Source organism: Streptococcus sp. 2022WUSS135 (genome assembly GCF_044427045.1).
Lineage (GTDB): Bacteria > Bacillota > Bacilli > Lactobacillales > Streptococcaceae > Streptococcus > Streptococcus hashimotonensis.
In genome coordinates, this window is record NZ_JAOTGL010000014.1 from 1 (window position 1) to 51,789 (window position 51,789).

The window sequence follows — 51,789 nt, forward strand, 5'->3', positions numbered from 1 at the left end:
TTTATCTAACCTGAACAATTAGATTATATCAGGAAAAAGAAATGGAAGCTCAAAGCCTTGTCAGCCACCAGCATAGCTGGTGGTTTTCTTGTTTTTCTCTACGAGAAAAACTGGCTCGAAGCCATAACAGGCTGAAAAGCTCCACCGGAGCTTTTCACTCATCACTCTTGACAACGGATAATTTTGATTTTCGAAGAGTATGAATTTTTACAAGTCTTCCATTTTTATGATAAGGTCTGCTCGCTCCCAAATCAAAGGATTATGGGTCGCAATCACAATTAGCCGATCTGGGCTCTTCAAGGATAACAAAATATCCATAATTTCTTGGGAGCTCTTAGGATCTAAGGCAGCCGTCGGCTCATCTGCTAGAATCAATGGAGGATTTTTCAGGATGACTTTAGCAAGAGCTACCCGCTGAGCTTCCCCTCCTGAGAGTTCATAGATAGGCTGAGACAAGTCCAGATAAGGCAGCCCAACTGCATCAAGTGCCGCTTCCTGTCTCGATTTCCTTTCATCTTTGGACAATTTCTGACCAATCAGTCCCAAATCCAGATTTTCTCTGATTGTCTGACTTTCTAAAAGACCAAAATTCTGAAAGAGATAACCTAATTCCTCCCTAAAAAAGAGATGGGACTTCAACTTTTTCAAATCCTTCCCCTTGTAGAGAATGTCACCTGCATCATAGGACTCCAACTTGGCTAAAATATTCAGCAAGGTCGTTTTTCCGCTACCACTGGCACCTATCAAGGCATAAACCTTTCCAGCCTGCAAGTCTAGCGTTACATCAGAAAACAAGCTACGTTGCCCAAATTTCTTTTGAATTGATTGGATAGAAAACATACTAGGCTCCTTTCAAAATACGGATATTCCAAGCTCCTTCTTTCCTCGCCTGCCACCTCAATAAACAGAGGGCATTGACCATAAACAAGGCAAAACTGATACTACTTATGAACATGTGACCTGTCACTACCATGCTTGCTCCAAGAGCCAACAAGAGGGAAAGCAGTTGGAACGTTAGGTATTTCTTATGGATTCCCAAGAAATCCATCCCTGCAATTTCTTTGATAAAAATATCACGTTTAAACTCTTCGAAGTATAATAGATTCATGGTATTAAACAGAACAATTGATGTCACAATCCCTAAAATGGCTCCCATAGATGTTGAAATGGTCTCTATCCGAATACGATCTAATAGTTCTTGAAATAGGGAGGAACTACTTCTCACTTCATTAACAAACTGAAACAGATTTCTTGCCTTCAATTCGCGCAAAAGTTTATCTCTGTTTTTAAATAAAATACTGCTATCTACTTCATTCAACCAAAAATCAGCAGATTCCTCTCCCAGACTTGACGGTGCCAGCACAACTAAAATAGGGTCTGTCAGGTATTGCACATGTTGACCAGAACGATGATTGTAGATAAACTGCTTCTGCCCATCTTTTAAATAGGCAACTTTTCCCTTAATGGTAGCTGAGCTTGCTTGATTAGCAGGTCTAACCATACGATTGATATAATCTTGGTAAAGATGGAGATACCTATCACTTTCAGGACGCAATGTTTCAGGTAATAGAAGTTGAAATTCTCCTTCTTGTAGAGAAGGTAATGCTTCGTCCGACAAGTCTACATCCTGTATCTGCAAATAATTTGGACTAACGTAGAGGCTGTTGCCTGCTGGATGGTAGCTGTCAAGACTTGTCCCATCTTCCAGTTGGAAGCCCATTAAATAGGCATTCAAATTACTTTTGACAAAGAGCGCGCCGTCTTCCTCCAAAGCTTGCTTTAGTAAAGGATACCAATTTTCAGGCGAATTTAGTCCTGAGCGACCATCCGCAGCAATGTTCCAAGCCAAACTATAGTAATCCTCTTCTTTCTCCCACTGCTGGGTGCCTGCTTGGTATTCCTGCCAAATCTCTGAATAATAGGCGGTTTGAGCCACACCCAATGACACCACTAGTAGAGCCAGCATTTGTCCCATAACCATAATGGTCAGGATTCCTTGCAGGGGCATCTTCCCTTTTAACAAGGGGAAAAAGTGATAGGTCCGAATGCCCAAGGTAAATGTAGCAGCGAAAAAAAGGGCAATCAAACCAAGCAAGAAATGATAGCCCACTAGAGCTGCGACCAGATAGTAGACAGAATAGCTATCTAATCCGATGAGATAGGCCAGTCCAACTGCTGGAAGAACCGCAAATGGGATAGTTAGAGCTATCTCTTTCGCATTTTCCTGTAGAGATAGTAGAAATAAATGCCAACGTGAATCTCCTGCAATCAAACGGATACCTGCCATACGCAATTGCCTTACATTGGCAATCACGACCAAAGCCATATAGGTAATAAGAAAGACCAGTATGGCTAAGAATTGACCACCTTGTGTCAGAAATGCGAGTAAAGTAGCAATAGTCGAAGGCTTCCGAATCTGAACCTCGTCAAATCCAATCGAAACAAGAAGAGACCGAAGTTCCTCTACCGTCGCTTTTCCTTGGAAAATAAAATATTTGGCTAGAAGTGCAGACTCCACCTTTTCTGATGCCCGAAATTCATCTAGTCCTCTTGGTAGGGAAGACTGACTAAAATTGTCATAGGAAAAGGTACGTCCACCTGATGTACTTGGCTCAATCACCCGCCTGGCAATCACACTATCCGTCTGTTGAGAATATTCCTCTAATCTCTGTCGTACATCTGAGTAAGTCACGTCCTCAGATACCGACAAGGTGGTCACAGAAGGATAATAATGAACTAGCATAGTCTCCTTTTGGCTGACGCCCAACCAAATCATAAAGACGGCTAGAATGATCGTCGATACAAGTACAAATTTTCCTTTCATTCTAACTTCACCTCATTAACTATCTGCCATTTAATACACTCAACTGGATTTTTTCTGCCTTTTTCGCTTGTTTGTTCAGTAACATCCAACTATTTATCAACAGAGCCACAACTACTCCTAGGCTAACAATAACTGACTTTGTCATAAACATTGCCAAACCCATCCCAACAAGAGCGGAGCCGACTTGTTCTCCTAGATAAGAACCATGCAATTCGATAAAACGCATCCCTGCTATCCGCTTGATGGCTATTTCTCTTTTGAAAGTCTCAAAGTATAGAAGATTCATCGTATTGAACAATAGTATGGAAGTGAATATTCCAAGGATTGTCGGAGATAGGGTCATAAGAATTTCAAGTTGAACATTTTTTCTCAGGGTGTTGTACTGTTGCCTGCTAGATAACAAGCTACCTATTGTGTTTTGTAAATTGTATTTGTCCAACAGCTGTTCCAGCATCTCCTTATCTTTGAAAAATACAAAATCTGGTAAGGCATTTTCCCAAAAATAGGACGTTTCTTCAAAACTTTCAGGTGATAGAACAACAATCAACGGAGCCTGTAAAAATTGCTCATAATTTATCGGAGTATGATTGTAAATGAACCATCGCTTCTCGTCTGAAATGTAATAAACGTTTGAATACAAACTTATGGATCTTTCTCCATCCGCAAGCAATTTCCCTACCATGTCCTCAAAATACGCTTGGTAAACACTCGCATCATTTTGCAAACTCTTTGGTAATAATAATGCAATTTCATCCTTGCCTAATTGCTTTATCTCTTCCAGCTGCTTGAAATCGTACAGGCCACCTTCTGATTGTATATAGTTCGGCGTCACATACAGCACCCTTTCTAGAGAAATTTCCTTGCTGGATTCAATGATGGTATGTTCTTTTATTGTGTTATGCCGTAAATGGTGCTGGACTAACATTACATTATTTTTCGCATATGATTCTAAAATTACATGAGACCAAGCTATTCTTTGTTGCTGAGCCATCGCTTCATCAGCTATGAATGCTTCACGATTCAAAGACAGACTAAAAACATCTTGTCTTTCTTGCCAAGCCTTTTCTCCTATCGTTAGTGTATGGAGAACTCCAACATATGTCAATGTTCGACTAACACCAATAGAGATGATACAAACCGCTAAACACTGACCTATTAGTAAAATAGCAAAAATCGCCTTGAGAGGCAAAGCTCCCTTCATTAGCTTTTGTAACTGAGTAATGTTTAATGCAATCATGAATCCAACACTTGTCGATAAAGATAGGAACAAAAGCAAACAAGCATAAAAGGCAATACCGATTGCTACAAAGCGATAATATACCATTGGCCAACCCAAAATTAGAATCACCAGCCACCCAAAGACTAATGAACTTCCTGTAGCCAATGCGATATCTCTTCCATCCACTCTTAAAAAACGACTAGCAATCTGCCAACTCCTCACACCTGAAAGTATCTCTATCCCTGCTGACCGCAAGTAGACAATCTGCCCAACTACTGTCAATGCAAGATTTGTGAGTATAAAGATAATAAGGCCTAAGCTCGGAGCTCCCCTACCAAGAAATAGACTTAAACTGTTTAATAGGGTCGGTCTGTAAGTATAACTATCCACCAATCCTAGTGACTGTAAGACATTTTCTACCGCTTTGATGTCCAGATTCCCTTTTACAACATAGTAATTTTCAGCTAAGTTGGCCTGACTAGCTACTAACCTATCCGCTTTGACCAAGCCCTGTGGAAGCTCCCCCTTCCCAAAAACATCATAACTGGTAGTAGTTCGCCCACTATCATCTGTTTCTGTTATTGTCTTAGCAATTAGACTATTTTCCTTTTCAGCTAAATTTGTCAGGGCATCCGACACTTCTTCATAGGTCACTTCTTCCCCACGACTTAATATGGAAACCGATGGATAGTAATGATAAATTAAATAATCGAGTTGCAGACTCACTAACCATATACAGAAGAGACAGATGCTAAAAGTGGATAAATAAGTAAATACTTTTTTCATAACGAACCCCATTTGCACAAAAAGGAGGTGGACTCCACCACCTCCCTATCATTAGAACCCGTAACCAAAATCAACATGTTCTCAAACATTCGTTGATATAGCTTTTTATTTTACCTTAACATATTAACAGTTAGTTTTCAACCTATTTAAATTATTTTTATAAAAGAATCTATACTTGATTATTAAATATCTTTTGATAGATATTCTTTCAAACTAAGATAACTATTTTGCGGACCAAAAAATTTGAATAGACATTCCGCTTCTCGATAGTAGGAGAGAATTTCATCTTTTGACAAAAATCCCTCTCCGACATTTGCGATTAAACAAAGCGTGTCTGCCAAAAGATAACAACTCTTCTTGTCTCGCAAGATTTCGATTAGGTCTGTCAATTCATCAATTGCCTGTGACTGCCTCTTCCTTTTAAAAAGATAGTGAGCGTGATTGTAGCGAATCTTGATATACTTGTGAAAACTCTCTATGTTTGATATATCCAAGTGGCTAAGCTTTTCTGAAATCCCCTCATACAAACCGTCTAAATCCTCATCTCGAGAAGTCAAGGCATAAAAATTAACCAAGCTATTGTATACATTCAGATAAAAACTAGATGTCTTACTGATTCGATGACTAAGTTCTTCCATACGTCCAATTGCAATATCCTCCTTATGATAATGATGAAAGTCCACTATACAAGCCAGATAAGTTAAATATTCACTGCTTTCCTGCGAATGAACAGCTTCTTTCTGCTTCTCTGCCTCTACAAGATAAGCCAGTTGATCATAGGAACGAGTGAACAGAGCTTTGTCTACCAATCGTTTAAATACCGTAATATCAGGCGCTTTATCTGATACACTTTCATCAAAAAAATAATCCATGGACACCTATAAGCGTTGTGATAAGGCAAATAATATATCCGATGTAGGAGCAACTCCTAATTTTTCAACTCGACTAATCAAACTCTGCTCACAAATTCCCTCTGCAAGTTCCTTTTGAGTAAAGCCAAGTTCCTTTCTTCTATTTTTAAAACGTTTACTAAGAATCATTTTCATAACCTTTCCATATATGTCCCTTAAGAAAAATCTCTATACAGATTATTATATCAAAATCAACTTTCTGAACATACAATTTTAATACACAAAAAGCCTATTCTTTGCGAATAGACTTTCTGCGTTCATAAATTTATTTAAGCAACTCCAAGAACAAACCATATCCTGCTTCTTCCATTTCTTCTCTCGGTATGAAGCGAAGGGCTGCTGAGTTGATACAGTAACGGAGACCGCCTTTGTCACGCGGTCCGTCATCAAAGACATGGCCTAGATGAGCATGACCAGCCCGACTGCGGACTTCGATGCGGTTCATGCCGTGGGACTTATCTTGGAAATAAGTCGCAACTTCCTTGCTGATTGGTTTGGTAAAGGAGGGCCAGCCGCAGCCTGAGTCGAATTTGTCTGTCGAGAGAAAAAGCGGCTCGCCAGTCGTAATATCAACGTAAATGCCAGCTTGGTCACTATTCCAAAACTCATTTTCGAAGGGTCTTTCCGTCGCAGCTTCTTGAGTGACTTGATACTGGAGGTCGGTCAAGCTGTCTTTTAAGACTTGCTGGTCTGGCTTTTGGTAGTCTGCAACATCAATCAGAGGGATTTTTGCCTGCCCAAGATCGATATGGCAGTACCCTTGGGGATTTTTCTTCAAATAATCCTGATGGTAGTCTTCGGCGGGGATGTAATGCGCGAGTGGCTCCACTTCAACGGCTAGGGGACGTCCGCCAAAGAGCTGAGACTGCTCCGTCATGACCTGCTCGATGGTCGGCAAATCAGCCTCATCTGTGTAATAGATACCAGTCCGATACTGGCGCCCCTTGTCAGGTCCCTGCTGATTGACAGAGAAGGGATCAATGACGCGGAAATAGTAAAGGAGAATTTCCCGCAAATTGATACGAGTCTCATCATAGGCTAGATAGAGCGTTTCTGCGTGGTCTGTTTGTTTGAGGAGTTGATAATTGGTCGTCTCCACCTGTCCATTGGCATAGCCAACGCTGGTGTCGAGAATACCATCAATCTGGGAAAAGTAGCCTTCCATTCCCCAGAAACAACCGCCTGCTAGGTAGATTTCTTTCATGTGAACTCCTTCTTATCTGCAAGCGTGGTTTCGTCACCCTTACAGATTTTTTTCTTTCATTTCTGCTTCCATTTTGAGGCGTTGAACCTTCATGGTCGCAGTACGTGGAATGTCGTCATAAGCCATCAAGATGGGCTCTTTCAATAGTGGTAGGTCTGCAACCATGGCCCACCAAGCTTCCCAGTTCATCTCAGCATCTTCTGCCAGAGCGATAATCGGCTGCGGTGCACCATTGACGTCGCGGATAATCACGACTTCTGATAAAAAGTCCAATTTATCCAGCAATAAATCTTCCAAGGCTAGATTGCTGTCGATGTGCTCAATGAGGTCAACCTGACGGTCTTTTAGAAGAAGTGTCCCCTCTGGAGTCATGCATCCGTAGTCACCACTATCCCACCAAGCACCGTACACATTATCTTGGAAACGGGCATCTTCTTTATAGTAGGTCACAGCACGGCCTTTTGACAGGAACTGGATATGTCCGTTTTCTCCAGCTGGGAGAGGATTCCCTTTGGCATCTGTGATGCGTGCTTCTGTGTAACCTTCCAGACCAATCCCCATATCTCGTCCGCTAACTGTTCCTAGATTTTCCAAACGATGGTAACGTAAAATCATTGGACCACATTCACTTTGACCATAAACCTGCATAAAGACTGGATGTTGCTCTTTAGAAGCCTCCAAGAAGGCGCGAAGCGTACCAATATTGATAGCATCAAAGGTTGAATGGTAATAACGAATGCTACTAAAGACCTCTGGTTTTTCCTTGGCCAATCTTGCCCATTGGACAAAGTTATTCGGATGGGTTTCCAGAGCACTTGGACGATGAAGAGCAAGCGCCCGTTCAACATCATCTTTTCTTGCAGAAGAAAGCGGGTAGAGGGGGAATCCTAGCCCAATCGCCGACGACACGCCGATATTATAGCGTGAATGAACAGGGGAGATATGGAAGGCCAGCAAGCCTCTCTCCGTCATCTTGTCAAAAATAGTCTGTTGCCAAGCTACTCGCCAGCCCATGGTCTGTGCTGTGTGGCAGATTAGTTTTGGAACACCTGTCGTTCCTGAAGTATGGGTCATGTATTGAATGACATCTTCTGGCAGGAGATTTTCTTCAAAAGCAACTGCTTCTTGCACTAGGACTTGGGGTAAAAATACCTTTGTGACCAGGTCAGTTCGAGTCATTCCTGCTACATGTTCTTCCGTTTCTTGGTCGTAGACAATGAAAGACTTTTCCAATCGCTCCGCAAACACATCTAAATTCGAAGATGGCAAATGGTAGGAAATCATAACAGGAACAGCTCCCAAAGCTGTTGCCGCTACTGCTAACAAATAGGTGTCAAAAGCTGGGCTCTTATACAGAACCACCTTGTCCCCATAGCCAATACCTGCTGCTGCAAATTGGGCAGCTCTTCTTTGAATGGCCTCAAAAACTGTTTGATAGGTATTTTCCAATCCTAATTCAGGGAAGGATGCGTAGGGTTTGTCAAAATAAATGGCAACATTTGGAAACTCTTGAGCTGCTGTTTTAAACTGACGATAGAGATTTAATGGTTTGTAACTAATAGTTGACATATCTAACCTTTCTAAAATGACAATGATAAGGTTATTATAACATCTTGTGCCAACCTTCACAATCTGATATCTTTGTATGACTCACAGTTGTGAAAAAACAAGTAGTCAATCCACCACTTGCTTTCATTTTCAATTAACCAATCTCTGCCAAGATAGCTTTGATTTGATCTTTCGTGTGGACACCAGCAACTTGTTTCACAACCTGTCCATCTTTTTTGAACAAAAGAGTTGGGATAGACATGATTCCAAACTGACGAGCTGTGTTTGGATTTTCATCAACATCCATCTTGTAAATACGCAATTCATCTTCGTCCACTTCATCTGCCAATTGCTCCAAAATTGGTGCTTGCATACGACAAGGACCACACCATGGTGCCCAAAAGTCAACAAGGACTACGCCTTCCTGTGTTTCAACTTCAAAGTTTGCATCTGTAATAACTTGAACCATACAATTCTCCGTTTCTGTTTTTCTACTATTATTCTACACCAAAAGAAAATAGAAAGCGAATTTTTGCTACGGGATGAGATATGAATTAAACCTATCTATAAAAATTTCAGTTGTAAAAACAAATGGGTAAAGCTAAACTTGTCCGCAACGATACAAGCGAGAAATGAAAAATTGTTTTGCTTATCAAATCCAATTGTAACAATGAGACAAGGTGACGGAGTAGGTGCTACGGAAGAGAAATGAGATAGACAGGCTTAGACAATTGTGATTTGAAAGCATGTTGGTCATTCTAAACTAGACCGCAGGGAGACGAGGGGGGACTGGGTGACTGTTCTTCCTGTCAAATCCAGTTGTAGCAACAGGACATGGTTATCGATGAGGTGCTACGGGATGAGATATGAGTTAAACCTATCTATAAAAATTTCAATTGTAAAAACAAATGGGTAAAGCCAAACTTGTCCGCAACGATACAAGCGAGAAATGAAAAATTGTTTTGCTTATCAAATCCAATTGTAACAATGAGACAAGGTGACGGAGTAGGTGCTACGGGAAAAAAGGGGGGGGAGATAGATGTGTCGAGAAAATAGTGACTTGGAAAAACGTATTGGTCAAGCCAAACTTGTCCGCAGGGGGACGAGGGGGAACTGGGTGACTGTTCTTCCTGTCAAATCCAGTTGTAGCAATGGGAAAAGATTTACGAAAGGGTGCTACAGGATGAGATATTACTCTACCTCTTCCAATTTTGTATATTCTTTTGCCTTTTCTTTCACAACATGTTGTACCTTTTTTGAAAACTCGCCTTTTATACTTGTATCAAAACTGTTTGCAATCAATTTTACGGAATTTTCTCCATCATTTCCAATTGTTTGAACTTTCTTCTTGTGTTGTTTTAAAATTGCATTTTTTTCTCGCAGTTTGAGTGGAGCATAGATAGAGCGAATCAGCCAACGTTCAATTTCTTTCTCTATAGCATTAATCGTCGCGTAGTCTATCTGGTCAGCTTTGGTATATAAATCTTGCAACATTTGATAAAGTTGATGCATTGGCTCTCCCTTCTATTCTCGATATTTTGTATAAATTTCGTCAATCTGATCTTGCATTTTTCGGTACTGGTTTTTATAGTAGGTATCCAAGTCCTCTTGTTTCTGATCCAATCGGTGAATAGAGCTGTATCGCTCTTGATCGATTGCGGTATGCCATTCAGACATGCCATTGTTGAGTAACTGGTGCAAGTCTCCAGTCTCGTCTCCAACTTGTCGCAATTCAAACAGAACTTCTTGATACTTTTCTTCCAACATTCGAGTCAATATTCGAGTAGTTTCTTCAACATTTTCATAATGTTCTTGTAGTTCTTTTTGAGCTTTTCGTTGTTGGTTCTCAATATCCTCCCATTCCCACTCTGTCTTCATTAACTCTGTCTTTAATTTATCATACTGGTCCATTCTTGTATCCTCTGTGCTAACGTCTGGTCTTCCGTTACTTTCTGCTCGATCCCTGCTTGGATTTGACTTTCTAAGTCCACTAAGTCCTGCTTGAGTTGATTGGAACGAGTGATAAACTTCTCGACTTGATTGGTGCTATCTCCTACCAGACTATGATAGTCAACACCTGCACTGCTGTAGGCCTGTCTCACTTCATCAGGACTCAAAATGAAGCCAAAAGGGACATTTCCCAAGCTACTGTAGACTTCATTTACTTCTGCAAGGGTGGAAGTGGTCTCTTTTTCGAGTGTTTGGTGAGTGGTTTCCGCAACCTTAACCAGTCCTTGAGCCAGGATGCGGGCTTGTTCGCTGTCCAGATAGATGGTTTCACGCGAACTGAAGCCACCACGGGATAGGGTTGCTTTTAAAGTAGCATAGTGGTACATTTCCGACGAGACATGGTGGAGAGCATTGGAATAATGTTGTTCTAGTTTTGAAGAACCTTCCTTTACTTTTAGGCTGCCGTCGGTGTTCCATTGATAACCACCCCACACGTGTTGATCAATAGGATTGAGATTAGTCTTGCTGTCCACACGATAGACTATGCCGATTGCCCCCTCACTCGTTCCTACAGGTGATTTATAGCTGGGAGCATCTTTCCCTGAATAGCCAATAGGAACGAAATCCTTTTGATCAATGTAATTATGAATACGGTATTTCAGAGCATTCACTCTGGCTTTTTCTTCTTCCATCAAAGCAGGATAAACATTTGGGCCGTTATAGATATAAGCCCCAGCAATGCGGTCAATATCTGAAACAGTGGCCAGAGCATATTGAGCATTCATTGAGCCTAACGAGTGACCGTAGACTGTAATCTGAGCATTAGGGTAGTCCTTCAGGACCTGGTTCAGACTTCTGGAAGCAGACTGAAGTTGGGGCGTCACTTCTGACTTATTAGATATAATATTGTGCGCCATCGGCAAATCATTATCCAGCCAATCTGCTGCAGCGCCTTCCTTCCCTGGACCTTTAGAACCTTGGAACAAGACTATCACATTGCCGTCAGGCTCTTCAACCACATAACCATCTAAGCCTGTTGCATCTTTGAGTACCTTACGGACTGTGCCGATGATTAGTTCTTCTTTGACATTGGTAAAAATCTTAACAGGGTCGCCAACTACATAATCTGTATACTCCTCCTTAGCTATTCTTTGTCTCTCTTGTTCAGTGTACATATTATTCCCTCGTCTCTTTTGTTATTAGATTCTCAAACCTAGAGGAATTCCCTCCACCTTCAAGCACTATTTTTTTTGTATTAGAATCTTTATTAATTGTATAAAAAACATACAGTCCACTATCATTATTAACGTGAACCGTAAAGCTAATTCCTCCCATTGGATTACGGCGAATTGAGGAACTATCTATAGAGTAGGACCTTATTGCTCCCTCTTCAGTTAACGCTCTTGTATCATAAGAAATTAACCTTTCTTCGATAATCTCCCTCACTTCCTCACTCTTCACAACCTCTACCATATAATCGTGCTCGATTTTCTGCATCAGCTTAAATCCTCCTATTCCAAGTGCTATAGCGACAATAACGCCAACTAGTATTTTGACAACTGTTTTCATCTTAGACCTCCTTTATGAAATCCTATCAAGCAAGACGCTTTCTTACCTCATAGTATAGCATAAAACGAATGACCGTAGACTGTAATCTGAGCATTAGGGTAGTCCTTCAGGACCTGGTTCAGATTTCTGGAAGCGGACTGAAGTTGGGGCGTCACTTCTGACTTATTAGATATAATATTGTGTGCCATAGGCAAATCATTATCCAGCCAATCTGCTGCAGAGCCTTCCTTCCCTGGACCTTTAGAACCTTGGAACAAGACTATTACATTGCCGTCAGGCTCTTCAACAACGTAACCATCCAAACCTATTGCATCTTTGAGTACCTTACGGACTGTGCCGATAGTGTATTGATTATCATTTATTTTAACAACGTTACCCATAGAATAATTTGAATATTGTTTCCATGCAATATCTACTCTATCTTTGTCTGTATATACCATTCCATATTTACTTCCTTTCTAATAAAGTTGCTAATTCCGAAGATAAATCCATACCTGTTCCTCGGAATTCTTCAAATTCTTTTTGCAATCCGAATCTTCCGTATAGTTTTGCATCATCATTTATTATCACATTAAACATAATTCCACGCATTGGATTTTTTCTAATGGTAGAGTAGTCAATTTTATAACTTTTTATAAGACCATTTTGAGTGAGAGCTTGAGGATCTTCGTTTACTAAAGTTTTCTCAATAATTCCCCTCACTTCCTCACTCTTCACAACCTCTACCATATAATCGTGCTCAATTTTTTGCATCAACTTAAATCCTCCTATTCCAAGTGCTATAGCGACAATAACGCCAACTAGTATTTTGACAACTGTTTTCATCTTAGACCTCCTTTATGAAATCCTATCAAGCAAGACGCTTTCTTACCTCATAGTATAACATAAATTTAGTGGTTTAAATATATAAGTGGAAGAAGTCTGTAGGACCTTAATATTGTCAGAAGAGTCTAACTGATAGCCATAGGTCATGTGCTGATTGCCAAGATCGATATCCTTACTTTCCACGAAGTGGACCATCCCAACGGAATCTAAACTTCCTTTGTCTAGGTCACGCCCAACCATACTGACAGGGTCTTTGGGATCTGCATAATTATGAATCAGCCCTTTGACGGAGTCGACCCGTGCTTTCTGTTGGTCGTCTAGGATGCCGTATATATTAGGCCCGTTATAGATATACGCGCTCTCTAAACGGTTAATGTCGGTGTCAGATAAATTAGCAATGGCGTACTGTACATCCATCGAACCTAGGGAGTGGCCGTACAGATTGACTTTTGCATTTGGGTAGGTAGCCATTATTGTATTTAGAGCTTCCGAAGATGCTTTTAATTGTCCACTCGCATGGTCATGGTTCTGGGTATAGTTCGGATGATCTTGGGCAAAGACGCGCAAACCTAAAAAAAGATCGTTTTCAACCCAGTCATTCCACACATCTGCAGGTTTTGACAACACTTCATTTGGTCCAGTCGAGCCTCGAAAGAGAACCGTAACTTCCAACACTTGGTCTTTGGGCAAATTTGGATCTTTCACGACAGCATAAACCTGTTCACCATTGCCATTTTCATTGTCGAAGTCGAGGGTGACTGTGCCGACAAAGGAACCGTTTTGAGTCCAAACAGGTGCTCCTTGAATCATATACTGATTGTACTGAGTCATGCCAATCTGAAGTCGAAGTTCGTTTATGTATTTTTTAGTCATTGATATTCCTCATTTAAAAATTCTAGCAGATCTGGGGAACCTATATAATAAGCAGAATGGTATGTTCCGTCCCCATTATCAATTAAATTATAACTGATGTATATGTTCTGTTTACCATTAAGATATACGTCTACCATCAATCCGCCCATAGGATTGTATTTTAAACTGTTCGTGTCAATTTCATAAGTTTTTATAACTCCATCAGCCGTTAACGCTTTTGGGTCATTCGCTTTCATATGTTTTTCGTAAACAGCTCTAGCCTCTTCACTAGTAGCAATAGCGACCATTTTCTCATGTTCCTTGTGTTGCATGTATCCAATTCCAATCCCGATTACTAACAAAATGCCGATAATAATCTTCATTACTTTTTTCATCTTAGACCTCCTTTATAAACCCCTATCAAGTAAGACGCTTTCTTACCTCATAAGTATAGTATAGCATAACCTAGTAAGTACTTGAACTGTATTTTGACCCATCCTATTCCCTGTATCGCAGAAATATAAAAGCAAGAATAGACTGACTCTATCCTTGCTTGCTAATTCCTTATTTAAACGTCACAATAGTACAGCCTGAGCCACCTGCATTTTGTGGGGCGTAGCCGAACTCCTTGACTTGCTTGTTGCGGCGAAGGTACTTTGTCACCCCTTCTCGGATAACCCCTGTACCAATACCATGGACAATGTCGACTTGTGCCAGATTGTTGAGAAGGGCTTGGTCGATAAATTCATCCAGCTCCATCATAGCCTCTTCGTAGCGTTTGCCACGGAGATCTAAGCGGGCTTTTGGTCCTCGTACATTGGCACGTTTGACGGTGTGAACCTGGCGTTTCTTAGGCTGCTCTGCCTTTTCCGCCTTGACTAACTCAAACTCATCTTTGGCCAAGATCATCTTAATCAAGCCAACCTGAGCTTCCCACCGTCCATCTTTAAGCTGATTGGTCAAGGTCCCACGTTGTCCATAAGCTGTAACGATAATATCATCACCCACCTTGGCTTCCCTCTGAATTTTAGCTTTTTTCAAGACTTTGTTCTTAGACAAATCTACCACTTCAGGCGCCAACTTTTTCAGCTCTGCCTTGGCTTCGATAATCTGGTGGGGCTTAAGACTGGCTGCAGCATGAAGATTTTTAAGAATGTCCTCGCTTTCTGCCAATACCATATCTACAATTTCCTTGGCTTCCAAGCGTGCCTTGTTGAGCTCATTTTCCCGCTCACGATTGAGCTCGTCATAGAGCTTGCGGAGGGCTCGGTTCATCTTGTAATTTTCTTGCTCCACATCACGAATCTTATTCAGACGCTGACGACTTTCAACCGTCTGACTTTCCAATTTCTCGATAATGCGGTTCACATCGCTATCTGTATCCGTCCAAGATTGGGCTGACTGGATAATAATATCAGATAGACCAAGACGGCGGGCAATTTCAAAGGCATTGGAGCGACCAGGAACACCCTGCATAAACTTATAGGTCGGACGCAGGCTATTGCTATCAAACTCCATGCTGGCATTTTCAATACCAGAGGTTTCTATCCCGTAGGCCTTGAGCTCAGGATAGTGGGTGGTTGCCATGGTCTTGATCCCCCGCAGACGAAGATCATCCAAAATAGCCATTGCCAAAGACGCACCCTCCTGCGGATCTGTCCCAGCTCCCAACTCGTCAAAGAGAATGAGGGAATCTTGATCCGCCTCCGCTAAAATCTGCACCGTGTGGGTCATGTGACTGGAGAAGGTTGATAAACTCTGCTCAATCGACTGTTCATCACCAATATCCGCAAAAATTTCTTTGAAGATAGCTACCCGACTGCCCTTATCAGCCAAAATAGGCAAACCAGACTGAGCCATAAGGTGCGTTAATCCCAAGGTCTTAAGCATGATGGTCTTACCACCTGTGTTGGGACCTGTTATCACGATAGCCGTCAACTGACTACCGAAATAAAGGTCATTTGGTACAGGCTCAGCAATGAGCGGATGGCGAACGTTGAGAAGGGCAATATCCTGCTTCTCAGATAGTTTGGGTACAACTGCTTGATGATCACGCGCAAAGAGATGCTTAGCACGGACGAAATCAATATGTCCGATAAGCCAGGCATTGTTACGAATCACGCCACTATGCGGACGGAGCATATCCGACAATTCCTGCAAGATACGGTTGAGCTCGTGGCGTTCTTCTGCACGGAGGTGACTGATTTCCTCGTTCAGGGTCACCACTGCCCGCGGTTCAATATACACAGTCGAGCCAGAAGCAGAAATGTCATGGACAACCCCTGCAATCTTATTGCGATAGGTATTTTTGACAGGAAGGACATTTCGCCCATTACGACTTGCCAAAATGCTATCGGACAGCATGTCGCCCTTGGTCTTCAAAATATCCTGCATGACCTGACGAACTTGCTCTTCAGCTTCACGGATTTTTCTTCGAATACGGGCTAGTTTTTCAGAAGCAAAGTCCTCTACAAAACCAGCATCATTGATGGACTGGAGGGAGCCTTGTAAATGTGGAAAAAGCTCAATCTTCTCAAAGAGTTTATCCAGCTGGCTCAGGCTGACATTTTCCAGATTTCCATAAAAATCCAAGAGAGATTTAGAAACTTCCAAGACCTTTTTAACAGCTAATAGCTCAGCGATATTGAGGTCTGTATCCAATTCCAAACGACGCATGGCTGGACCAATGTCACTAGTAGCAGCCAGACTGAAATAGGGATTTTCCACAAAAATCTGCGCTATGTCTGTCAACTCGTCGAAGGCCTGTTGGATACGGTGGACTTCCACCATGGGCTCCAACTGTCGTAATTCTTCAAAGCCCTGTTCCGTCAAAAGATAGGGCTCAATTTTTTGTCTTACCTTGTGAAATTCAAGGGTTTCAATAATTTTATTATTCATATGTTCCTACTTAGTCTTTTCCTTAGCTTTATCTCATTATCAAAACAATAATAAGATAAAAATATAGTCTTTCCCAGTCTCTTACATTAAAAGTATAACAGTCAACTAATACTCAATGAAAATCAGAATCAGACTTGCTCCAAAGGTTCGGGGAACCTTTAGAGGTTGGAAATAGGCGAACGTAGTTCGTTTCGCTCTAATGCAGATAGAACTCTGTTCCTTTTATATTTCAAGGGAACAGGCTGAAAAAATCCACTGGATCCTTTCACTCATCAAATCAACAACGTCCTATTTTGATTTTCGAAGAGTATAAATGACGATAAAAAGGATAAGGTCTCCCTTACCCTGCTATATTACTCAACCAGAGAGATTTTAAAAAGCTACTAGTGAATGGTGTGTACTGAATCATGATGTTGGCAAGAAAACTACTGTGCAATTTATCTTGAATCATCGCTAACGGAATAGTTGATAGCAAGACCATCACAATCTGAAGAGAAATAAAAGTCACCAAGACAGCCAAGGCACCGCTTATGAGATTGGTCGTTTTTGTATCAGGATTAAAAGCCTCTAATAGATGGACAAATATTCCTATGAAACGCACAATAGCGTAAACCAAGACGTATATCAAAAGAAAGGCCAATCCCGCATAAAATACCATATCTAGGTCAAAGAGATATTTCTCATCAAAATAATAGTTGGAGCTCCCCTGAGTCGCATTGGCAAATGGTACCCAGAGATAAAGGAAGGATGCCAATTTTTTATAAGTAGCCGTCGCAACCACCAGAGCAATAATACTTCCCATGCTATAAAACGCCTGTAGAACTAGACCACGGCTGTAGCCAATGTAGAAACTCCATGCCAAAATGAGAATAATTGCTAATGAAATCATACCTTGTCCTCAAGCTCATCTAAGTCAATCAAGGTCACATTCTTTTTCAAGACCTTTTCTTTGACGCTTGCAAGTTCTTGTTCCTTTTGTTCAAATGCCATCTCGCGTGTTAGTTGAACGGATAGAGCATTGATTGCCAACAAAAGCGCGAGGGTTTCAGGGTCCGCCGTCGGCATCTTTTCTTTGATAGCTTGGTATTTTTCCTGTGCAATACGCTCAATCTCTTCCATGAATAAATTATCATGCTCAGTTGTCAAGGTTAATTGCTTCTCGCCAAATGTAAATTTATATCGATTTAAGTTTGCCATATCTTACCTCTTCTTCTATCTATTATAGCGTAAAAAACTTGATTTGGCTAATCTCTCCTATAAAGAATGCTTTCTACGAGCAAAATCTACAAAGCGGAATTTATCAATTTTATGCTTGCTTTCTGTATATTGGAATTGCTGGGTATCACCGAGATAGACACGAGATTTAATCAAGACCAAATAATCATCCTTCGATTGCATTAGCTCGCGCTCTTCTCGACTGGTCGGCTCTACCGTAATCTCTTTTTGTGCATAAGCAATATCAAGGCCTAACTTATTTTCTAGGTATTCGTAAATGGATTTTTCAGCAATAGCAGTTGTCAACTCTGGCACGACATCGACAGCAAGATAATCTGTATCCACAACAGAGACCTTACCGTCAATCGAACGTGTACGGACAACTTTCCACACCTTGCTATACGGCTCAAAGCCTGTTAAATGCGAAAGGCTACTATTAACGGTAATCATATCTAAGCTGACAACATCTGTCTTGGTAGAAAGCTGGAGAACATTTGTCAATTCCTGATAGGAAGTTAACCCTGAAACTGGGAAATTGAGAATTTCTTGCTTAAGGACCATTGAACCACGCCCTTGCACTTTTTGAATCAAACCTCCCTCAGTCAAAATCGCCAACGCCTTACGAACCGTATCACGACTAACACCATAGATTTCCTGAAGCTGCTGTTCTGTCGGTAGGGAGCTTTCTGCCGGATAAACATTTGTCCGTATTTTTTCTTTTAAGTCATTATAAATTTCTTGGTATTTTTTCATCATTTCCTCGCAAATTCATCTGTCAAATAGCATACAACTATCAACATTATAACAAAATTCATTTCAAAATTAAAAAAAACTAAGCAAAAACGCTTGCATTATTTTTTGAAATCGGATACAATCATAACACAAAAGAAATTTGTCCGTACAAATTTCGGAAAAGACATACTTTTGAGAGATGTCTAAAAAATATAGGGTGACGGATTCCATAAGCCGTCTAGAAGGAAAAATATATGGGAAAATTTGAAAAAGAAGCTAAACAGCTCCTAGAAGCTATTGGCGGAAAAGAGAATGTCAATGCAGTAACACACTGTGCAACACGCATGCGCTTTGTTCTTGCAGATGAGAAAAAAGCAAACGTAAAAGTCATCGAAGACATTCCTGCTGTAAAAGGAACATTCACCAACGCTGGTCAATTCCAAGTCATCATCGGTAACGATGTACCAATCTTCTACAATGACTTTACAGCTGTGTCTGGTATCGAAGGCGTATCAAAAGAAGCTGCTAAGTCAGCCGCTAAAAGTAACCAAAATGCCATCCAACGTGTTATGACTATGCTGGCGGAAATCTTCACTCCAATCATCCCTGCCCTTATCGTCGGCGGTTTGATTCTTGGTTTCCGTAACGTCTTGGAAGGCGTTCAGATGGAATGGCTTGGACAAGCCATGAAAGACGGGCAGTTGGTCTTTGACGCTGACGGTAACCCTGTATGGAACACCATCGTTCAGGTTTCTCCTTTCTGGAATGGTGTCAATCACTTCCTCTGGTTGCCAGGTGAAGCCATCTTCCACTTCTTGCCAGTAGGTATCACTTGGTCTGTATCTCGTAAAATGGGAACGTCACAAATCCTTGGTATCGTCCTTGGTATCTGTTTGGTTTCTCCTCAGTTGCTCAACGCTTATTCTGTACCTGGTACAGATGCAGCAACCATTGCCAGCGACTGGTCTTGGAACTTCGGTGCATTTAGTATTGCCCGCATCGGTTACCAAGCGCAAGTTATCCCTGCCCTTCTTGCAGGTTTGGCACTTTCTTATCTGGAAATCTTCTGGCGTAAGGTTGTTCCAGAAGTGGTCTCAATGATCTTCGTACCATTCCTATCACTTCTTCCAGCTATTATCCTGGCTCACACTGTCCTTGGTCCTATCGGCTGGACAATCGGTCAATGGTTGTCAACTATCGTATTGGCAGGTTTGACAGGCCCATTGAAATGGCTCTTCGGCGCGGTATTCGGTGCCCTCTATGCACCGTTCGTTATCACTGGTCTTCACCACATGACAAACGCTATCGATACGCAATTAATCGCGGATGCTGGTGGAACTGGTCTCTGGCCAATGATTGCTCTTTCTAACATCGCTCAAGGTTCTGCAGTATTTGCTTACTTCCTCATGAACCGTCACAATGAAAAAGAAGCTCAGGTTTCACTTCCTGCAACTATTTCTGCCTACCTAGGTGTTACTGAACCAGCTCTCTTTGGTGTCAACGTGAAATACGTTTATCCATTTGTAGCTGCTATGATTGGTTCAAGTATCGCTGGCTTACTTTCTGTAACCTTCAACATCCAAGCTGCTTCTATCGGTATCGGTGGTCTTCCAGGTATCTTGTCTATCAAGGCTGAATACTGGGGTGCATTCTTTATGACAATGATTGTTGCGATTGTTGTCCCAATGATTTTGACAGCTGTTTTCAAACGTACAGGTGCATTTTCAAAAAAAGAAGAAACTGTTGAAGAAGTTGTAGCCCCAATTGAAGCAGTTGTTGAAACTGGCGCTGCTATCGAATTGATCAGCCCACTTACTGGCCAAGCCAAAGAATTGTCACAAGCTACTGACCCTGTATTTGCATCAGGTGTCTTGGGACAAGGTGTCCTTATTGACCCGAGCGAAGGTGTCTTGGTTGCTCCAGTCAATGGTGAAGTATCTGTCCTCTTCCCAACCAACCATGCTGTTGGTATCACTGCTACAAACGGAGTTGAGCTCCTTATGCACATTGGTATGGATACTGTTGGATTGGAAGGCAAAGGCTTCACAGCTCACGTCAAACAAGGTGACAAGGTAAAAGCTGGTGATAAATTGATTAGCTTTGACATCGATGTCATCAAGGCTGCTGGTCTTGTTGCTGAAACACCAGTTATCGTGACCAACCAAACTGACTTTGACACTCAAGTTATCGGAAATCTTCCTCGTGCCATCTCTCAAGGCGAAGCTATTCTGACAGTTACAAAGAATTAATGTTCTAGGAGGGCGCAAGGTAACTTGCACCTCCTATCATTGCTTATGCAAGAAGGAAAAAATTAAGAAAGAGAGAGCAAAATGACAATAGACAAACGAAAGGTTGTTTATCAAATCTACCCAAAATCTTACAAGGATACAACTGGAAATGGTGTCGGGGATCTGCGTGGAATTATTGAAAAACTTCCATATCTAAAAGAGCTAGGCATTGGTATGATTTGGCTCAACCCTTTCTACCCAAGTCCTCAACGGGACAACGGCTATGACATTTCCGACTATACAGCCGTCAATCCTGATTTTGGGACCATGGCTGACTTTGAAGAAATGGTAGCTGTCGGCAAAGAGCTAGGTATCGAATTCATGTTGGACATGGTTCTCAACCACTGCTCGACAGACCACGAATGGTTCCAAAAGGCCCTAGCTGGCGACAAATACTACCAGGATTTCTTTATCCTGCATGACCAGCCAACTGACTGGGTTTCCAAGTTCGGTGGCAATGCCTGGGCACCATTTGGCGACACCGGGAAATATTACCTCCACCTCTTTGATGTGACCCAAGCCGACCTCAATTGGCGAAATCCGCATGTCCGCGAAGAACTCTTCAAGGTGGTCAACTTCTGGAAAGACAAGGGTGTCAAGGGCTTCCGCTTCGACGTTATCAACCTTATCGGCAAGGATGAAGTCCTAGAAGATTGCCCAATCAACGATGGCAAGCCAGCCTACACCGACCGTCCGATTACCCACGACTACCTCAAGATGATGAACAATGCTACTTTTGGTAGCGAAAAAGGCTTCATGACCGTTGGGGAAATGTCTGCCACCACCATTGAAAACTGTATTCTCTACACAGCTCCTGAGCGGGAAGAATTGTCCATGGCCTTCAACTTCCATCACTTGAAAGTGGACTACAAGGACGGTCAAAAATGGACCATTATGGACTTTGACTTTGAGGAACTCAAACGCCTCTTCCACACTTGGGGCGAGGAGATGTCAGCTGGAAATGGCTGGAATGCCTTGTTCTACAACAACCACGACCAACCTCGTGCCCTCAACCGCTTTGTTGATGTGGAGAATTTCCGCAAGGAAGGAGCAACCATGCTGGCCGCTTCTATCCACCTGTCACGCGGAACCCCTTACATCTACATGGGCGAAGAAATCGGCATGATTGACCCCGACTACGATAGCATGGACGACTATGTCGATGTAGAGTCTATCAATGCCTACCAGATGCTCTTGGACCAAGGTCACACACCTGAGCAGGCCTTCAAGATTATCCAGGCCAAGTCCCGTGACAATTCCCGCACCCCGATGCAATGGGACGCTTCTGACAATGCAGGCTTCTCAACAGGAACCCCTTGGCTGAAGGCTGGCAAATCCTATCCAACCATTAACGTTGAACAGGAAAAAACAGGCCCAATCTTTACCTTCTACCAAGAACTCATCCGCCTGCGAAAAGAGCTCCCTCTCATCTCAGAAGGGGATTACAAGGCTGCCTACAAGGATAGCCAGAAAGTCTACGCCTTTGAACGCTTGCTAAATGGCGAAAAACTGCTAGTCCTCAACAATTTCTTCGCAGAAGAGGTTGAACTAGCCCTGGTAGACGACTATGCCCACGGCCAAGTCCTCATCAGCAACTATCCTGACAACAAACTAGGCAAAAAAATCATTCTCAAACCTTACCAAGCATTGGCGATTCAAGTTAAATAAACGATAAAGCATCCGAAAACAACACTCTACATGTCAATTTTAATTTTCCTAAAATTAGAACCTGCCTTCGCAGCTCAGTATGTTACTTGTGAAGGCAAGTTCTTGGGTTTAAGGTTTCTTTTAGGAATATATTTTATACTGTGATTTGCGCACGAAACAGCTATCTGGGGGGGAGATGGCTGTTTCTTCTTTTATAGTCATTTGAATTAACTTTGATACATCGCCACTTTCGGCTTGCCGTACTCTACGAAAGTGACTTGTTTCGCAACTTATTTCCAACCTAGAACAGCCTCTAGGCTGTTCTAGCTGCCTGCACCTCAGTTCCTTGTTTGAAAGTTAATTCATTCGACTATATTACTACATATAAAGAAATAACCGTTTCAGATAAGGCTGAAACGGTTATTTTTGTAAGTCTAATTAAAAGATACATGCACATGATCGTAATGGTTTTCTGTAACGCTACCACGGTCTGGCACCAGGTTCCATGTATAGGCTGGACCATAGATACTGTCATACGGCGCATAGAAACGCTGTTTCCAAATGATGTAGTTGGTATTTTTAGAAGCTAAGTTTGCAACTGCATAAGCTGCCACTTGATCTCCTAGAGCTGAGCTCTCAGGCACCATAAAGTCAATTGCCAGACCTTTACCATGGTCTCCTGAATCACCTGCACGGTAACCAGAGAATGAGGTAATACCAAAGGCATTTGCCACTTCTGCGCGGAAGGCTGCTACCTGAGGTTGCAAACCAACATCATAAGCACTTGTACTTGTTGTAGTGGTTGATAGGGCTGTCACTTGTGGAGTTTCAACTACAGGCTGTTCTACAACTTCCTCTACAGGTGCTTCTACTACAGGCTGCTCTACAACTTCCTCTACAGGTGCTTCTACTACAGGCTGCTCTACAACTTCTTCTACAGGTGCTTCTGCTACAGGCTGTTCTACAACTTCTTCTACAGGTGCTTCTACTACAGGCTGCTCTACAACTTCCTCTACAGGCGCTTCTACTACAGGTTGCTCTACAACTTCCTCTACAGGCGCTTCTACTACAGGTTGTTCTACAACTTCCTCTACGGGTGCTGAGTCAGTAACTGATGAAATTTGATCCAACGGAATAACCGTATCCTCAACCGTTACTTGATTGGTTGTTAGGTCAACAGTTGCCTGAACGGTCTCATTTGTGTTTCCCTGAACAGGAGCTTCAATCTCAACCTGAGTCACTTGATTGTTTTGGTCAACAGTCGTCGTCAGTACCGTATCAGGGAAAATCAAGTTGACATCTGCAATTTGATTCATTTTCGCCAGCAAGTCCATATCAATATTCATAGCTGAGGCGATGGCTGATAAGGTATCCCCATACTGAACAGTATAGGTCATCTTTCCTTCTTCTTGGACAATTTCTGGGCTAATTTCAGAAACAGTACGTGGAGCCCATTCGAGGGCTAAAACATTTGTCGAAATCATCCCTGTACTAAAGAGAGAAAGAGCCAATGAAGATGTGTATAACATCTTCTTATTGTTTTTCATGATGGGTGTTTTTCTCTTGCGACGCATACGTTGTGGTTTATTTGTTCTCTTACGTTTCATAATCTTATTCCTTCTTTATTTTTGAGATGGTTCTATCTTACCTAAATTAAATCTGAAAAACAAGCCTTCAACCCTTCTTTTAAATAAACTGTCTCCACTATGTAATCTTAGGACTTTTCTGTCACACAATCAATATAAATGTCATCTGACTGTCATATTATTAGATAATACTAAATGACGATAAAAAAAATGAGAATAAGGTAGTAACCCAATAATTGGCTACTAGCTCACTCTCATTTCAATTTTCGGATTAGTCAAAACCTTACATTTCTTCAGGATAAACCAAGCCCCATTCTTTGCGGAGTTGGGTCATGATTTCCATGACATCTTGGGTGTAGGCTAGGTGCATGGTGTTTTCGATGCCTGCGACAGCTTTTTCCATATCCGCCACTTCATAAGAAAGGGCCTTGGCTGTCTCGCCCGCTTCGATTACCTCTTGACGACCGTCTTCAGTATAGGTTATGACTGCTTTCTGACCACGAGGATACTCGTAGAGTTCGATATAGCCCTTGTCGTAGGCAATCGTTCCACGTTTTGGCTGTTTGGCATGGAGGGTCAGGGCGATGGTCGCCATTTCCCCTACATCATTGCTGAGCAAAATCCCTACCTGCTCGTCCACACCTGTCGGAGCCAATTTGACCTGGGACAAAACCTGGCTTGGCTTTTCCGTCATAAACCAACGGACAAATGACAGAGCGTAGACACCAATATCCAAAAGGGCACCGCCTGCCAAGTTTTTATTGAAAAAGCGGTTGGTCATGTCGTATTCCTTGTAGCTACCAAAGTTCATCTGAATCATCTTCAAAGCACCCAACTTGCCACTGGCAACCACTTGGCTCAACTGACGATAGATTGGCATGTGGAAAATGGTCATGGCTTCTGCCAGGATAACCCGATTTTCTTCTGCCAGTTGAATGGCTTCTGCTAATTCTTCTGAATTAAGCGTAATAGACTTTTCACAGAGGACATGCTTTCCAGCCTTCAAAGCCTTTCTCAAATAATTGATATGGGTATTGTGAGGCGTAGAAATGTAGATAATGTCTACTTCAGGATCCTCAAACACTTCATCGATTTCTAGATAAACTTTCTCGATGCCATATTTTTGCGCAAATTCCACACCCTTGTCATAGGTACGGTTGGCTACCGAATAAAGATTTCCTCCCATAGCCTGCAAGGCCTGAACCAATTCGTTGGCAATGACACCTGTTCCCAGAGTCGCCCATTTATACTTCATTTGCACTTCCATAGTGTACCTCACTTTCTTCTACCATTATAGTAAATTCCACCCTTTTCTGCACACTCTAACTAGCATTTGTGTTACAATAAGAACATGAATACCGTTGTACTAAAGGCATCTGCCCAGCAAAAACAAGCCATGATGGCTCACTATGACCGCTATCGGCAGACCAGCAAAAATCCTTACATAGAAGCATTTTTCAAACTGACCGGTGCCAGCCTGTCCATCTACACTTCTGGAAAAGTCGTTTTTCAGGGGGAAATGGCAGAGCAAGAAGCAGGGCTCTGGGGCTATGAGCCAGAAAACTCTGGACAGGCGACCACGCCTGGTCAAAACCTGCCCATGATTGGTACCGATGAGGTTGGAAACGGGTCTTATTTTGGAGGTTTGGCTGTCGTTGCTAGTTTTGTCCGCCCAGAAGACCATACCTTTCTCAAGTCGCTTGGTGTGGATGATTCCAAGAAAATGACAGACCAAAAAATCTGCCAAATCGCCCCTCTCTTAAAAGAGAAAATCCCCCACCAAGCTCTGCTATTGTCACCGAAAAAATACAACGAAGTCATCGAGCAAGGCTACAATGCGGTGTCTGTAAAGGTCGCCCTACACAATCAGGCTATTTTCCTACTCTTGCAAAAGGGTGTCCAGCCTGAGAAGATTGTCATTGACGCCTTCACTTCCAGTCAAAATTATCAAAAGTACTTGAAGAAGGAAGCCAATCAATTTGCCAACCCCGTCACTCTAGAAGAAAAGGCTGAGGGCAAGTATCTGGCTGTGGCAGTATCTTCTATTATTGCTAGAGCTATGTTTTTAGAAAATCTTGTCCAGCTTGGTCAACTAGTTGGGATGAATCTACCGTCTGGTGCGGGCAGTAAATCCGACCAAGTCGCAGCAAGCATCTTAAAACAATATGGCATGGCTGGTCTCAACCAAACTGCCAAACTCCACTTTGCCAATACGCAAAAAGCACAAAAATTATTGAAATGAGGAAAAAATATGGGAGCAATCCAAAAAACAAAACGCTCACCACTAGTCGCCTTCTTAGCTGAATGGGGCATCTTTTTACTATTTATGGCAGCTTTTTTTGCCAGTCGTTACTTTATCTGGGATCCTGTATCTGTCGATGGCCATTCCATGGACCCAACGCTTCAACACCAAGAAAAACTCATCATGCTCAAAACATCCTCTATTGACCGCTTTGATATTGTTGTAGCCAGTGAGACAGACAGCGACGGCAAGGAAAAACTGATTGTCAAACGTGTGATTGGTATGCCAGGTGACACCATTCGCTACGAAAACGATGTCCTCTATGTTAACGACCAAAAAGTGGACGAGCCTTACTTAGATGAATATCTAGCTGCATTCCAGAAAGATAAACTTCAAGAAGTCTATTCTTACAACAAACAATTCCAAGCTGTGGCCCAATCTGCTGAAGCTTTCACACAAGATGCCAATGGTTACGTAGACTTTACCGTGACAGTCCCAGAAGGACAATACTACCTGATGGGAGATGACCGCCTTGTCTCACTAGATAGTCGTAGTGTAGGAACATTTTCCCGTGAAAACATCAAAGGAGAAGTTGTCTTTCGCATGTGGCCTCTCAACCGTATTGGGACTGTTGATTAATACAAACAAGTTTGGAGCAATCCGTTCCAAACTTCTTTTTTCACTATTTTAGGAACTATTTTCTATGAACGAAGTGTATGTTACCGGTACTATTGACCGGATTATTTTTGAAAATCCTAATAATTTTTATAAAATCCTTCTCCTTGAAATCGAGGAGACAGACGCAGACTATGATGACTACGAAATTATTGTGACCGGAACGATTGCCGATGTCATTGAAGGAGAAGACTATCGTTTCTATGGCAATCTGGTCACCCATCCCAAGTATGGTCAGCAGCTGCAAATTTCTCGCTACGAACGTAGCAAGCCTACCTCAGCTGGTCTGGTTAAGTATTTCTCCAGCGACCATTTCAAGGGAATTGGACGCAAAACAGCTGAAAAAATCGTTGAACTCTATGGCGAAGATACCATTGATAAGATTTTAGCTGAACCTGAAAAACTAACCCAAATCACAGGCCTATCCAGCAAGAACATGCAGGCATTTGTCGAAAAACTCCGCCTCAATTATGGAACCGAGCTGATCTTGGCAAAACTAGCTGAGTATGGCATTCCCAATAAATTGGCCTTTCAAATCCAAGACCAGTATAAGGAAAAAACACTTCAGATTATTGAAGAAAACCCCTATCAACTGGTCGAAGATGTCCAAGGGCTCGGTTTTACCATTGCCGATAGGATTGCGGAAAATCTAGGAATTGCCAGTGATTCACCCCAACGCTTTCGGGCTGGTATGCTCTTTAGCCTCATTCATCGCTCCATGGAAACAGGCGATACCTATGTGGAGGCTAGAGATTTGCTGGAAGCAACCCTTGAACTGCTGGAAAAATCCCGCCATACAGAGCTGGACCCCGCTGCTGTTGCCAAAGAATTGACGGGACTAATTGCAGACGACAAGGTACAGCAAGAAGGCACAAAGATTTTTGACAACAGCCTTTACTTTGCCGAACATGGTATCCATAAAAACTTGACCCGCCTGATGGGAAAAAATGGCTTCAAGCCCTTCCCACGCGCAGACGTTGAGGCTGCCATAGCAGAGCTGGAAAGTATGTCTTCCCTGACCTACGATGACATTCAAAAAGAAGCCATTGTCCAAGCTATTACCAATCCGCTTTTCATTCTGACAGGCGGACCAGGAACTGGAAAGACAACCGTTATCAATGGAATTATCGCGGTCTATGCCATCTTGCATAAGATTGACCTGACTCGCAACCGAGAAGAATGTCCTGTCCTCCTTGCCGCTCCAACCGGACGAGCAGCCAGACGGATGAATGAATTGACAGGTCTGCCTTCCGCCACCATCCACCGCCATCTCGGTCTAGTAGAAGGACAGGAAGAATCCTACCGTGATGATTATTTGGATGCCGACTTTATCATCGTGGATGAGTTTTCTATGGTAGATACTTGGTTGGCAAACCAGCTCTTCCAGAACATCTCCTCCCAGACCCAAGTTCTGATTGTCGGCGATGCGGAGCAATTACCTTCTGTCAGTCCCGGTCAGGTCCTAGCTGACCTCTTAAAAATTGACAAGCTACCCAGCATCACTCTGGAACGTATCTATCGTCAATCCGATGATTCGACCATTGTTACCCTAGCCAGCCAGATTCGCCAAGGGGCCCTGCCTAGCGATTTTCGTGAGAAAAAGGCTGACCGCTCCTATTTTGAAGCGCAAAACGAACAAATTCCAGCTCTGATTGAACGCATTGTCGGCGCAGCTATCAAGTCCGGTATCCCTGCAAACGAAGTCCAAATCCTCGCACCTATGTACCGTGGTGCCGCAGGTATTGACCAACTCAACACCATGACCCAGGCCCTGCTCAATCCCCTAGAAGACGGAGAGCTGGAATTCCTCCACAACGAGCAGGTCTTTCGTCAAGGCGACCGAGTCATCCACCTAGTCAACGATGCTGAGGCCAATGTCTTCAATGGTGATCTGGGCTATATTACTGACCTCCTGCCTGCCAAGTACACCGACTCCAAGCAGGACGAGATTACCATCAACTTCGACGGTAGCGAGGTCACCTATCCACGCAATGAATGGTACAAGATTACCCTGGCCTATGCCATGTCCATCCACAAGTCCCAAGGCAGTGAGTTCCAGATCGTCATCCTCCCCATCACCCGCACCAGCCACCGCATGCTCCAGCGCAACCTGGTCTACACCGCCATCACCCGCTCCAAGAGCAAGCTCATCCTCCTAGGCGAAATCTCCGCCTTCGACTACGCCGTCAAAAACGCCGGAACCATCCGAAAAACCTATCTGGTCCCACGTTTCCAAGGGGAAATGGCAGAGCAAGACAGCAAGGAAAGCCTGACAGAAAACAACGAAAGCAAAACAGCCAAAGCCAAGCAAACCCAGCCACCTGCCCATTCAGATAGGTCAAAACAAACAGAGCCAGTAACAGAAAACAGTCAGCAACTATCCCTTCTTGACCAAGACCAGCCAGAAAAAACAAGTGGACAGCCCAGAGAATATATTCTGACTGTGGACAACCTGCTAACCATTGACCCCATGATTGGCATAGATCAGGCAGATATTGAAGAGTTTTTTAAAGCATAAAAACCAGCAAGTCAGTAGATTTGCTGGTTTTACTCTTCTATAGTCGTTTCGTTTGCTTATTAGTACAAGGCAACAATATGCTGGCTACTTCATCAGTCAAGTGGAGTGTTTGAACTCGGAAATAAGGCTTCCTCGCTCTTCGTAGTAATAAAAGATACACTAATGGACTATATCATCAACCATGATTCATCAAGCTGCCCCTTTGTTAATCTGAACTGCTTGCCATGTTCATCAATCAGTGCATGAAGCTCCTGAGCGTCTTTTACCGACCAATCTTTTATCTGCTCTGTAAATTCCTGTCTCAAACTCAAATAATCCTTAGACTGACTAAGTCCTAACCGATTAAATAGTCGAAGAGCATATTGATCCGCCACAAAAACACTTCTTCGACACAAATAGAGCAAAATAACATCCGCAGTTTCATTGCCAACCCCCTTCAAGCTCAACAGCTCTTTTCGGAGTACTGCTGTCTCAACACTATCTAGGCGAGAAAAATCTCCATCGAACTGATTGGCCCACTCAACCACTGACCGAATATAAAGGGACTTTTGCTTGAAGAATCCTGCTGGGCGAATGCGTTCTTGTAAATCCTCCACAGGCATCTCTAAAAGCGAATGAATCGTCAACCGTCCCTCCAACTGTTCTAAAGCACGCTTGGCATTTGCTTCCGTTGTTTGCTGAATAAGAATCATAGATACCAAATCCTTTACAGGATTTTCATCATTCCACCAGTGGAATTCACCATATCGCCGTTTTAAATTTTGGTAAAGGACTGTCAACTGATCCACTATTATCCCCCATTTCACCTTGTTTCTCCTTGCCATTATAGCACGATGAGTAAAGGGATACAATACTACAGTTCCTCTAGTAATATTGTATCTACAATCGCTGCAAACTGCTCTGCTTCAACCTCTGGAAAAGAATTCAAACAATTGGCTGTCGCAAAGGCTGCCGCTTCTTTCAAAAAGATTTCTGGGGCTTGACCTTGACTGATTCCCTTGACTAGCAAGCCCAGGTAGAAATCCCCTGCGGCAATTGGATTACGCGTTTCTTTCTTTGGAGACTTGATACGGAAAAAGCGCTGACCAATCTTAGCTAGACTCCCCTTGTCTCCCATGGTAATGATGATATTTTCATGCGGTGTAACTTCTTTTAATATCCGCAAAATATCCTCTGGCCTTTCTTCATCTAGTTCTGGATAAATATCTTTCAGCTCTTCATTATTGATTTTGATAAGGACCGGTCTAGCTTGATAAGCCGCACGTAAAGCCGGTCCACTGGTGTCCACTATGGTCAGCACCTCTGGGTATTTTTCAATAAACTGCTGAATATAGTCATCTGGTATCCCCTTCATCAGACTGCCTGAAAAGACTAGGATGTCGCCAGCTTGCAGGCTATTTTCAATCTGCTGAGTGAATTGGTTGAGCAAATCCTCTGTTAGTTCAAAACCTTTTTCATAAAATAGTACTACATCGCCTGTACTGGTTTCAACATAGATATTACACATCCGAGTATTCTGGCTATTTTCAACCACGCGCAGGGTATTTCCACCATCAGCATTAAGCTCCTGAATATAGCGACCAATCTGACCACCCAAAATAGTATGAATGATGTAGTCTGTCACACCGTTTTCACGGAGGGCATAGGCCACGTTGAAGCTTTTTCCACCAGGATAATCCCTCACTTCCGTCGGTCTCAGGGGAATATTCTTTTCAATTTTTTCAACAAGTAGCGTACGATCCAGAGCTGGATTGGGACAAATCAAGTGAATCATATCGGTCTCCTTTTCTCTTTTGTTTATATTATTATATTATATGTGAACAAAAAATAAAAAGATAATTCCTCGATGGGAACTATATATCTGTTTACACTACCCACAATATGTAGTATTTCGACAACATCAAGAAAGACGACTTCCAAATTAGGAAATCGTCTTTTATGCTACTTATTTCCTTTTGCTCTGTTGTGTGTTTTACAGAGCATTTCACAATTTGACTTATCTGTGCTACCACCTTTGCTCCATGCTTTAACATGGTCAGCATCCATTTCGGTAATTTTCCATATTCTAGTTTTATTATTGTTTGTTCCCAAGGCACATAATGGGCAGTTTGATAGATGTTTAGCTTTAGCCTCTTCAGTTTGAATCTTGTAAATTTCTTGTTTGACTGTTTCAGGAAACACACGGATATTCAATAATTTTGTATCTTGCTTTCCCCCAAGTAGATACTCATAAATGTCCTTTTTGCTTCCAACAAAGCCGTCTAATAACAAACTTTCTACATCCCTATTTAGTTCCTGAATGTTATATGATTTAGCATGATACCGCCTATAAAGTTTACCCCAATCCACTTTTTTCATTTGAGGGTCTATTGAGCTGAATAAGCCATTTATCCATTCAATGACTGATGAGAAATACCTTTTCAGTTCTATAATGTTATCATCTTTACGATGTACACTCATATAATGCTCTATTTCTCCATTCGATACCCATTCTAAGGCTTTGTTTAAGTAACCTTGTCTATTGACCTCTGCTTTTATATAAGTTGACCATTTGCTAATATTCGCATTACTTGAATTGCTGAACTCTTCTCTGGCTAATGTCACGAATTGTCCAGAATAGATAGCATTCAGTAGCTCCTGCTCATTAAGTGATACTCCTGCTATATTGATAGTCTTAAACCATTCCTTGATTTCACTTTCTTCTCCTTCACAAACATAAATAGTCAATTTGGTATTCATAATTTTTTCTTGCAAATCTTCTGCTAAACTACTGAAGTAGTACGGAATACCATCTTTATCTGTCAAAGCAAATTTATTCGTTACGAAACGACCAAAGCTAGTAATTCTCTGTTGTCCATCTAAAACTTCGTACATTCCGTCTTTTGTTTTAACAAAATAGATTAGCCCAAGTGGATAGCCTTTTAAAATAGAATCAATTACTGCGACATCCTTGACACCATCAGCATAAATATAGTTACGCTGGTATTCTGGTTGGATGACTAGTTGTCCATTCCACCCAAACAGTCCTTTTCCTTCATATTCGTTATAAATGAAACCTTCACAAATATTTCTTATTGTCAAATCAGTATTGAGAGTAGTTTTCATGATTTATACCCCTTTTCTTTTGATAATAATTCTGGCATAAGGAACAACAGGAAACCCATTTTTATCTAAGAAGTATAAATCTCCATCGGCAGTTCCACGTTTTTGGATTTCTTTCCTATATTTCCTATGTTCGTCAGTATAACCTCTAACTCCAATTTCAATTCCTGAACTAGATATTCCCAATCCGATAATTTCAAATTGTTCTGGGTTAAACTTATCTAAGAATGTGATAGGAACTCCCATATAACCGTCAAAATCAGAAGGTATTGCCATTGTAAAAGGTACTTCAATAGCATCGTAGTTGTAATATTTTGGGTAATTTTGGGTATCAAACTCACGCAACTTTTTGATTAGCTTCGTGTTAAATTTTAGATTATCCGCTTCAGTCATAAGTTGAAGAGGTTGATGTCTCCTGCCGTGTTCAATATTAGTAAACCACATCACACCAGAAACCCTTATTAAATCTTTCTTTCGTTGTGAAGAAGTAGCTAAATCCTCATAAGGACTCATAAAAAAACCAACGTTACCTTTAAAAGGTTTGCCTAACCATATCTTATTATCCTTTATATAAGAAAAAACATCTTTGTAAGTAATAGCATTTTGATGACCGATAATTGCAAATTCTTTTTTACCATCCATTATCCATTTTATGAACTCCCTAAATAATGAGAACGGCGGATTTGTTACAATAACATCAGCTTCATCTCTTAACTTAATAACTTCATCGCTATTAAAGTCCCCATCGCCCTCTAAATATTGCCACTTTAAATTTGAAATATCTACTTTTGATTTACCGTCTTTAGACAGGGTGAAAATCTTTCCTCTGCTGTTCGTTTTATCTTTATCAAAATGTGGTGATTCTGTTTCAAAAAGACTTAACTGACCAAACTTTATTGTTTTTCTGTCGTTCGCAAAGCTCGTGCTAATGAGTTTTTTCAACCCTAAAGATTCAAAATTTTGTGCAAAATATCTTGTAAAATTACTCCATTCAGGGTCGTCACAAGGTAATAGAACGGTTTTATTTTGAAATACTTTAGGATTAAATTCTAAAAAAGCATTCATCTCATTTTCAATATCTGAATATCTAGTATAAAATTCATCCTTTTTCTGTAATTTAGCATTATGAAGCGAGGTAGCCATTACGCCACCTCGCTTTTTGGTACAACAGAAAAAACTTCTCCACAAAAATGTGAAAAAGTCTGTTTTGATGCTTGACAAAAAACACGTCCGACTACATAATCAGCGTGAGCTGTGAGCTGTGAGCTGTGAGCTGTGAGCTGTGAGCTGTGAGCTGTGAGCTGTGAGCTGTGAGCTGTGAGCTGTGAGCTGTGAGCTGTGAGCTGTGAGCTGTGAGCTGTGAGCTGTGAGCTGTGAGCTGTGAGCTGTGAGCTGTGAGCTGTGATTGCGTTCATACAAATCAATTCCTTTGCTATTTTTATAACACTATTATATCACAAAATACTAGTCTTGAAAATAATTATATCCATTATTACACCATAATATTTATTTTTGTATCGTTTGTGATATAATAGTTTTAGAATAAAGAAGGAGTAGAGAAATGTTAGGTGAATTTAAATCATTGTATGATTTGATGAATGCTTTTCCAAACGATTATTACTGTGAGCAACATTTAGAAAAAATTCGCTGGAACGGCTATGTAGTCAGCCCTTTTGATGAGACCTCTAAGGTTTATAAGTGTAAAAATGGTAAATACAGATGTAAAAATACTGGCAAATATTTTAGCGTTAAAACGGGTACAATGTTTGATAATACTAAAGTTTCTCTTCAAAAATGGTTTATTGCCATTTGGATGGTGACATCCCACAAAAAAGGCATTTCTTCTGTTCAACTTTCAAAAGACATCCATGTTACTCAAAAAACAGCTTGGTTTATGTTAGAGCGTATTCGTAGATGTTTTGGTTCAGAAAATAGTAATGAATTGGATGGGACTGTAGAAGTAGATGAAACCTATATCGGTGGTAAAAATAAGAATCGCCATAACTCAAAAAAAGTTAAAAATGCCTAAGGTCTCTCCCTAAAAGATAAAATCCCAGTTGTTGGTATGGTTGCACGATAAGGAAAATTGAATACTTATAAAGTAACCGATACAGGCACAAAAACTTTAACAGAACAAATCGTAAAATTTGTGAAAGACGCTGCCCAGCTTTACACTGATGAATGGTTAGGTTATAATAAAGTTGCGAAAATGTACGACCATGCTTTTGTAAATCATGGTGCTCGTGAATATGTAATTGATGATGTTTATACACATACGATTGAAGGTTTTGGGGCAGGTCTCAAACGTGGTGTACTGGGAATCTACCATTCTTGGTCTAAGAAATATCTACAAGATTATGTAGATGAGTTTGACTTCCGTTATAATACCCGAGGCATGGCTGACAACGACTGTTTCAATCTTCTATTGTCATCTTCAGAAGTTCGTACTACATACAAGGAGTTAGTCCATGGATAAACTACATGCAGAAATGGAGCGAACAGTTTCTAAAACAATTGATAATAAGCTGGTAGATTATCAAATTTCTCTCTCTGATAATTTTTACACCAAATATCTTAGTTACTATGACTGCCCTTACACTCAGGAAGTAGTTAAATCACACCGAAAATTTTTCCAAGACCTATCCTATTATGCGATTTATCAAAAACTTGGAGAAGTCACAAAAATTAGCATACAAGCTCGACTTTCTGAGTTAGATACTTTAGTAGATATTTCAGATAATAAAGATGAATTTGATACTTTCTTTTACAAAAAGTTTCAGTTTAAACTACCTGAGATTCCATTTGAGGAAGAAAAGTTAAAACTTTCCAGTTTTGATTTAAAATTGCAACAGTCTCTAAATTATAATCCTAAAGAAGATGGGCGGCTGAGAAAAAGAAGATAAGGAAGGTGCAAGATGGATTGGTATGACTACATGATAAAGGCATCAGAGCAATCACGGTTTAATGCTAGTCACTGGTTTCGCTATCTGCGAAAAGTTATTTTTGAAGACCATTCTTATTTGACGGACGAAGATGTCAAAAAATTACTAACCTCCAAAGAACTAACAGATTTTCAAAAGGTCAGTTTGAAATATGCTATTCAAGAGCATACACCAACTCATGAATATGTGGTTTCGTTAAATAAACCAGCCAAATTAGCCAATGTACAAAAAATGATGGAGAAATACAGACATGGATAAAATGAAACCTGTTTTTGAAGCCTTGAACCAAGAGTTGGCTCAAGCCAATCTTCATTTAACCATTATTTGTGTTGGTGGTTATGTTTTAGAGTATCATGGTTTGCGAGCTACACAAGATGTAGATGCTTTTTATGAAGAAAGTCAGAAAATCAACGAAATTATTGCTCGTGTAGGGCAACGCTTTAATTTGAATACTGACGAAGAACTATGGCTCAATAATAATGTGGCAAACATGAACAGACAGCCACCATTACATTTGTGTGAGACCCTATATTCATTCGAAAACTTAACTGTTTTAGTTGCTCCAATTGAATACGTATTGGGTATGAAGATGGTTAGCACAAGAGAGCAGGATTTGAAAGATATTGGAGCAATTATCAAATACAAACACTTCCGTTCTCCGTTTAATACCTTTGATGGTTTGAAGAAAATGGGGTTTGATTGCATTGATTTCTCCGTTCTCCTAGAAGGCTTCAGTCATGCCTATGGGATGGACTGGCTAGAAGAATTTTTTAAAGAAAATCAGGATAAACTGAGAAGATATTATTGATAGTCAAGATAGAAGAAAAGACGATTTCCTAGTTTGGAAGTCGCCTTTTTTGATGTTTTCAAAATACTACATATTGTGGTTAGTGTAAACAGATATATATAGTTCCTTGTTTTTTTATGCAAATACGGAAATTCGTTCCTGCTGGTAACCACCTTTTTCAGCAATGTCAACCAAAGCCACAGCATAGTCGGCATAACTAATATAGCTTTCACCTTGGGTATTGACTTGGAAAACCTCGCCAGCAATAGTGTAGACACCTGTCTTTGAGCCTTCTGCATCAAAATCGGCTGCAGGGCTCATATAGGTCCAGTTGATAGCTGTCGCCTGACGATAGAGGTCTAGACCAGCACCCATAGCCTCAGCGATTGGTAGGTATTCCGCAGGGAAATCTGGTGTATCTTTCAGCATAGCTGTCTGGCTCTCGTCTAAATAAAGACTGCCTGCACCACCAACTACTAAAAGACGAGTTGGACTACCAGCAAGGATGGTCGTTAGATGCTCCGCAAGACGAGCGTGACCCGGCAAGGTTTCTGGTGTCCAAGCACCAAAAGCATTGACTACTACATCAAAGCCTGCCAACTCTTCCTTGGTAAGAGCAAAAGCATCCTTTTGGATCACTTCTTGGGCTACGCTCTTGTTTTCAGAACGGACAATAGCCGTCACCTGATGACCACGTTCTACTGCTTCCTTTGCAATGGTTTGACCTGCTTGACCATTCGCCGCAATAATAGCTATTTTCATATTGATACCTCACTTGTTTTTTGTTGTAATGATCACATTTACAACATGAGTATAAATCATTCATATTGTAATGTCAATTGTTACAACCGAAAAATTAAAAAAATCATCACAAGGATGATTCACTAACTAGTCTTTTAGGGCTAGTGCAACATGCTACAGACTAGTTCAATAGTCCAGTGGAGTGTTTGAAGGAGGAAATAAGGAAACAGAGTTTCTCCTTATATCGACCTAATAAAACGACTATAGTTCCGCCAAGAGATCAGCAAGCCTTGTCTTAGCAAGTTCATTTTCCAAAGCCGACTGAGCATTTTCCAAACGGCTATCTAGCAGGGGATGAATATTGCGACCTACTTGGCAGTTTGGATTGGGCTGCTCATGAAAGCCGAAGAGTTGTCCCTTTTCTCCAAACAACTCCACAGCCTGATAGACGTGCAAAAGTGTAATCTGGTCTGGAGCCTGTGCCAAGCGAGCACCTCCAACACCACGCGCTACTTCTACCAGACCAGCCTCCTTGAGTTGGGACAAAATATTTCGGATAATGACAGGATTAACCCCGACACTGCCTGCAATGCTAGTACTGGTCTGTTTTTCTTTTTCTCCTTCCAGAGCCAAGAGAACCAAGATATGGCTGGCAATGGTAAATCTACTTGAAATTTGCATCTCTTCTCCTTTTTTTCAGTCTATCATAGACTGAAACAGAACTCAAGTTTGAAAATTAGTCACGGTCACACCCAGCAAACGAATCCCTTTTTCAATCTTCCCAATTTCTTCAATTAGTTGACGAACCTCTTTCTCAATCGTTTCCGTCTGGTCCGTATACACCTCTAGACTATGACGTTTCGTCAAGGTAGAAAAATCACCATAACGCACCTTTAAAACAATTGTTCGCCCCTTTTTTCCATTCCGCTTCAAACTAGCTGCGACCCGTTGGCAGAGACTGATTAGCTCTTTCAGGACATCCTCCTCCCGATAAAGAAGTTTGCGATAGGTTCTTTCCTTTCCAATTGACTTACGAATACGGTCCACTTTAACGGGCGAATTAGAAATGCCCCTCGCTTTCCGATAAAGGTCGAAGCCAAAACGCCCAAATCTATCTATCAAAACCATTTCTGGTACATCTAGCAAATCTTGCCCCGTGTAGACCCCCATCTCATGCAGGCGTTCCACCGTCTTCTTCCCCACACCGTGAAATTTTTCAACAGGCAGGGAGGCGAGAATACCAACAGCATCTTCAGGTAGAATCAAGGTCAAACCGTGCGGTTTTTCCATATCAGAGGCAATTTTTGCCAAAAATTTATTATAGGAAACACCTGCGGAAGCTGTCAGATGCAATTCATTCCAAATATCGTATTGGATAAGCTTGGCAATCTTAACCGCAGAGCTGATGCCCAACTTATTTTCTGTTACATCCAAGTAAGCCTCATCGATAGACATGGGCTCCACCAAATCAGTATAGCGATGAAAAATTTCTCGAACCTGTCGCCCAACTTCCTGGTATTTTTCATAATTGCCAGAAATGAAAATCGCCTGAGGACAACGTTCATAAGCTTCTTTTGAGGACATAGCCGAGTGAATACCAAAGGCACGCGCCTCATAATTACAGGTAGACACCACTCCTCTACCGCCAGATAGTCTTGGGTCAGCCCCAATGATAACAGGTTTGCCCTTCAAAGCAGGATTATCCCTGACCTCAATGGCAGCAAAAAAAGCATCCATATCTACATGAATAATTTTTCTAGATAAATCATTGATTAAGGGAAAAATTAACATGATTGCCTCTTCCTGTTTTCAAGTTTAACTCGCTATATTATACCGCATTTCTTAGGAAGTTTCAGCCTTTAGATTCGTTGAACTAGCCATCTTACCAATACAATAAACGACACCTTATCACCTTATTACAAATACAAGCAGAAATTCACTTTGAAAATACCAACTCTGTCTTTCAAATTTTTTCATATCCCTTGAAAGGTTTTTCATTTATTTTCAAGTATTTTTGTCTTGTAGAAAGTGTTTTCAAATGGTATAATGATGACATGTTGGTATTGATACAAAGTCGATACCCAAAAGCATAAAAGGAGAACCCTCATGTCAACAAAAGTTAAAACAAAAAATGTTGCTGAAGACATTTTCGCCCAAGCCTGGGAAGGCTTTAAAGGTACAGATTGGCAAGATAAGGCAAGTGTAACACGCTTCGTTCAAGCCAACTACACTCCATACGATGGAGATGAAAGCTTCCTCGCAGGCCCAACTGAGCGTTCACTTCATATCAAAAAAATCATCGAAGAAACAAAAGCTGGCTACGAAGACACTCGCTTCCCAATGGACGTAGATCGTGCTACTTCTATCGCTGATATTCCAGCAGGTTTCATCGATAAAGAGAACGAACTCATCTTCGGTATCCAAAACGATGAGCTCTTCAAACTCAATTTCATGCCACGTGGTGGTATTCGTATGGCTGAAACAACTCTTATCGAAAACGGCTATACTCCAGACCCACTCCTTCATGAAATCTATACAAAACATGCTACAACTGTAAACGACGGTATCTTCCGTGCCTACACAGCTGACATCCGCCGTGCTCGCCACTCACACCACGTTTCTGGTCTTCCAGATGCATACTCACGTGGTCGTATCATCGGTATGTACGCTCGTTTGGCACTTTACGGTGCAGACTACTTGATGGAAGAAAAAGTAGCTGACTGGAATGCGATTACTGAAATCGACGAAGAATCAATCCGTCTTCGCGAAGAAATCAACATGCAGTACCAAGCATTGCAACAAGTTGTACGCTTAGGTGATCACTATGGTGTTGATGTTCGCAAACCTGCGATGAACACGAAAGAAGCTATCCAATGGACAAACATTGCTTTCATGGCTGTTTGTCGTGTTATCAACGGTGCAGCAACTTCTCTTGGTCGTGTGCCAATCGTTCTTGACATCTATGCAGAACGTGACTTGGCTCGTGGTACATTTACTGAGGCTGAAATCCAAGAATTTGTTGATGACTTCGTATTGAAACTTCGTACAGTGAAATTCGCTCGTACAAAAGCCTTCGACGAAATCTACTCTGGTGACCCAACATTCTTGACAACATCTATGGCAGGTATGGGTAACGACGGTCGTCACCGTGTTACTAAGATGGACTATCGTTTCTTGAACACACTTGACAACATCGGTAACTCTCCAGAACCAAACTTAACAGTTCTTTGGTCAGACCAACTTCCATATTCATTCCGTCGCTACTGTATGGCAATGAGCCACAAACACTCTTCTATCCAATACGAAGGTGTAACAACAATGGCGAAAGATGGTTATGGTGAAATGTCATGTATCTCTTGCTGTGTATCTCCACTTGATCCAGAAAGCGAAGACCAACGCCACAACATCCAATACTTCGGTGCTCGCGTAAACGTTCTTAAAGCTCTTCTTTCAAGCTGGAACAACGGTTACGATGATGTTCACAAAGATTACAAAGTATTCGACGGTGTTGAACCAAATACATCTGAAGTCTTTGACTACGACCAAGTGGTTAAGAACTTTGAAATCGCCCTTGACTGGTTGACTGACACTTATGTAGATGCCATGAACATCATCCACTACATGACTGACAAGTACAACTACGAAGCAGTTCAAATGGCATTCTTGCCAACTCACCTTCGTGCTAACATGGGCTTCGGTATCTGTGGTTTCGCAAACACTGTTGACTCATTGTCAGCAATCAAATACGCACAAGTTAAACCAATCCGTGACGAAGATGGCTTTATCTACGACTACGAAGTAACTGGTGACTTCCCACGTTATGGTGAGGATGATGACCGTGTAGATGACATTGCGAAATGGCTCATGGAAGCATTCTTCTCTCGCTTGAACAAGCATAAATTGTACAAGAATGCTGAAGCTACTGTATCTATCTTGACAATCACTTCAAACGTTGCTTACTCTAAACAGACTGGTAACTCTCCAGTTCACCGTGGTGTATTCCTCAATGAAGATGGTTCTGTGAACACTACTAAGGTAGAATTCTTCCCACCAGGTGCTAACCCAACTTCTAAAGCTCGTGGTGGTTGGTTGCAAAACTTGAATACCCTTTCTAAACTTAACTTCAAACATGCCAACGACGGTATCTCATTGACAACTCAAGTTTCACCAAAAGCGCTTGGTAAAACATTCGATGAGCAAGTGAACAACTTGGTGACAATCCTTGACGGATACTTCGAACAAGGTGGTCAACACGTCAACTTGAACGTTATGGACTTGAATGACGTTTATGACAAGATTATGGCAGGTGAAGATGTTATCGTTCGTATCTCTGGATACTGCGTAAACACTAAATACCTCACTAAAGAGCAAAAAACTGAATTGACTCAACGTGTCTTCCACGAAGTTCTTTCAATGGACGACCACGCTGCAGAAGTTTCAGGTCAAGCTTAATCAAGCAAACACAAAAGGACTTGCACATGCAGGTCCTTTTTACTATGTCGAAAAATCTTCTGAGCGCTACGGGAGGATAGTTATACTCAATGAAAATCAAAAGTAGCCTAAGAAACGAAATCGAAGATAGAACTCTGTTACTTTCTTATTTCAAGGTAACAGACTGAAAACCTCCACTGGAGCTTTTCACTCATCAAGGCTCTTGACAATAGATAATTTTAATTTTCGAAGAATATTAGTCAATAGCATCTTCTTCCTCCAGAACTTGCCGTATCAGAGCCATAACCTGGTTTCTATCCAACTTCCACTGGGCCCGCTCATCCTTGTCAAAAGTACGATTCGAGAGAAAAATCGCAGCTTTCTGCAAGGGACGATTATACATGATAAAGGTCCCCGTATAGCCTGTGTGCGACAACCAGTCCCCCTTCTTATCCCAGGCCAGCGACCGCTTGCGCTTATCATCAAAACCGTAATCCTGCGTCAAATCCGCCGCAAAGTCAGCCGTCAGATAGTGTTCCAAAAAGATTTCCAAATCTTTGACGGTCGAAAAGAGACCTGCACTTCCCGCGTGGAGGCCTAAGACACGCGCCTTGGGATCATGCACCACACCTGCTTTGACGCCACGCACCGTCGGCACCGCCTGACTGACTGGTCCAAAGGAGGTTTGGGACATGCCAAAGGGCTCTAGAACGTCTCGTCTGATAAGCTGGTCCAGACTGTCTCCACCTATTTCCTCCAACAAAAAGCCCAGCAAGAGAAAATTAATGTCTGTGTAGAGGAAATCTTTCTTATCCGTTACGGTAATCTTCAAAATCGCTTCCTTGAGCTGGTCGGCATCCAGACTATCCCTATTTGGAATAAAAGGATCGATACCACTAGTATGGGTCAATAATTGCCGAATGGTGACCTTACTATCCGCAAAAGCTGGATAATAAGACTGCAAGGTTCTATCTAGCTCCAAAGCTCCGCTATTGACCAGAAAAGCCGCAAGAGTCCCCACACCAACCACCTTGGAAACAGATGCCAAATCATAGGTCAAACCTGCCTCAACCGGCGCCTGACCATCCTGGGTCCCTAGATAGTACTCCTGCCACTGACCCTCAGAAAAAAAAGCCAGACTGGCACCAGGATAAACTCCTTGCTCAATCTGCTCTGAAACCTTGTCTAAAATTACTTGTCTCATTTTTCGAACCACAATTCAATACCACTTGGGTCTACCGTTTGGATAAAGCTTGCTTTTTTATCTTTAAAGAATGGTCCTTCCAACTGGCTTTCCAAATGCGCCCAATCAAAGTCCTGCTCGACAGGAAAACGCAAGCCTTCTAAATCCCAAACTTGTTCCGCAGGAGTTAATAAATCTTCACCTTCTGCTCCAACAAAACGCAAAAAGGCTTGTTGAGGTAGGATAGCCTCATAATAGTCTTGGCTGATGCTTGCCTGTGGGCTGTTAATCCAGACAGACTCTACTGTAAAAGCAGTCAGACCAGAAAAGTCACCCTGCACCTTAAATGGAACAGGTGGAAGGATTTCTTTTAGGTCATCAACAGATGCTTCCGCATGTAAAAGAAAGGTATCTCCTTCTGGCGAAACAGCTTCAAAACCATAGCCATTTTTTCCTTGGTAGAGCTTACTATACTGTGAACCTTGCGCCAGCAAAGCTTCAATTTCAGAGGCATCATCTACTTTTACCACAATTTTATTCAGTTTTTTAAGCCCTTCGACAGCACGGGTGCGATTACCAGGAGATTCTGTCAAAACGAGCTTCGTTTCTTGGCTTGTTCTATCTCCAAAATCAGCAAAAGGACCATCTTCGAGCTTGGTTTTCATTCCTAGATTTTCTTCTAAAAATCCTTGGTTAATAGCCCTATTATTAATACGTAAAATAGGGACTATAGCTTCATTTTTTCTCAACACGATACATTTCAACTCCTCAGTCATTCTACAATATTGTATAAAAATTTTCATCATTTTACAAGTAATTGTATCGTCGTTTTATACATTAATATCTCTATATATACTGATAATTTTTAGACAAACATTGACTTATCCGATATAATAGCTATTATAGACTATTATCCTAAAAAAGAGGAGAATTTATGCGTTTTAATCAATTTTCTTTCATAAAAAAAGAGACCTCTATCTGCTTGCAAGAACTTGATTCTCTGGGATTTCAACTGATTCCTGATGCAAGTAGTAAGACAAATTTAGAAACCTTTGTCAGAAAGTGCCATTTCCTGACAGCAAACACCGACTTTGCCCTGTCCAACATGATTGCGGATTGGGACACAGATCTGCTGACCTTCTTTCAGTCTGACCGTGAGTTGACAAATCAGATTTTCTATCAAGTGGCATTTCAGTTGTTAGGCTTTGTGCCTGGTGTAGATTATACAGATGTCATGGACTTCGTGGAGAAAACCGACTTCCCGATTGTCTATGGGGACATCATCGAAAACCTCTACCAGCTACTCGCTACTCGTACCAAGTCTGGAAACACCTTGATTGACCAGCTAGTCAGCGATGACCTAATCCCAGAGGACAATCACTACCACTTCTTCAACGGCAAATCTCTGGCAACCTTTTCAACAAAAAACCTTATTCGTGAGGTGGTCTATATCGAAACGCCTGTCGATACGGCGGGGAATGGGCAAACAGATATTGTTAAGCTATCCATTCTCCGTCCGCACTTTGACGAGAAAATCCCCGCTGTGATTACAAACAGCCCTTATCATCAAGGAGTGAACGATGCAGCCAGCGATAAGGCCCTGCATAAGATGGAAGGGGAACTGGCTGAAAAACAAGTCGGCACCATTCAGGTCAAGCAGTCCAGTATCACCAAACGAGACTTGGACCAGCGGGACCTACCTGTCAGCCCTGCCACTGAAAAACTGGGCCACATCACTTCTTACTCCCTCAATGACTACTTCCTCGCTCGTGGCTTTGCCAGCCTCCACGTGTCTGGGGTCGGCACTCTGGGCTCGACGGGCTACATGACATCCGGCGACTACCAGCAGGTGGAGGGCTATAAAGCGGTGATTGACTGGCTGAACGGTCGCACCAAGGCCTACACAGACCATACTCGCTCGCTTGAGGTCAAGGCCGATTGGGCCAATGGTAAGGTGGCGACGACAGGACTATCTTATCTCGGTACTATGTCCAATGCTTTGGCAACAACTGGCGTGGACGGATTGGAAGTCGTCATCGCAGAAGCAGGGATTTCCTCTTGGTACGACTACTACCGTGAAAACGGGCTGGTGACCAGCCCTGGCGGCTATCCAGGCGAGGATCTGGACAGCTTGACCGCCTTGACCTACTCCAAGAGTCTGCAAGCAGGCGACTTTCTCCGCAATAAAGCAGCCTACGAAAAAGGACTGGCTGCCGAGCGTACTGCCCTGGACCGCACCAGCGGCGACTACAATCAATACTGGCATGACCGCAATTATCTGCTCCACGCTGATAAGGTCAAGTGTGAGGTAGTCTTTACCCACGGCTCACAGGACTGGAATGTCAAGCCGATTCACGTCTGGAATATGTTCCATGCCCTACCAAGCAACATCAAAAAGCACCTCTTCTTCCACAACGGTGCCCACGTTTATATGAACAACTGGCAGTCTATCGACTTCCGTGAGTCCATGAACGCCCTGCTCAGTCAAAAACTGCTGGGCTACGAGAACAACTACCAACTGCCAACGGTTATCTGGCAGGACAACAGCGGTGAGCAAACTTGGACGACCTTGGACACCTTTGGCGGTGAAAACGAGGCTGTCTTGCCACTAGGTACTGGAAGCCAGACCGTTGCAAATCAGTATGCCCAAGAAGATTTTGACCGCTACGGCAAATCCTACCCAGCCTTCCACCAGGACCTCTATGCAGGCAAGGCCAACCAAGTCAGCATCGAGCTGCCTGTAACGGAGGACCTCCTGCTCAACGGACAGGTCACGCTGAAACTCCGTGTAGCTTCTAGTGTAGGCAAAGGCCTCTTATCTGCTCAGCTATTGGACAAGGGAAATAAAAAACGCCTAGCCCCAATCCCAACGCCCAAAACGCGGTTGAGCTTGGACAACGGCCGCTACCATGCCCAAGAAAATCTGCTGGAGTTGCCTTATGTGGAGATGCCACAACGCTTGGTAACCAAGGGCTTTGTGAACCTGCAAAACCGCACCGACCTAATGACTGTCGAGGAAGTGGTGCCTGACCAGTGGATGGACCTGAGCTGGAAACTGCAACCGACCATTTATCAGCTGAAAAAAGGCGATGTGCTGGAGCTAATCCTCTACACCACCGACTTTGAATGCACTGTTCGAGATAATTCTCAATGGCAAATCCACCTTGATTTAAGTCAATCACAGTTAATTTTACCGCACTAATATTTGATTTTCAGCTCTAAAAAGAGGCTGGGCATTTCCGCCCGGCCTCTTTGTTGCTGTTTCATAATGGTTTAGATTTGATCTTTAGATTTTTTGTTTATAGCTGTAGCGACTACTGCCAAGCTAATTCCAGCTAAACCAAGGCCTACTAAGGCTAGGTTATTGCGTTGTTCACCTGTTGCAGGTAGGGTTGCTTTGTTTGCAGAAGGTGCACCTTTGTGACTCAGTGTCGGATTCGATTGTACTGAAGGAGTTGTTTTTACTTCTTCTTTCTTCATTTCCAAGCTACCTTTTACAAGGATACGGTTTTGACCTTCAACAACAGTCTCTGATAATAGGTTGGTTGCGACAACTTTACCATCAACTATGACATCTTGATAAACAGATACTTTTTTACCTGCTTTTCCTTCTTGAAGAAGGTATGATTTGCCAAGCGCTAGGCTTGCATCATATCTGATTTCTTCTTTGATAGGGAGAGCTTCTTCTACCTTGCGTTCTTTTGTTGTGAAGTCTAGCTTTGGTTTTTCCGCTGTTTTTGGCGCGACTTCTGGAACTGCTGTCTTAGGTGTAGAGTCTTCCGCTTTTGGTTGCTCAGCCTTTGGCATTTCCTCCTTCGGCATGTCTTCTGCTTTCGGTTGCTCCATTTCTGGTTGCTTAGCCTCTGGCTTCTGTTTGTCAGACTCTACTTTATCAGTTTTCGGTGCTTCCATTTGTGGTTTGTCCATTGGAGTTTCCGGTACTGGGGCTGGTGTTGGAACCTCTTCCTCGGCTTTTGGTGCTGGAACATCTGGCATTGGTGCCGGAACTTCGTCCTCGGCTTTCGGGGCTGGAGCTTCTGGAATTGGAGTCGGGGCTGGGGTGTCTTCCTCAGCTTTTGGCGCTGGAGCCTCTGGCATTTCTGCTTTTGGTTCTTCCATTTTCGGCTCGTCCATTGGAGTTTCCGGTACTGGGGCTGGTGTTGGAACCTCTTCCTCGGCTTTTGGAGTTTCTGGCATTGGAGTTGGTGCCGGAACTTCATCCTCTTTCGGCGCTGGAGTGTCTGGCATTGGTGCCGGAACTTCGTCATCAGCTTTCGGAGCTGGGGTGTCTTCCTCAGCTTTTGGCGCTGGAGCCTCTGGCATTTCTGCTTTTGGTTCTTCCATTTTCGGCTCGTCCATTGGAGTTTCCGGTGCTGGAGCTGGAGCCGGAACCTCTTCCTCGGCTTTTGGAGCTGGAGCCTCTGGCATTGGTGCCGGTACTTCTTCCTCTTTCGGCGCTGGGGCCTCTGGCATTGGTGCCGGAACTTCGTCCTCTTTCGGTGCCGGTGCTGGCATTTCCGCTTTTGGTTCTTCCATTTTCGGCTCGTCCATTGGAGTTTCCGGTACTGGGGCTGGAGTTGGAACCTCTTCCTCTTTTGGTGCCGGTGTTGGAGCCGGAGCGTCTTCCTCAGCTTTTGGCGCTGGAGTTGGAGCTGGTTCTTCTTTCTCAGTTTTTGGTGCTTCCACATCCGGTGTTGGAGTTGGAGCCGGAACCTCTTTCTCATCTTTAGGAGCTTCCGTATCAGTTTTCGGTGTTTCTTCCTTCGATTCTGGTGCCTTCTCTTCTGTTTTCGGAGCCTCTGTTTCCTCTTCTACTTTTGGCGCTGGAGTTGGCTCTTCTGCTTTTGGCACTGGGGCTGGCTCTACGTCCGGTGTTGGAACTGGAGTCTCTTCTTTCGATTCCGGAGTCTTCTCCTCTGCTTTCGGAGCAGGAGTGTCTTCCTCTTTTGGCGCTGGGTCGGTTTGTGGAACTTCGCTCTCAGATTTTGGAGTGTCTTCTTTCGTTTCTGGAGCTTTTTCTTCTGTTTTCGGAGCTTCTTCCTCGGCTTTTGGAGTTGGCTCATCTGCGGGACTTGACTGAGTTTGTTTTGATTTTTCCAATTCAGCAACTCGTTGCCTAATTTTGTCCATGGCCGTACTTGCTTCTACATCAACGTACCCTCTTAAGGGACCTCCTTCTTGGCTAGCTATGCTCCTTCCCACATCTTGCTTTAAATGTTCATTATATTCTTCCTCAATTTTTTCATCACCAGGGTATTTTTTTCGAAATTCTGCAACCTGACGGATATAACTTTCCATTTTTATTTGATATTTGAAATCATTCAAATTTTCTTTGATTTTATGAAAGAACTTGTCATCTGCTTGCATTTTCAAAGCATACACTATGTCGGATTTACCAATTCTTAAATTCTCCTCCCACAAAGCCCTCTGATACGAATATTCCTCATCATCACCATAGCTCGGAACCTTATCCAGTTCCTCCAGCTCTTTTTCCAATTCTTTCACAAGCTTCTGAACTTCTTCAACTTTTGCCATTGCTTCAACTTGAGTAGCTGTTGAAGCCTCTGTCATCGCAAAAGCGATTGGTGTCGAGACTCCCGCACCAAGTAAGCAAGTAGCAATTAGCACCGAGCCTACGCCGACTTTAAATTTACGAATACTATATCTGAATTTTTTATTTGCAGTTTCCATTTCTATTATTCCTAATTATATTTTATTATATACTGTTATTGTACCATGATATTCGAGTGGTTGGGTGTGTTTTTTATGTGTTAAAACTCTACCGAATAGCTCTATTTCTTCATCATTGAATAGATGTAACTATTTTTCTAAAGGATGGATAATCACCCCCTGCACCACACGGTTGACGGTGCCTGTTGGCGATGGTGTATCCGGCAAATTCTTGCATTTTACCGCTGCCATGATGGATACCGTTTGAGCAAAAAGGATATAAGGGAAGGTAAGGAAGACATCTGGCAGCTCTGCTCCGCCCTCTGCCAAGACAAAGTTGGCTGCTTCTGTACCGACTAACTTATCAGCCGACAATGCCACTATCCGCTCTGCTATGCCATCACCATGGACTTCATTGAGCAAGTCCACATCGTACTGGCGTGTGTAGCCATCGTTTGAGGCAAAGAGGAAAATCAAGGTCTTGTCATTGATGAAGGATTTTGGTCCATGACGGAAACCGAGTGGTGACTCGTACATGGTCGCAATCTTGCCTGCTGTCAATTCCAGAATTTTCAACTGAGCTTCGTGGGCAAGACCGTAGAAACCACCTGAACCGAGGTAAATCACTCGCTCAAAATCAAGGTTAATCAAGTCTTGCACGTAGTCTTCACGGTCCAAAACATCTTGACCTAGACGGGCAATGGTCTCAACCCATGCAGCTTTTTCTTCTTGACTGGCTGGCGAAAAGACGAGGAGGGCTGTCAGAGCCATACAACTGTAAGAACCTGTCATGGCAAAGCCCTTATCGTTTGAACCAGCTGGTTGCAAGAGCAGGAGATTTTCAGCATCTCCTTCAGCCGCTAGTGCCAGCTTACCTTCTGGTGCACAGGTAATGGTTACTTGATACAATTTATCTACCAATTGCTTAGCGACTTCAACTGCTGCCACACTTTCTGGTGAATTTCCTGAACGGGCAAAGGACACCAGGATAGTTGGAAGATCAGCCTGTAGATAGTCATGTGGACGACTAACCAGCTCCACTGTACCAATGGCAGAAAAACGAATGTGTTTCAAGTCATTGACTTGGTTGAGGTAGTTGGCAATGCTTTGACCAACAAAGTCAGAAGTCCCTGCACCTGTAAAAACAACGTGAACAAAGTCATGTTTTTCCTTGATTGATTTTAGAAAACTCTCGATTTTTTCCAATTGGTCAAGATAGAGTTGATACGCTTCCTTCCATAAGCCTGGCTGTTGGTAAATTTCGGTCGCCGTAATCATAGCTCCCAACTTTTCAAGTTCTTCTTTTGCTAAACGGAACATAGCTCCTCCTCCGTGATTTCTGGTTATAACCAGTTTTTCTTATATTATAGCGAATTTATCCCTCAAAGTCAATTTAAAATAGATTAATATGTCAAATTTATGTCCAATATTGCCGACTAGAACTTATTTTGAGAAGGTAGAGCCTTTCAAAAAAATTCACAATCATTATTGGACGCAAAAAACAACCAATTTTCCTGATAGCTACCACCTTCTGTACTTTGCAGCCTATTCTGCAAAGTTAGAAGATTGATGTTTTCAGTCATTGATCGTTTCTGAAATTTTCTTCTTTTACGAATGACAAAAGTAAAACAAGTAGCTAATTACAATATAAAAAATATAGTTTGATCAACAATCCAATAGTGGTTGGTAACGCCCTATACTGAAATACCAAATTTTTACTACGTCTTTTACTAAGTTATTTACTATTTTATTGCATTGTACCAAAAATTGCGAAAAAGTCTGAAATAAAACAGACCCTGTTAAATTATTTACTTTTAATTTTTGTATACATCTTGTATAATGTATTTACAAATATAGGAGGTAAATACAATGAATGTTCTGCTACGAAAAACAGGCAACAGCACTGTTATCACTATCCCAAACGCTATTAAAGAGGCACTTGGCGCAGAAATTGGTGAAGAAATCGAATTCGTCACTTCTGGAAGTAATGTTATCATTCGTAAAGCTGAGCCAAAATTTGATTTTGATAGAGAACTTGAAAAAGCCATGAATCAATACGATGAATTATTGAAAGAGTTAGTAGATAAATGAAATACCTGTCCGCTGAAGACATTATCAAAATCAATGTTATGGTTATCGGAAAGTATTCTCCTAAAGAACCAGTAGGAATCGCTGACCTAAATAGCCTTCAAATGATTATCGAACAACCAAAGCAAGAAATTTTTGGAAAAGTACTTTATCCGGATATCTATAGCAAGGCTGCAATTATCTGGATAAATCTAATCAAGAAACACCCATTCTATAATGCCAACAAAAGGACTGCTGTACTTGCTTTACACATGTTTCTAGCAATGAATGGTTTTCAGTCAAATCTCTCATTAAGCGATGGACTGAAAAAGACAATCGAGATTGCTACGTTTCAAGGTGATTTTGAGGAGTTAAAGGATAATATTATCCAGTTCTTGAAAGAAGAAAATCGAGTGTATAAAAAATAGAAAAGTGGTTATTGACCAATAGTAAACTTGTCTCAAATGATTTTTCTTGGTATAAGAATAAACGGATTGGGCGAGTCCCAATCAAGACTATTGAAGACATTCTAGGCTTTGAGTTATCTCCAAAACATGATATAATTACTAACATACGAGGAGTTACTGCCATTGAAAAAGGAGTTTCAAATGGCAGTAACTAGACAAAATAATAAGAAATGGAAGGTAGATATTAGTGATGGATGATTTCAGACATTCTCATGCTGCGTTCCCAGTTTCCCAAGGTTTACGTAATGGAGAATGTAAAGACTATATTTTCTTTACTTTGATGAAACGATTAGGTCATTCCTCAATCAACACTACAATAAATGTATACTCGCATTTATTTCCAACCCAACAAAAAGAAATTGCTTCTGCCTTTGAAAATTTTTAACAATAAGGCAAAATAAGGCAACGAAAATTTACAAACAAGGTCTAAACCCTTGGTACGAAAGGAATCTTAAAAATCTTATGATGAATATGCAAAACATGATGCGCCAAGCTCAAAAACTGCAAAAACAAATGGAGAAGAGCCAAGCTGAGTTGGCTGCTGCTCAATTTACTGGTAGCTCTGTGCAGGACTTGGTTACTGCTACTTTTACTGGCGACAAGAAATTGGTTTCTATTGACTTCAAGGCTGACGTTGTGGATGCAGACGACCTTGAAACCTTGCAAGAAATGACAATCCAAGCCGTCAACGCTGCACTTACAAAAGTCGACGAGGCGACTCAGAAAAAACTAGGTGCCTTTGCAGGTAAATTACCTTTTTAAAAAGAAAACGCGATTGGATACTGATATACTCCCCTTATAGTGGACAGTGAAAAAACAAAAATTTTCACTAGAAACTATAAAGGGAGTTTTATTATGTCCAAAAGAAGTCCAAAGTCTGTCTCTGAGAAACTAGAAATTGTTCTACTCT

The 51,789-nt window shown here is 42.0% G+C and carries 45 protein-coding genes and 4 pseudogenes; 16 read left to right on the plus strand and 33 right to left on the minus strand.

Annotation, left to right across the window (positions count from 1 at the left end; genetic code table 11):
• Positions 1-207: 207 nt before the first annotated feature.
• From ODU45_RS05750 to treR, 20 genes and pseudogenes are all read right to left on the minus strand, one after another.
• Complete coding sequence (locus ODU45_RS05750; RefSeq protein ID WP_136671897.1) at positions 208-840, minus strand: ABC transporter ATP-binding protein; 633 nt, start codon at positions 838-840, stop codon at positions 208-210.
• A 1-nt stretch (position 841) separates the two neighbouring features.
• Positions 842-2,824, minus strand: a complete 1,983-nt coding sequence (locus tag ODU45_RS05755; RefSeq protein WP_398580937.1) for a DUF1430 domain-containing protein — start codon at positions 2,822-2,824, stop codon at positions 842-844.
• Positions 2,825-2,843: 19 nt separating this feature from the next.
• The gene (locus tag ODU45_RS05760) at positions 2,844-4,829 is read right to left on the minus strand and encodes a DUF1430 domain-containing protein (protein WP_398580938.1); all 1,986 of its coding nucleotides are present in this window, start codon (positions 4,827-4,829) and stop codon (positions 2,844-2,846) included.
• Between the two features lie 182 nt (positions 4,830-5,011).
• Complete coding sequence (locus ODU45_RS05765; RefSeq protein ID WP_398580939.1) at positions 5,012-5,701, minus strand: transcriptional regulator; 690 nt, start codon at positions 5,699-5,701, stop codon at positions 5,012-5,014.
• A 6-nt stretch (positions 5,702-5,707) separates the two neighbouring features.
• The gene (locus ODU45_RS05770; RefSeq protein WP_398580940.1) at positions 5,708-5,875 is read right to left on the minus strand and encodes a helix-turn-helix domain-containing protein; all 168 of its coding nucleotides are present in this window, start codon (positions 5,873-5,875) and stop codon (positions 5,708-5,710) included.
• Between the two features lie 130 nt (positions 5,876-6,005).
• Positions 6,006-6,944: a peptide-methionine (R)-S-oxide reductase MsrB gene (msrB, locus tag ODU45_RS05775; protein WP_044768263.1), complete on the minus strand. Its 939-nt coding sequence runs from the start codon at positions 6,942-6,944 to the stop codon at positions 6,006-6,008.
• A gap of 39 nt (positions 6,945-6,983) precedes the next feature.
• A complete protein-coding gene (locus ODU45_RS05780; protein WP_398580941.1) occupies positions 6,984-8,513 on the minus strand; it encodes an AMP-binding protein in 1,530 nt (509 codons plus the stop codon).
• A 133-nt stretch (positions 8,514-8,646) separates the two neighbouring features.
• A complete protein-coding gene (gene trxA / locus ODU45_RS05785) occupies positions 8,647-8,961 on the minus strand; it encodes a thioredoxin (protein WP_012775426.1) in 315 nt (104 codons plus the stop codon).
• Between the two features lie 722 nt (positions 8,962-9,683).
• On the minus strand, positions 9,684-10,004 hold the full coding sequence (locus ODU45_RS05790) for a hypothetical protein (RefSeq protein WP_172115585.1): 321 nt from the start codon (positions 10,002-10,004) through the stop codon (positions 9,684-9,686).
• Between the two features lie 12 nt (positions 10,005-10,016).
• Positions 10,017-10,403: a hypothetical protein gene (locus ODU45_RS05795; RefSeq protein WP_398580942.1), complete on the minus strand. Its 387-nt coding sequence runs from the start codon at positions 10,401-10,403 to the stop codon at positions 10,017-10,019.
• Complete coding sequence (locus ODU45_RS05800; protein ID WP_398580943.1) at positions 10,382-11,617, minus strand: Mbeg1-like protein; 1,236 nt, start codon at positions 11,615-11,617, stop codon at positions 10,382-10,384. The genes ODU45_RS05795 and ODU45_RS05800 overlap by 22 nt, the downstream gene beginning before the upstream one ends.
• A 1-nt stretch (position 11,618) precedes the next feature.
• Complete coding sequence (locus ODU45_RS05805) at positions 11,619-12,011, minus strand: DUF1310 family protein (protein WP_136671888.1); 393 nt, start codon at positions 12,009-12,011, stop codon at positions 11,619-11,621.
• Between the two features lie 47 nt (positions 12,012-12,058).
• On the minus strand, positions 12,059-12,391 hold the full coding sequence (locus ODU45_RS05810) for a hypothetical protein (RefSeq protein ID WP_398580944.1): 333 nt from the start codon (positions 12,389-12,391) through the stop codon (positions 12,059-12,061).
• A 67-nt stretch (positions 12,392-12,458) separates the two neighbouring features.
• Positions 12,459-12,836 (minus strand): DUF1310 family protein, encoded by a 378-nt coding sequence (locus tag ODU45_RS05815; RefSeq protein ID WP_136671887.1) that lies wholly within the window; start codon positions 12,834-12,836, stop codon positions 12,459-12,461.
• A gap of 84 nt (positions 12,837-12,920) precedes the next feature.
• A pseudogene (locus tag ODU45_RS05820) lies at positions 12,921-13,709 on the minus strand (lipase family alpha/beta hydrolase); the annotation flags it as partial.
• Positions 13,706-14,083, minus strand: coding sequence for a DUF1310 family protein (locus ODU45_RS05825; protein ID WP_172013440.1), 378 nt, complete (start codon positions 14,081-14,083; stop codon positions 13,706-13,708). The gene ODU45_RS05825 and the pseudogene ODU45_RS05820, both read right to left, overlap by 4 nt.
• A gap of 169 nt (positions 14,084-14,252) precedes the next feature.
• Positions 14,253-16,586: an endonuclease MutS2 gene (locus ODU45_RS05830; RefSeq protein ID WP_398580945.1), complete on the minus strand. Its 2,334-nt coding sequence runs from the start codon at positions 16,584-16,586 to the stop codon at positions 14,253-14,255.
• A gap of 340 nt (positions 16,587-16,926) precedes the next feature.
• Positions 16,927-17,475: a CvpA family protein gene (locus ODU45_RS05835; RefSeq protein ID WP_002935945.1), complete on the minus strand. Its 549-nt coding sequence runs from the start codon at positions 17,473-17,475 to the stop codon at positions 16,927-16,929.
• Complete coding sequence (locus ODU45_RS05840; protein WP_002935948.1) at positions 17,472-17,783, minus strand: hypothetical protein; 312 nt, start codon at positions 17,781-17,783, stop codon at positions 17,472-17,474. Before ODU45_RS05840 ends, ODU45_RS05835 begins: the two co-directional genes overlap by 4 nt.
• Before the next feature lie 57 nt (positions 17,784-17,840).
• Positions 17,841-18,554: a trehalose operon repressor gene (treR, locus tag ODU45_RS05845; protein ID WP_024386053.1), complete on the minus strand. Its 714-nt coding sequence runs from the start codon at positions 18,552-18,554 to the stop codon at positions 17,841-17,843.
• Between the two features lie 233 nt (positions 18,555-18,787).
• Here treR and treP point away from each other — a divergent pair, with 233 nt between their 5' ends.
• Together treP and treC are read left to right on the plus strand one after the other, a co-directional pair.
• The gene (gene treP, locus ODU45_RS05850; RefSeq protein WP_398580946.1) at positions 18,788-20,782 is read left to right on the plus strand and encodes a PTS system trehalose-specific EIIBC component; all 1,995 of its coding nucleotides are present in this window, start codon (positions 18,788-18,790) and stop codon (positions 20,780-20,782) included.
• Between the two features lie 81 nt (positions 20,783-20,863).
• Positions 20,864-22,489, plus strand: coding sequence for an alpha,alpha-phosphotrehalase (treC, locus tag ODU45_RS05855; protein WP_398580947.1), 1,626 nt, complete (start codon positions 20,864-20,866; stop codon positions 22,487-22,489).
• 413 nt (positions 22,490-22,902) lie between these two features.
• Here treC and ODU45_RS05860 read toward each other — a convergent pair whose 3' ends face one another.
• Entirely contained in the window at positions 22,903-24,075 is a 1,173-nt protein-coding gene (locus ODU45_RS05860) for a LysM peptidoglycan-binding domain-containing protein (protein WP_398580948.1), read from the minus strand.
• Positions 24,076-24,337: 262 nt separating this feature from the next.
• Positions 24,338-25,321, minus strand: coding sequence for a Gfo/Idh/MocA family protein (locus ODU45_RS05865; RefSeq protein ID WP_105179068.1), 984 nt, complete (start codon positions 25,319-25,321; stop codon positions 24,338-24,340).
• Positions 25,322-25,405: 84 nt separating this feature from the next.
• On the opposite strand from ODU45_RS05865, the gene rnhC reads away from it, so the two are divergent.
• The 3 genes from rnhC (at position 25,406) to ODU45_RS05880 (ending at position 29,489) form a co-directional block, all read left to right on the plus strand.
• Positions 25,406-26,296: a ribonuclease HIII gene (gene rnhC / locus ODU45_RS05870; RefSeq protein ID WP_398580949.1), complete on the plus strand. Its 891-nt coding sequence runs from the start codon at positions 25,406-25,408 to the stop codon at positions 26,294-26,296.
• A 9-nt stretch (positions 26,297-26,305) separates the two neighbouring features.
• A complete protein-coding gene (lepB, locus tag ODU45_RS05875; RefSeq protein WP_024411908.1) occupies positions 26,306-26,935 on the plus strand; it encodes a signal peptidase I in 630 nt (209 codons plus the stop codon).
• A 64-nt stretch (positions 26,936-26,999) separates the two neighbouring features.
• Complete coding sequence (locus ODU45_RS05880; RefSeq protein ID WP_398580950.1) at positions 27,000-29,489, plus strand: ATP-dependent RecD-like DNA helicase; 2,490 nt, start codon at positions 27,000-27,002, stop codon at positions 29,487-29,489.
• A gap of 167 nt (positions 29,490-29,656) precedes the next feature.
• On the opposite strand, the gene ODU45_RS05885 is transcribed toward ODU45_RS05880, so the two are convergent.
• The 4 genes from ODU45_RS05885 to ODU45_RS05900 form a co-directional block, all read right to left on the minus strand.
• Positions 29,657-30,295, minus strand: a complete 639-nt coding sequence (locus tag ODU45_RS05885) for an endonuclease III domain-containing protein (RefSeq protein WP_029743681.1) — start codon at positions 30,293-30,295, stop codon at positions 29,657-29,659.
• A 47-nt stretch (positions 30,296-30,342) separates the two neighbouring features.
• Complete coding sequence (locus ODU45_RS05890) at positions 30,343-31,263, minus strand: 1-phosphofructokinase family hexose kinase (protein ID WP_398580951.1); 921 nt, start codon at positions 31,261-31,263, stop codon at positions 30,343-30,345.
• Between the two features lie 167 nt (positions 31,264-31,430).
• Entirely contained in the window at positions 31,431-32,594 is a 1,164-nt protein-coding gene (locus tag ODU45_RS05895) for a DUF262 domain-containing protein (protein WP_024415358.1), read from the minus strand.
• Between the two features lie 3 nt (positions 32,595-32,597).
• Positions 32,598-33,734, minus strand: coding sequence for an adenine-specific methyltransferase EcoRI family protein (locus ODU45_RS05900; protein WP_024383150.1), 1,137 nt, complete (start codon positions 33,732-33,734; stop codon positions 32,598-32,600).
• A 418-nt stretch (positions 33,735-34,152) separates the two neighbouring features.
• Here ODU45_RS05900 and ODU45_RS05905 point away from each other — a divergent pair.
• From ODU45_RS05905 to ODU45_RS05920, 4 genes and pseudogenes are all read left to right on the plus strand, one after another.
• A pseudogene (locus ODU45_RS05905) lies at positions 34,153-35,067 on the plus strand (IS1595 family transposase).
• Positions 35,060-35,494, plus strand: coding sequence for a hypothetical protein (locus ODU45_RS05910; protein WP_398580952.1), 435 nt, complete (start codon positions 35,060-35,062; stop codon positions 35,492-35,494). Before ODU45_RS05905 ends, ODU45_RS05910 begins: the two are co-directional and overlap by 8 nt.
• A gap of 12 nt (positions 35,495-35,506) precedes the next feature.
• Positions 35,507-35,791 (plus strand): hypothetical protein, encoded by a 285-nt coding sequence (locus ODU45_RS05915; protein WP_105095763.1) that lies wholly within the window; start codon positions 35,507-35,509, stop codon positions 35,789-35,791.
• The gene (locus ODU45_RS05920) at positions 35,784-36,341 is read left to right on the plus strand and encodes a DUF6036 family nucleotidyltransferase (protein ID WP_398580014.1); all 558 of its coding nucleotides are present in this window, start codon (positions 35,784-35,786) and stop codon (positions 36,339-36,341) included. Before ODU45_RS05915 ends, ODU45_RS05920 begins: the two co-directional genes overlap by 8 nt.
• Before the next feature lie 114 nt (positions 36,342-36,455).
• On the opposite strand, the gene ODU45_RS05925 is transcribed toward ODU45_RS05920, so the two are convergent.
• From ODU45_RS05925 to dinB, 3 genes are all read right to left on the minus strand, one after another.
• A complete protein-coding gene (locus tag ODU45_RS05925) occupies positions 36,456-37,082 on the minus strand; it encodes an NAD(P)-dependent oxidoreductase (protein WP_398580953.1) in 627 nt (208 codons plus the stop codon).
• Between the two features lie 240 nt (positions 37,083-37,322).
• On the minus strand, positions 37,323-37,742 hold the full coding sequence (locus ODU45_RS05930) for an Rrf2 family transcriptional regulator (RefSeq protein WP_024416849.1): 420 nt from the start codon (positions 37,740-37,742) through the stop codon (positions 37,323-37,325).
• A 42-nt stretch (positions 37,743-37,784) separates the two neighbouring features.
• On the minus strand, positions 37,785-38,852 hold the full coding sequence (gene dinB / locus ODU45_RS05935; RefSeq protein WP_105249063.1) for a DNA polymerase IV: 1,068 nt from the start codon (positions 38,850-38,852) through the stop codon (positions 37,785-37,787).
• 315 nt (positions 38,853-39,167) lie between these two features.
• Between dinB and pflB the strand changes: the two genes are divergently transcribed.
• Positions 39,168-41,513: a formate C-acetyltransferase gene (gene pflB, locus ODU45_RS05940; RefSeq protein ID WP_024383156.1), complete on the plus strand. Its 2,346-nt coding sequence runs from the start codon at positions 39,168-39,170 to the stop codon at positions 41,511-41,513.
• Between the two features lie 235 nt (positions 41,514-41,748).
• Here pflB and ODU45_RS05945 read toward each other — a convergent pair whose 3' ends face one another.
• Positions 41,749-42,696, minus strand: coding sequence for a serine hydrolase domain-containing protein (locus ODU45_RS05945; RefSeq protein ID WP_398580954.1), 948 nt, complete (start codon positions 42,694-42,696; stop codon positions 41,749-41,751).
• Positions 42,693-43,481 (minus strand): CppA N-terminal domain-containing protein, encoded by a 789-nt coding sequence (locus ODU45_RS05950; protein WP_398580955.1) that lies wholly within the window; start codon positions 43,479-43,481, stop codon positions 42,693-42,695. The genes ODU45_RS05945 and ODU45_RS05950 overlap by 4 nt, the downstream gene beginning before the upstream one ends.
• Before the next feature lie 128 nt (positions 43,482-43,609).
• Between ODU45_RS05950 and ODU45_RS05955 the strand changes: the two genes are divergently transcribed.
• Positions 43,610-45,877 (plus strand): Xaa-Pro dipeptidyl-peptidase, encoded by a 2,268-nt coding sequence (locus ODU45_RS05955; RefSeq protein ID WP_398580956.1) that lies wholly within the window; start codon positions 43,610-43,612, stop codon positions 45,875-45,877.
• 71 nt (positions 45,878-45,948) lie between these two features.
• On the opposite strand, the gene ODU45_RS05960 is transcribed toward ODU45_RS05955, so the two are convergent.
• Entirely contained in the window at positions 45,949-48,366 is a 2,418-nt protein-coding gene (locus ODU45_RS05960) for a GAG-binding domain-containing protein (RefSeq protein WP_398580957.1), read from the minus strand.
• A gap of 129 nt (positions 48,367-48,495) precedes the next feature.
• The gene (locus ODU45_RS05965; protein WP_398580958.1) at positions 48,496-49,665 is read right to left on the minus strand and encodes an SIS domain-containing protein; all 1,170 of its coding nucleotides are present in this window, start codon (positions 49,663-49,665) and stop codon (positions 48,496-48,498) included.
• Between the two features lie 549 nt (positions 49,666-50,214).
• On the opposite strand from ODU45_RS05965, the gene ODU45_RS05970 reads away from it, so the two are divergent.
• The 5 genes and pseudogenes from ODU45_RS05970 to ODU45_RS05990 all read left to right on the plus strand — a co-directional run bounded on the left by ODU45_RS05970 (position 50,215) and on the right by ODU45_RS05990 (position 51,641).
• The gene (locus tag ODU45_RS05970; RefSeq protein ID WP_044758555.1) at positions 50,215-50,436 is read left to right on the plus strand and encodes an AbrB/MazE/SpoVT family DNA-binding domain-containing protein; all 222 of its coding nucleotides are present in this window, start codon (positions 50,215-50,217) and stop codon (positions 50,434-50,436) included.
• A complete protein-coding gene (locus ODU45_RS05975) occupies positions 50,433-50,840 on the plus strand; it encodes a type II toxin-antitoxin system death-on-curing family toxin (RefSeq protein ID WP_398580959.1) in 408 nt (135 codons plus the stop codon). Before ODU45_RS05970 ends, ODU45_RS05975 begins: the two co-directional genes overlap by 4 nt.
• A 23-nt stretch (positions 50,841-50,863) precedes the next feature.
• Positions 50,864-51,034, plus strand: a pseudogene (locus ODU45_RS05980) (DUF3173 family protein); the annotation flags it as partial.
• 41 nt (positions 51,035-51,075) lie between these two features.
• Positions 51,076-51,264: pseudogene (locus ODU45_RS05985) on the plus strand (site-specific integrase); the annotation flags it as partial.
• A gap of 77 nt (positions 51,265-51,341) precedes the next feature.
• Positions 51,342-51,641, plus strand: a complete 300-nt coding sequence (locus ODU45_RS05990) for a YbaB/EbfC family nucleoid-associated protein (protein ID WP_023369155.1) — start codon at positions 51,342-51,344, stop codon at positions 51,639-51,641.
• Positions 51,642-51,789: the final 148 nt, after the last annotated feature.

Coding starts and splice junctions, on each gene's coding strand:
- treC (WP_398580947.1), top strand. CDS start 20,864: ATGACAATAGACAAACGAAAGGTTGTTTATCAAATCTACCCAAAATCT.
- ODU45_RS05770 (WP_398580940.1), bottom strand. CDS start 5,875: ATGAAAATGATTCTTAGTAAACGTTTTAAAAATAGAAGAAAGGAACTT.
- ODU45_RS05965 (WP_398580958.1), bottom strand. CDS start 49,665: ATGTTCCGTTTAGCAAAAGAAGAACTTGAAAAGTTGGGAGCTATGATT.
- ODU45_RS05830 (WP_398580945.1), bottom strand. CDS start 16,586: ATGAATAATAAAATTATTGAAACCCTTGAATTTCACAAGGTAAGACAA.
- ODU45_RS05825 (WP_172013440.1), bottom strand. CDS start 14,083: ATGAAAAAAGTAATGAAGATTATTATCGGCATTTTGTTAGTAATCGGG.
- dinB (WP_105249063.1), bottom strand. CDS start 38,852: ATGTTAATTTTTCCCTTAATCAATGATTTATCTAGAAAAATTATTCAT.
- ODU45_RS05865 (WP_105179068.1), bottom strand. CDS start 25,321: ATGGAAGTGCAAATGAAGTATAAATGGGCGACTCTGGGAACAGGTGTC.
- ODU45_RS05990 (WP_023369155.1), top strand. CDS start 51,342: ATGATGAATATGCAAAACATGATGCGCCAAGCTCAAAAACTGCAAAAA.
- ODU45_RS05890 (WP_398580951.1), bottom strand. CDS start 31,263: ATGATTCACTTGATTTGTCCCAATCCAGCTCTGGATCGTACGCTACTT.
- ODU45_RS05960 (WP_398580957.1), bottom strand. CDS start 48,366: ATGGAAACTGCAAATAAAAAATTCAGATATAGTATTCGTAAATTTAAA.
- ODU45_RS05805 (WP_136671888.1), bottom strand. CDS start 12,011: ATGAAAACAGTTGTCAAAATACTAGTTGGCGTTATTGTCGCTATAGCA.
- ODU45_RS05750 (WP_136671897.1), bottom strand. CDS start 840: ATGTTTTCTATCCAATCAATTCAAAAGAAATTTGGGCAACGTAGCTTG.
- ODU45_RS05765 (WP_398580939.1), bottom strand. CDS start 5,701: ATGGATTATTTTTTTGATGAAAGTGTATCAGATAAAGCGCCTGATATT.
- ODU45_RS05755 (WP_398580937.1), bottom strand. CDS start 2,824: ATGAAAGGAAAATTTGTACTTGTATCGACGATCATTCTAGCCGTCTTT.
- trxA (WP_012775426.1), bottom strand. CDS start 8,961: ATGGTTCAAGTTATTACAGATGCAAACTTTGAAGTTGAAACACAGGAA.
- ODU45_RS05970 (WP_044758555.1), top strand. CDS start 50,215: ATGAATGTTCTGCTACGAAAAACAGGCAACAGCACTGTTATCACTATC.
- ODU45_RS05835 (WP_002935945.1), bottom strand. CDS start 17,475: ATGATTTCATTAGCAATTATTCTCATTTTGGCATGGAGTTTCTACATT.
- ODU45_RS05955 (WP_398580956.1), top strand. CDS start 43,610: ATGCGTTTTAATCAATTTTCTTTCATAAAAAAAGAGACCTCTATCTGC.
- ODU45_RS05925 (WP_398580953.1), bottom strand. CDS start 37,082: ATGAAAATAGCTATTATTGCGGCGAATGGTCAAGCAGGTCAAACCATT.
- treP (WP_398580946.1), top strand. CDS start 18,788: ATGGGAAAATTTGAAAAAGAAGCTAAACAGCTCCTAGAAGCTATTGGC.
- ODU45_RS05915 (WP_105095763.1), top strand. CDS start 35,507: ATGGATTGGTATGACTACATGATAAAGGCATCAGAGCAATCACGGTTT.
- ODU45_RS05880 (WP_398580950.1), top strand. CDS start 27,000: ATGAACGAAGTGTATGTTACCGGTACTATTGACCGGATTATTTTTGAA.
- treR (WP_024386053.1), bottom strand. CDS start 18,554: ATGAAAAAATACCAAGAAATTTATAATGACTTAAAAGAAAAAATACGG.
- ODU45_RS05815 (WP_136671887.1), bottom strand. CDS start 12,836: ATGAAAACAGTTGTCAAAATACTAGTTGGCGTTATTGTCGCTATAGCA.
- ODU45_RS05800 (WP_398580943.1), bottom strand. CDS start 11,617: ATGTACACTGAACAAGAGAGACAAAGAATAGCTAAGGAGGAGTATACA.
- ODU45_RS05950 (WP_398580955.1), bottom strand. CDS start 43,481: ATGATGAAAATTTTTATACAATATTGTAGAATGACTGAGGAGTTGAAA.
- ODU45_RS05895 (WP_024415358.1), bottom strand. CDS start 32,594: ATGAAAACTACTCTCAATACTGATTTGACAATAAGAAATATTTGTGAA.
- ODU45_RS05840 (WP_002935948.1), bottom strand. CDS start 17,783: ATGGCAAACTTAAATCGATATAAATTTACATTTGGCGAGAAGCAATTA.
- ODU45_RS05790 (WP_172115585.1), bottom strand. CDS start 10,004: ATGCATCAACTTTATCAAATGTTGCAAGATTTATATACCAAAGCTGAC.
- ODU45_RS05780 (WP_398580941.1), bottom strand. CDS start 8,513: ATGTCAACTATTAGTTACAAACCATTAAATCTCTATCGTCAGTTTAAA.
- ODU45_RS05795 (WP_398580942.1), bottom strand. CDS start 10,403: ATGGACCAGTATGATAAATTAAAGACAGAGTTAATGAAGACAGAGTGG.
- pflB (WP_024383156.1), top strand. CDS start 39,168: ATGTCAACAAAAGTTAAAACAAAAAATGTTGCTGAAGACATTTTCGCC.
- msrB (WP_044768263.1), bottom strand. CDS start 6,944: ATGAAAGAAATCTACCTAGCAGGCGGTTGTTTCTGGGGAATGGAAGGC.
- ODU45_RS05760 (WP_398580938.1), bottom strand. CDS start 4,829: ATGAAAAAAGTATTTACTTATTTATCCACTTTTAGCATCTGTCTCTTC.
- ODU45_RS05910 (WP_398580952.1), top strand. CDS start 35,060: ATGGATAAACTACATGCAGAAATGGAGCGAACAGTTTCTAAAACAATT.
- rnhC (WP_398580949.1), top strand. CDS start 25,406: ATGAATACCGTTGTACTAAAGGCATCTGCCCAGCAAAAACAAGCCATG.
- lepB (WP_024411908.1), top strand. CDS start 26,306: ATGGGAGCAATCCAAAAAACAAAACGCTCACCACTAGTCGCCTTCTTA.
- ODU45_RS05920 (WP_398580014.1), top strand. CDS start 35,784: ATGGATAAAATGAAACCTGTTTTTGAAGCCTTGAACCAAGAGTTGGCT.
- ODU45_RS05900 (WP_024383150.1), bottom strand. CDS start 33,734: ATGGCTACCTCGCTTCATAATGCTAAATTACAGAAAAAGGATGAATTT.
- ODU45_RS05930 (WP_024416849.1), bottom strand. CDS start 37,742: ATGCAAATTTCAAGTAGATTTACCATTGCCAGCCATATCTTGGTTCTC.
- ODU45_RS05810 (WP_398580944.1), bottom strand. CDS start 12,391: ATGGGTAACGTTGTTAAAATAAATGATAATCAATACACTATCGGCACA.
- ODU45_RS05945 (WP_398580954.1), bottom strand. CDS start 42,696: ATGAGACAAGTAATTTTAGACAAGGTTTCAGAGCAGATTGAGCAAGGA.
- ODU45_RS05975 (WP_398580959.1), top strand. CDS start 50,433: ATGAAATACCTGTCCGCTGAAGACATTATCAAAATCAATGTTATGGTT.
- ODU45_RS05860 (WP_398580948.1), bottom strand. CDS start 24,075: ATGAAACGTAAGAGAACAAATAAACCACAACGTATGCGTCGCAAGAGA.